55 protein-coding genes and 2 pseudogenes (1 of these 57 running past the window's edge) are annotated in these 57671 nt (G+C 29.9%); 42 read left to right on the top strand and 15 right to left on the bottom strand.

The genetic code is table 11. The features are described 5' to 3' along the window. The 9 genes and pseudogenes from tsaE to kdpD all read left to right on the top strand — a co-directional run. Positions 1-290, top strand: partial view of a tRNA (adenosine(37)-N6)-threonylcarbamoyltransferase complex ATPase subunit type 1 TsaE gene (tsaE, locus tag ACOTU8_RS02860; protein WP_422341713.1) — the 3' portion only. 118 nt of this gene lie to the left of the window's left edge; the window shows 290 of its 408 coding nt (coding positions 119-408); its start codon lies off the left edge, out of view; it ends in the stop codon at positions 288-290. Further along, positions 283-1011, top strand: a complete 729-nt coding sequence (gene lptB, locus ACOTU8_RS02855; protein WP_002855252.1) for an LPS export ABC transporter ATP-binding protein — start codon at positions 283-285, stop codon at positions 1009-1011. The genes tsaE and lptB overlap by 8 nt, the downstream gene beginning before the upstream one ends. Further along, positions 1011-2261 (top strand): RNA polymerase factor sigma-54, encoded by a 1251-nt coding sequence (gene rpoN / locus ACOTU8_RS02850; RefSeq protein WP_422341712.1) that lies wholly within the window; start codon positions 1011-1013, stop codon positions 2259-2261. The genes lptB and rpoN overlap by 1 nt, the downstream gene beginning before the upstream one ends. A 163-nt stretch (positions 2262-2424) precedes the next feature. Then, the gene (dcuB, locus tag ACOTU8_RS02845; RefSeq protein ID WP_422341711.1) at positions 2425-3849 is read left to right on the top strand and encodes an anaerobic C4-dicarboxylate transporter; all 1425 of its coding nucleotides are present in this window, start codon (positions 2425-2427) and stop codon (positions 3847-3849) included. 141 nt (positions 3850-3990) lie between these two features. Beyond that, a pseudogene (kdpF, locus tag ACOTU8_RS02840) lies at positions 3991-4178 on the top strand (K(+)-transporting ATPase subunit F). A gap of 9 nt (positions 4179-4187) precedes the next feature. Beyond that, positions 4188-5879 carry a potassium-transporting ATPase subunit KdpA gene (gene kdpA / locus ACOTU8_RS02835; RefSeq protein ID WP_422341710.1) on the top strand — a complete coding sequence of 564 codons (1692 nt, stop codon included), beginning with the start codon at positions 4188-4190 and terminating at the stop codon, positions 5877-5879. 9 nt (positions 5880-5888) lie between these two features. Then, complete coding sequence (gene kdpB / locus ACOTU8_RS02830) at positions 5889-7934, top strand: potassium-transporting ATPase subunit KdpB (protein WP_422341709.1); 2046 nt, start codon at positions 5889-5891, stop codon at positions 7932-7934. Position 7935: 1 nt separating this feature from the next. Continuing rightward, positions 7936-8544: a potassium-transporting ATPase subunit KdpC gene (gene kdpC / locus ACOTU8_RS02825; RefSeq protein WP_422341708.1), complete on the top strand. Its 609-nt coding sequence runs from the start codon at positions 7936-7938 to the stop codon at positions 8542-8544. Between the two features lie 2 nt (positions 8545-8546). After that, entirely contained in the window at positions 8547-10478 is a 1932-nt protein-coding gene (gene kdpD / locus ACOTU8_RS02820; RefSeq protein WP_422341707.1) for a DUF4118 domain-containing protein, read from the top strand. On the opposite strand, the gene uvrB is transcribed toward kdpD, so the two are convergent. Beyond that, entirely contained in the window at positions 10473-12446 is a 1974-nt protein-coding gene (gene uvrB / locus ACOTU8_RS02815) for an excinuclease ABC subunit UvrB (protein ID WP_422341706.1), read from the bottom strand. The genes kdpD and uvrB overlap by 6 nt on opposite strands. 153 nt (positions 12447-12599) lie before the next feature. On the opposite strand from uvrB, the gene ACOTU8_RS02810 reads away from it, so the two are divergent. The 5 genes from ACOTU8_RS02810 to ispG all read left to right on the top strand — a co-directional run bounded on the left by ACOTU8_RS02810 (position 12600) and on the right by ispG (position 16470). Then, positions 12600-12830, top strand: coding sequence for a hypothetical protein (locus tag ACOTU8_RS02810; RefSeq protein ID WP_002852327.1), 231 nt, complete (start codon positions 12600-12602; stop codon positions 12828-12830). Then, positions 12820-13062, top strand: a complete 243-nt coding sequence (locus tag ACOTU8_RS02805) for a hypothetical protein (RefSeq protein ID WP_002854947.1) — start codon at positions 12820-12822, stop codon at positions 13060-13062. The genes ACOTU8_RS02810 and ACOTU8_RS02805 overlap by 11 nt, the downstream gene beginning before the upstream one ends. Then, complete coding sequence (locus ACOTU8_RS02800; RefSeq protein ID WP_422341705.1) at positions 13059-13496, top strand: prepilin-type N-terminal cleavage/methylation domain-containing protein; 438 nt, start codon at positions 13059-13061, stop codon at positions 13494-13496. Before ACOTU8_RS02805 ends, ACOTU8_RS02800 begins: the two co-directional genes overlap by 4 nt. Continuing rightward, on the top strand, positions 13478-15331 hold the full coding sequence (gene priA, locus ACOTU8_RS02795) for a primosomal protein N' (protein WP_422341704.1): 1854 nt from the start codon (positions 13478-13480) through the stop codon (positions 15329-15331). Before ACOTU8_RS02800 ends, priA begins: the two co-directional genes overlap by 19 nt. Before the next feature lie 65 nt (positions 15332-15396). Continuing rightward, positions 15397-16470, top strand: a complete 1074-nt coding sequence (ispG, locus tag ACOTU8_RS02790) for a flavodoxin-dependent (E)-4-hydroxy-3-methylbut-2-enyl-diphosphate synthase (RefSeq protein ID WP_422341703.1) — start codon at positions 15397-15399, stop codon at positions 16468-16470. A gap of 30 nt (positions 16471-16500) precedes the next feature. Here the strand turns inward: ispG and flgH are convergent, their stop codons facing one another. Then, complete coding sequence (flgH, locus tag ACOTU8_RS02785; RefSeq protein WP_422341702.1) at positions 16501-17199, bottom strand: flagellar basal body L-ring protein FlgH; 699 nt, start codon at positions 17197-17199, stop codon at positions 16501-16503. A 92-nt stretch (positions 17200-17291) separates the two neighbouring features. On the opposite strand from flgH, the gene pta reads away from it, so the two are divergent. Next, a complete protein-coding gene (gene pta / locus ACOTU8_RS02780) occupies positions 17292-18797 on the top strand; it encodes a phosphate acetyltransferase (RefSeq protein WP_422341701.1) in 1506 nt (501 codons plus the stop codon). Between the two features lie 13 nt (positions 18798-18810). After that, positions 18811-20001: an acetate kinase gene (ackA, locus tag ACOTU8_RS02775; RefSeq protein ID WP_422341700.1), complete on the top strand. Its 1191-nt coding sequence runs from the start codon at positions 18811-18813 to the stop codon at positions 19999-20001. A 27-nt stretch (positions 20002-20028) separates the two neighbouring features. Here the strand turns inward: ackA and ACOTU8_RS02770 are convergent. After that, a pseudogene (locus ACOTU8_RS02770) lies at positions 20029-22593 on the bottom strand (Eco57I restriction-modification methylase domain-containing protein). 148 nt (positions 22594-22741) lie between these two features. Between ACOTU8_RS02770 and ACOTU8_RS02765 the strand changes: the two are divergent. Continuing rightward, complete coding sequence (locus ACOTU8_RS02765; RefSeq protein ID WP_422341699.1) at positions 22742-23233, top strand: hypothetical protein; 492 nt, start codon at positions 22742-22744, stop codon at positions 23231-23233. Here the strand turns inward: ACOTU8_RS02765 and ACOTU8_RS02760 are convergent. Together ACOTU8_RS02760 and rsmH are read right to left on the bottom strand one after the other, a co-directional pair. Further along, positions 23221-24159 carry a hypothetical protein gene (locus ACOTU8_RS02760; RefSeq protein WP_422341698.1) on the bottom strand — a complete coding sequence of 313 codons (939 nt, stop codon included), beginning with the start codon at positions 24157-24159 and terminating at the stop codon, positions 23221-23223. The two genes, ACOTU8_RS02765 and ACOTU8_RS02760, sit on opposite strands and share 13 nt — an antisense overlap. Positions 24160-24162: 3 nt before the next feature. Further along, the gene (gene rsmH, locus ACOTU8_RS02755; protein WP_422341697.1) at positions 24163-25089 is read right to left on the bottom strand and encodes a 16S rRNA (cytosine(1402)-N(4))-methyltransferase RsmH; all 927 of its coding nucleotides are present in this window, start codon (positions 25087-25089) and stop codon (positions 24163-24165) included. A 169-nt stretch (positions 25090-25258) separates the two neighbouring features. On the opposite strand from rsmH, the gene ACOTU8_RS02750 reads away from it, so the two are divergent. The 5 genes from ACOTU8_RS02750 (at position 25259) to flgG (ending at position 31052) form a co-directional block, all read left to right on the top strand. Continuing rightward, a complete protein-coding gene (locus ACOTU8_RS02750) occupies positions 25259-26749 on the top strand; it encodes a peptidylprolyl isomerase (protein WP_422341696.1) in 1491 nt (496 codons plus the stop codon). After that, positions 26746-28134, top strand: a complete 1389-nt coding sequence (ftsA, locus tag ACOTU8_RS02745; protein WP_422341695.1) for a cell division protein FtsA — start codon at positions 26746-26748, stop codon at positions 28132-28134. The genes ACOTU8_RS02750 and ftsA overlap by 4 nt, the downstream gene beginning before the upstream one ends. A 16-nt stretch (positions 28135-28150) precedes the next feature. Further along, a complete protein-coding gene (ftsZ, locus tag ACOTU8_RS02740) occupies positions 28151-29263 on the top strand; it encodes a cell division protein FtsZ (protein WP_422341694.1) in 1113 nt (370 codons plus the stop codon). Positions 29264-29419: 156 nt separating this feature from the next. Next, entirely contained in the window at positions 29420-30232 is an 813-nt protein-coding gene (locus tag ACOTU8_RS02735) for a flagellar hook-basal body protein (RefSeq protein ID WP_422341693.1), read from the top strand. Between the two features lie 28 nt (positions 30233-30260). Continuing rightward, positions 30261-31052: a flagellar basal-body rod protein FlgG gene (flgG, locus tag ACOTU8_RS02730; protein ID WP_002852142.1), complete on the top strand. Its 792-nt coding sequence runs from the start codon at positions 30261-30263 to the stop codon at positions 31050-31052. Positions 31053-31118: 66 nt separating this feature from the next. On the opposite strand, the gene glnA is transcribed toward flgG, so the two are convergent. Beyond that, on the bottom strand, positions 31119-32549 hold the full coding sequence (gene glnA, locus ACOTU8_RS02725) for a type I glutamate--ammonia ligase (protein ID WP_422341692.1): 1431 nt from the start codon (positions 32547-32549) through the stop codon (positions 31119-31121). 201 nt (positions 32550-32750) lie between these two features. On the opposite strand from glnA, the gene ACOTU8_RS02720 reads away from it, so the two are divergent. From ACOTU8_RS02720 to ACOTU8_RS02635, 18 genes are all read left to right on the top strand, one after another. Next, on the top strand, positions 32751-33446 hold the full coding sequence (locus ACOTU8_RS02720) for a chemotaxis protein (protein ID WP_422341691.1): 696 nt from the start codon (positions 32751-32753) through the stop codon (positions 33444-33446). Next, positions 33443-34696, top strand: coding sequence for a peptidase U32 family protein (locus ACOTU8_RS02715; protein ID WP_422341690.1), 1254 nt, complete (start codon positions 33443-33445; stop codon positions 34694-34696). Before ACOTU8_RS02720 ends, ACOTU8_RS02715 begins: the two co-directional genes overlap by 4 nt. After that, on the top strand, positions 34697-35191 hold the full coding sequence (gene purE, locus ACOTU8_RS02710) for a 5-(carboxyamino)imidazole ribonucleotide mutase (RefSeq protein ID WP_422341689.1): 495 nt from the start codon (positions 34697-34699) through the stop codon (positions 35189-35191). Positions 35192-35199: 8 nt separating this feature from the next. Beyond that, positions 35200-35736 carry a DUF3972 domain-containing protein gene (locus tag ACOTU8_RS02705; protein ID WP_422341688.1) on the top strand — a complete coding sequence of 179 codons (537 nt, stop codon included), beginning with the start codon at positions 35200-35202 and terminating at the stop codon, positions 35734-35736. Positions 35737-35747: 11 nt separating this feature from the next. After that, complete coding sequence (glyQ, locus tag ACOTU8_RS02700; protein WP_422341687.1) at positions 35748-36611, top strand: glycine--tRNA ligase subunit alpha; 864 nt, start codon at positions 35748-35750, stop codon at positions 36609-36611. Next, positions 36598-37323, top strand: coding sequence for a Nif3-like dinuclear metal center hexameric protein (locus ACOTU8_RS02695; RefSeq protein WP_422341686.1), 726 nt, complete (start codon positions 36598-36600; stop codon positions 37321-37323). The genes glyQ and ACOTU8_RS02695 overlap by 14 nt, the downstream gene beginning before the upstream one ends. A 9-nt stretch (positions 37324-37332) precedes the next feature. After that, positions 37333-38049, top strand: a complete 717-nt coding sequence (locus ACOTU8_RS02690; protein ID WP_422341685.1) for a zinc ribbon domain-containing protein — start codon at positions 37333-37335, stop codon at positions 38047-38049. Next, a complete protein-coding gene (gene waaA, locus ACOTU8_RS02685) occupies positions 38046-39203 on the top strand; it encodes a lipid IV(A) 3-deoxy-D-manno-octulosonic acid transferase (RefSeq protein ID WP_422341684.1) in 1158 nt (385 codons plus the stop codon). Before ACOTU8_RS02690 ends, waaA begins: the two co-directional genes overlap by 4 nt. Further along, positions 39184-39936: a pseudouridine synthase gene (locus ACOTU8_RS02680; protein ID WP_422341683.1), complete on the top strand. Its 753-nt coding sequence runs from the start codon at positions 39184-39186 to the stop codon at positions 39934-39936. The genes waaA and ACOTU8_RS02680 overlap by 20 nt, the downstream gene beginning before the upstream one ends. A gap of 67 nt (positions 39937-40003) precedes the next feature. After that, positions 40004-41341 carry a signal recognition particle protein gene (ffh, locus tag ACOTU8_RS02675; RefSeq protein ID WP_422341682.1) on the top strand — a complete coding sequence of 446 codons (1338 nt, stop codon included), beginning with the start codon at positions 40004-40006 and terminating at the stop codon, positions 41339-41341. Between the two features lie 64 nt (positions 41342-41405). Beyond that, positions 41406-41633: a 30S ribosomal protein S16 gene (gene rpsP, locus ACOTU8_RS02670; RefSeq protein ID WP_052817361.1), complete on the top strand. Its 228-nt coding sequence runs from the start codon at positions 41406-41408 to the stop codon at positions 41631-41633. 2 nt (positions 41634-41635) lie between these two features. Next, positions 41636-41878 (top strand): KH domain-containing protein, encoded by a 243-nt coding sequence (locus ACOTU8_RS02665; RefSeq protein WP_422341681.1) that lies wholly within the window; start codon positions 41636-41638, stop codon positions 41876-41878. Next, on the top strand, positions 41871-42410 hold the full coding sequence (rimM, locus tag ACOTU8_RS02660; protein ID WP_422341680.1) for a ribosome maturation factor RimM: 540 nt from the start codon (positions 41871-41873) through the stop codon (positions 42408-42410). The genes ACOTU8_RS02665 and rimM overlap by 8 nt, the downstream gene beginning before the upstream one ends. Continuing rightward, a complete protein-coding gene (gene trmD, locus ACOTU8_RS02655) occupies positions 42407-43111 on the top strand; it encodes a tRNA (guanosine(37)-N1)-methyltransferase TrmD (RefSeq protein ID WP_422341679.1) in 705 nt (234 codons plus the stop codon). Before rimM ends, trmD begins: the two co-directional genes overlap by 4 nt. A gap of 10 nt (positions 43112-43121) precedes the next feature. Beyond that, entirely contained in the window at positions 43122-43478 is a 357-nt protein-coding gene (rplS, locus tag ACOTU8_RS02650) for a 50S ribosomal protein L19 (RefSeq protein WP_422341678.1), read from the top strand. Positions 43479-43610: 132 nt separating this feature from the next. Beyond that, on the top strand, positions 43611-44024 hold the full coding sequence (gene uraH, locus ACOTU8_RS02645; protein WP_422341677.1) for a hydroxyisourate hydrolase: 414 nt from the start codon (positions 43611-43613) through the stop codon (positions 44022-44024). 24 nt (positions 44025-44048) lie between these two features. Continuing rightward, positions 44049-45389 carry a class II 3-deoxy-7-phosphoheptulonate synthase gene (locus ACOTU8_RS02640; protein ID WP_422341676.1) on the top strand — a complete coding sequence of 447 codons (1341 nt, stop codon included), beginning with the start codon at positions 44049-44051 and terminating at the stop codon, positions 45387-45389. After that, positions 45386-45715, top strand: a complete 330-nt coding sequence (locus ACOTU8_RS02635) for an ArsC/Spx/MgsR family protein (protein WP_422341675.1) — start codon at positions 45386-45388, stop codon at positions 45713-45715. The genes ACOTU8_RS02640 and ACOTU8_RS02635 overlap by 4 nt, the downstream gene beginning before the upstream one ends. Before the next feature lie 12 nt (positions 45716-45727). Here the strand turns inward: ACOTU8_RS02635 and ACOTU8_RS02630 are convergent, their stop codons facing one another. Next, on the bottom strand, positions 45728-45970 hold the full coding sequence (locus tag ACOTU8_RS02630; RefSeq protein WP_257406500.1) for a SelT/SelW/SelH family (seleno)protein: 243 nt from the start codon (positions 45968-45970) through the stop codon (positions 45728-45730). 193 nt (positions 45971-46163) lie between these two features. On the opposite strand from ACOTU8_RS02630, the gene dnaE reads away from it, so the two are divergent. Beyond that, positions 46164-49766: a DNA polymerase III subunit alpha gene (gene dnaE, locus ACOTU8_RS02625; protein WP_422341674.1), complete on the top strand. Its 3603-nt coding sequence runs from the start codon at positions 46164-46166 to the stop codon at positions 49764-49766. Between the two features lie 15 nt (positions 49767-49781). Here dnaE and ACOTU8_RS02620 read toward each other — a convergent pair whose 3' ends face one another. Genes ACOTU8_RS02620 through ACOTU8_RS02600 form a run of 5 tightly spaced genes read right to left on the bottom strand, consistent with a single transcriptional unit; the run spans position 49782 to position 53723 of the window. Next, entirely contained in the window at positions 49782-50414 is a 633-nt protein-coding gene (locus tag ACOTU8_RS02620; RefSeq protein WP_422341673.1) for a YggS family pyridoxal phosphate-dependent enzyme, read from the bottom strand. 34 nt (positions 50415-50448) lie between these two features. Beyond that, positions 50449-51198 (bottom strand): flagellin C, encoded by a 750-nt coding sequence (gene flaC, locus ACOTU8_RS02615; protein WP_422341672.1) that lies wholly within the window; start codon positions 51196-51198, stop codon positions 50449-50451. 42 nt (positions 51199-51240) lie between these two features. After that, a complete protein-coding gene (locus tag ACOTU8_RS02610; RefSeq protein ID WP_422341671.1) occupies positions 51241-51711 on the bottom strand; it encodes a DUF4149 domain-containing protein in 471 nt (156 codons plus the stop codon). A 12-nt stretch (positions 51712-51723) separates the two neighbouring features. Beyond that, complete coding sequence (locus tag ACOTU8_RS02605; RefSeq protein ID WP_422341670.1) at positions 51724-52539, bottom strand: HemK/PrmC family methyltransferase; 816 nt, start codon at positions 52537-52539, stop codon at positions 51724-51726. Continuing rightward, a complete protein-coding gene (locus ACOTU8_RS02600; RefSeq protein ID WP_422341669.1) occupies positions 52536-53723 on the bottom strand; it encodes a M48 family metallopeptidase in 1188 nt (395 codons plus the stop codon). Before ACOTU8_RS02600 ends, ACOTU8_RS02605 begins: the two co-directional genes overlap by 4 nt. 128 nt (positions 53724-53851) lie before the next feature. Here ACOTU8_RS02600 and ACOTU8_RS02595 point away from each other — a divergent pair, with 128 nt between their 5' ends. Further along, on the top strand, positions 53852-54031 hold the full coding sequence (locus tag ACOTU8_RS02595; protein WP_422341668.1) for a molybdenum cofactor biosynthesis protein: 180 nt from the start codon (positions 53852-53854) through the stop codon (positions 54029-54031). On the opposite strand, the gene mog is transcribed toward ACOTU8_RS02595, so the two are convergent. The 3 genes from mog to ACOTU8_RS02580 form a co-directional block, all read right to left on the bottom strand. Next, positions 54028-54570, bottom strand: a complete 543-nt coding sequence (mog, locus tag ACOTU8_RS02590) for a molybdopterin adenylyltransferase (RefSeq protein WP_002842823.1) — start codon at positions 54568-54570, stop codon at positions 54028-54030. The two genes, ACOTU8_RS02595 and mog, sit on opposite strands and share 4 nt — an antisense overlap. A gap of 21 nt (positions 54571-54591) precedes the next feature. Beyond that, the gene (corA, locus tag ACOTU8_RS02585; RefSeq protein WP_070276184.1) at positions 54592-55575 is read right to left on the bottom strand and encodes a magnesium/cobalt transporter CorA; all 984 of its coding nucleotides are present in this window, start codon (positions 55573-55575) and stop codon (positions 54592-54594) included. A 113-nt stretch (positions 55576-55688) separates the two neighbouring features. Then, complete coding sequence (locus ACOTU8_RS02580; RefSeq protein WP_422341667.1) at positions 55689-57443, bottom strand: hypothetical protein; 1755 nt, start codon at positions 57441-57443, stop codon at positions 55689-55691. Positions 57444-57671: the final 228 nt, after the last annotated feature.

The raw sequence follows: 57671 nt of genomic DNA, 5'->3' as shown, positions 1-57671 counted from the left end.
CTTGGGTTAAATTTCTTGGTCTTGATGCAAGGGTAGATTCTCCAACTTTTTCCACTATGCAAAAATATGGAAATCATGATATTTGCATTTATCATTATGATATTTATCAAGAAGGTTTAGAAGGACTTTTAGCAAATGGTTTATTTGAAAATTTTTTTGAAAAAGGTTTGCATTTGGTTGAATGGGGCGGTGAAAATTTGAAAAAAACTTTAATGAAATTTGGAATTTCTACTATCCAGATTAAAATTAGCATTAAAGATAACAAAAGAAAGTATGAAATTTATGAGTAAATTAGAAATTGTAAATTTGGAAAAAATTATTAAAAAAACTAAGATTATACATGGAATTTCTTTAGAGGTTAATAGCGGAGAAGTTGTAGGACTTTTAGGGCCAAATGGTGCAGGAAAAACGACAACTTTTTATATGATATGTGGACTTATTTCTCCAAGTAGTGGAAAAGTTCTTTTAGATGGTTTAGATGTGACAAAAGATCCTTTAAATAAAAGAGCTAGATCAGGGATAGGTTATTTACCTCAAGAAAGTAGTATTTTTAAGGATTTAAGTGTAGAAGATAATCTGCTTTTAGCGGCTCAGATTTTTTATAAAGATAAAAAAATTTTACATGATAAAGTTGAGCAAATGCTTGAACTTTTAAGTATAGAGCCTATTCGTTTAAGGAAAGGTTTAAGTTTAAGTGGAGGTGAAAGAAGGCGTTGTGAGATCGCTAGAAGCTTGATGTGTGAACCTAAGTTTTTGCTTCTTGATGAGCCTTTTGCAGGTGTTGATCCTATAGCAGTGGCTGAAATTCAAACTTTAATTAAAGAGCTTAAAAGATTAGGGATTGGGGTTTTAATTACTGATCATAATGTGCGTGAGACTTTGGCTATTTGCGATAGAGCTTATGTTATAAGATCAGGTTCTTTACTTGCTAGTGGGAATGCTGATGAAATTGCAACCAATAAAGACGTGAAAAAGTATTATTTAGGAGCGGAGTTTAAACTCCTTGATTGATGTTAAAGCAAAAAATCACCCAAGCACCCAAGACTAAAATTTCTCAAACTTTACGCTCTTGGTTGCCGATTTTACAAGCAAACATAGAGGATTTAAAAGAAAATTTAGATAAATTTGCTGAGGATAATCCTTTCTTAAATGTTCAAGATTTGATACAAATTCATGATAAGGGTAAGAATTATTTTGATTCATTTTATAAACATAATGTAAATTCGGCTTTTGTGGATAGTAAAGGACTTGCCAAAAAAAGTGTTTATGAGCTTTTAAATGAACAGATTCTTCCTCCTTTGTTTCCTACAAACAAATCTCAAGAACTTGCAAAAAAAATTATAGAATGCTTAAATGAGGAAGGATATTTTGAATACGATGAAGAATTTTTAAAAGAGTATTCCTTAGAAGAAATTGAGCGAGTAAGAGTAAGATTTAAATTTTTAGATCCTGTAGGAGTGGGAGCTAAAGATTATAAAGAAGCATTTTTATTTGCTCTTGAGAATATGGAATTAGATGAAGATATTGATGAATTTTGTAGAATGTTAATTATGGATTTTGAAAATATACAAAACTATACCAAAGAGCCTTTGTATAAAGAAGCATTAGCTGTACTTAAGCGCTTTAGCACTCCTCCTTTTTTGGAATATTTTGAAGATTCTCGTGTAATTGTTCCTGATATTTTTGTTTATAAAGAAAATGGTGAAATTAAAGTAAAAATCAATGATGATTATTATCCTGAAATTTCAATCCAAACTGATGGTTTAGAGCATGATTTTTTAAGTCATTATATCAAAGAAGCAAAAAATTTAGTCGATGCTCTAGCGATGAGAAAAGCTACTCTTTATAAAATAGGACTTATGATAGTAGAATATCAATATGATTTTTTCATGGGAAAAGAGATAAAACCTATGACTTTTAAAGATTTAGCACTTGATTTAGAACGCAATGCTTCAACTATATCAAGAGCTGTGGCAAATAAATATTTAAGTTGTGAAAGGGGACTTATTCCTCTGCGTGATTTTTTTGCTTTTGCTCTTGATGAAGAGGGAGAGACTTCAAATGTAGGTGTTAAAGAATTTGTGGCAAATTTAGTAAAGAATGAAGATCGCAATAAACCTTTAAGCGATAGTAAAATTTTAGAATTAATCAAAGAAGAATTTAAAGTCGATATAGGACGAAGAACTATTACAAAATATCGCAAACATCTTAATATAGCAAGTTCTACAGATAGAAAAAAATTATATGAACTTGAAGGATAAAATTCTATCAATCTGTCAAACCCATTACACTTTTGTTTTATATTTAAATTTAATTTAAATAATTTACAAATTATTGTTTTTATTTTTAGAAATATTATTCTTTAATTTAAAAATGTGATACAATAATAACTGTTTTTAAATACAAATTTTCAAAGGAGTTAAAATGCACTTTTTAACAAGCCTTAGTGAGGGAGGGCAATTTGCAATCCAAATCATTATCGTTTTAATTTGTCTTTTTTATGGTGCAAAAAAAGGCGGCATAGCACTCGGTTTACTTGGTGGTATAGGTATTTTAATGCTTGTATTTGCTTTTCATATTAAACCTGGAAAACCAGCTATAGATGTTATGCTTACGATTTTGGCGGTAGTGGTTGCGAGTGCAACTTTGCAAGCAAGTGGAGGTTTAGATGTCATGCTTCAAATAGCAGAAAGAATTTTAAGACGCAATCCTAAGTTTTTAACAATACTAGCACCTTTTGTAACCTGCTTTTTGACTATACTTTGCGGAACAGGACATGTGGTTTATACTATTATGCCTATTATTTATGATATAGCGATTAAAAATGGTATTCGTCCTGAGCGTCCAATGGCAGCAGCATCTATATCATCACAAATGGGTATTATTGCATCTCCTGTATCTGTGGCTGTTGTGAGTTTGACTGCTTTGCTTTTAAATGCTAATCATAAATTAGCAGGTTTTGATGGTTATATTAATCTTCTTCAAATTACCATACCTAGTACATTATTTGGTATATTGTGTATAGGAATTTTTTCTTGGTTTAGAGGAAAAGATTTGGAGAAAGATGAAATATTTCAAGAAAAACTTAAAGATCCTGAATTTAAAAAATATGTTTATGGGGATTCTAAAACACTTTTAGGTGTTAAACTTCCAAAAAGCAATTGGGTTGCAATGTGGATTTTCTTAGGAGCTATTGCTTTAGTAGCTTTATTAGGTGTATTTGATTTCTTACGTCCAAACTGGGGGCAAGTTGTAAAAAATGGCATTCCTCAAGTAGATGCTTTAGGTAATCCTAAAATGGATGTTTTATCCATGGTTTCAGTTATTCAGATGTTTATGCTTTTGGCAGGTTCTTTGATCATCATCTTTACTAAAACAGATGCAAAGAAAATCGGCTCTAATGAAATTTTTAAATCAGGTATGATAGCACTTGTTGCGGTTTTTGGAATTTCTTGGATGGCTGATACTATGTTTGCAGTTCACACTCCTATGATGAAAGCAGCGCTTGGAGATATAGTAAAAGAGCATCCTTGGACTTATGCTGTAATGCTTCTTTTAATTTCAAAATTTGTAAACTCTCAAGCAGCAGCTATTTCGGCTTTTGTTCCTTTGGCTTTAGGAATTGGTGTTGAACCTGGTATAATTGTTGCCTTTGCGGCCGCTTGTTATGGGTATTATATTTTACCAACTTATCCAAGTGATTTAGCTACTATACAATTTGATAGATCAGGTACTACTCACATTGGTAAATTTGTTATCAATCATAGTTTTATTTTACCAGGTCTTATAGGTGTAATCACTTCTTGTATAGCAGGATATTTTATCGCTATGGCAGCAGGTTATCTTTAACAATTTTTAGCAGGATTTTTCCTGCTAAATTCTTCATTTGTCTTTTTATTTAATATAGATAAAAATTATAAATAAATCATAAAATTAGTATTAATCAAAATATAAGCTTAACAAGGATAGAATAAATCCTATTTTGAATCAATGAGAAAGGACTATCCTGTGGAAGTTATCTTTGTTTTACTTCTGCTCTTAGCTTTTGGTAGTTTATGGTTTTTTATCCGTTTTTGTGAAATTCAAACTAGGACACGCGGATGATATTTTTACTAGTTTTAAGTTTAATACTTGCTCTTTATTTATTTTATGCTCTATTATATCCTGAAAAATTTTAAAGGAAAAATATGCTAGAAATTTTAATAACACTGATTATAGCTTTTATATTGGCTTTAATTTTTGGAAATTATCTTTATAAAATTGCAAGCTGTAAAAAAACTATTTTTGATTTTATTTTTAATCCTATTGATAACTTAATTTATAAAATTTGTGCAATTGATAGAAAGAATATGACTTGGCAAAAGTATTCTTTACATTTAATAGCTTTTAATGCTTTGGTAGCTATTTTTTCCTTTATGATTTTTTCTTTTCAAGATAAACTTTTTTTAAATCCCAATTCGATAAATTCTATGAAAGGGGATTTGAATTTAAATACTGTAATTAGTTTTATTACAAATACAAACCTTCAGCATTATAGTGGAGAGAGTGCTTTAAGTTTGCTTTCACAAAATACAGGCATTTTGCTTGCTATGTTTGTTTCAAGTGCAAGTGGATATTCTGTTTGTATGGCTTTTTGTCGTGCTTTATGTGGCATGCAAATGGGAAATTTTTATGAAGATTTTACGCGTATTATTACGCGTTTGATGTTGCCTTTAAGTTTTATTTTGGCTGTAATTTTTATCTCTGAAGGCGTGGTGCAAAACTATCACGCAAATTTTAGCGTGCTTACTTTAGAAAATAAATTTCAAAGCATTGCCACAGGTCCTGTTGCAGCTCTTGAGTCTATAAAACATTTAGGGACAAATGGGGGTGGTTTTTTTGGTGCTAATTCAAGCATGCCTTTTGAAAATCCTACTTCACTTACAAATTTTTTACAAATTTTATCCATGATGCTTATTCCTAGTGCCTGTGTTGTAGCTTTTGGATTGATGGTTTATCATAGAAAAGAAAGACAAGGTTTTGCTCTTATGGGAAAAGAAGGGGGAGTTATTTTTGGTGCAATGGGGATTATTTTTATCATTTCTTTGCTTCTAATTTATTTTAGTGAAAAAATGTCAAATCCAAATTTGGATTCTTTGGGTTTAAATGCAAATTTGGGAAATTTAGAAGGTAAAGAAATAAGATTTGGCACAGATGGTTCGAGTTTATTTAGTACTGTAACTACTGCTTTTACTACAGGAAGTGTGAATAATATGCACGATAGTTTAAATCCTTTAAGCATCAGCGCTACCTTGCTAAATATGATGTTAAATGTAGCTTTTGGCGGCGAAGGAGTAGGGCTTATGAATATGATTATTTATGTGCTTTTAACCGTGTTTATTTGCGCATTAATGATAGGCAGAACTCCAGAATTCTTGGGTAAAAAAATAGAAAGTTCGCAAATGAAGCTTATAGCTTTGGTAATTCTTATCCATCCTTTATTAATCCTTGTTTTAAGTGCATTAGCTGTTGTTTTTGCAAAAGATAGCATAAGCAATCCTAGCTTTCATGGCTTGGCTCAAATTTTGTATGAATTTAGTTCTTCGGCAGCAAATAATGGTTCAGGACTTGAAGGTTTAAAAGATGATAACTTGTTTTGGAATTTAAGTACAGCTTTTGCTATGTTTTGTGGGCGTTATTTGGTTTTAATAGCTCAGCTTGCTATAGCTGGATCGCTTTTGGCTAAAAATGCACAAGAAAATACTGTAAATTCTTTAAAAACGGATAATTTAACTTTTATGTTTGTGCTTGTTTGTATTATATGTATTTTTACTGCACTTACTTTTTTTCCAGTGCTTACTTTATCAAGCGTTGCAGAATATTTATCTTTATGGCATTAAGGAGAGTCAATGTCTAAAAAACAAAATAAACTCATTACAAAAGAAATTTTAAATAATGCCATAAAAGGAGCATTTTTAAAATTTGATCCACGCTTTATGGTAAAGAATCCTGTTATGTTTATAGTGGAAGTTGGATTGATTCTTACTTTGATTTTAAGTATTTTTCCTACTTTGTTTAATGGAAATTCTGATGAAAGAATTTATAATTTCTTAATCACTTTTATTTTATTTATAACCTTGCTTTTTGCAAATTTTGCAGAAAGTATTGCAGAAGGAAGAGGTAAAGCCCAAGCAGCTACTTTAAGACAAAGTAAAAAGGATTCTAAAGCTAGACGCATAAAAAGTGATGGCAGTGAAGAAATGCTTAATTCTAGTGAGTTAAAAATAGGTGATATAGTTTTAGTTAAAGCAGGTGAACTTATACCTAATGATGGAGAAATTATAGAAGGTACTGCAAGTGTTGATGAATCAGCTATTACAGGTGAAAGTGCTCCTGTTATGCGTGAAGCTGGCGGTGATTTTTCTTCTGTTACAGGTGGGACTACGGTTTTAACTGATTTTTTAAAGATTAAAATTTTAGTTGGAGCTGGGGAAAGTTTTTTAGATAAAATGATCAATCTTGTAGAAGGTGCTGCGCGTCAAAAAACTCCAAATGAAATTGCTCTTAATACTCTTTTAATTGTTCTTAGTTTGAGTTTTTTGGTAGTGGTTGTAAGTTTATATCCTTTTATGCAATTTTTAGGCGTGAGCTTGCCTATTTCGTGGTTAGTAGCATTGCTTGTATGTCTTATTCCTACAACTATAGGGGGGCTTTTATCGGCTATAGGGATAGCAGGTATGGACAGGGTAACGCGTTTTAATGTGATCGCACTTTCAGGTAAGGCTGTTGAAAGTTGTGGAGATGTTGATACCATGATTTTGGATAAAACAGGAACCATTACTTTTGGAAACCGTTTGGCAAATGAATTTTATGAAGCTCAAGGCATAAGCAAAGAAGAAATGATTAAAGCTTGTGTTTTATCCTCTTTAAAAGATGAAACTCCAGAGGGTAAAAGCATAGTTGCATTGGCTCAAAAAATGAGTTATGAATTAGAAGATAATGATATTAAAGAATTTATCGAATTTAGCGCTCAAAATAGAATGAGCGGTGTGGATTTGCAAGATAATACAAAAATTCGCAAAGGTGCTTTTGATGCTATAAGAGCTTATATAAGCGAAATGAATGGAAAAATTCCTAGCGATTTAGAAACTAAGGTAATGGAAATTTCAAATCTTGGCGGTACTCCTTTAGTGGTGTGTAAAAATGAAAAAATTTTAGGAGTGATTTATCTAAAAGATACGGTAAAACCAGGACTTAAAGAGCGCTTTGATGAGCTTAGAAAAATGGGCATAAAAACTTTAATGTGTACCGGAGATAATCCTTTAACAGCAGCTACTATAGCCAAAGAAGCAGGGCTTGATGGATTTATAGCAGAATGCAAGCCTGAAGATAAAATAGAAGCCATTAAAAAAGAACAAGCCCAAGGTAAGATAGTAGCCATGACAGGAGATGGAACCAATGATGCTCCAGCTCTTGCACAAGCTGATGTAGGTATAGCTATGAACTCAGGAACTCAAGCGGCTAAAGAAGCAGCCAATATGATAGATCTTGATTCTAATCCTACTAAAATTTTAGAAGTAGTCGAAATAGGAAAAGCTTTGCTTATCACTAGAGGCAGTCTTACAACTTTTAGTATGGCAAATGATATTGCTAAGTATTTTGCTATTTTACCTGCTATGTTTAGTGTGGTTTTACCTCAAATGCAAATTTTAAATATTATGCATTTGGCTACCCCGCAAAGTGCTATTTTATCAGCACTTATTTTTAATGCCATTATTATACCTTTGCTCATACCTATTGCTATGCGTGGAGTTAAATTTAAGCCTATGAAAAGTGAGTATTTGCTTTTAAGAAATTTGAGTATTTATGGTTTAGGTGGCATGATAGCACCTTTTATAGGGATAAAAATAATTGATATTCCTACAGCTTGGATACTTAGAATTTTAGGAGTGTGATATGCTTAGAACTTTGCTTAGTTTTTTTGTGGTAATGCTAATATTGTGTACTCTTATTTATCCTTTTGCTTTAAATACAGTTGCGAAATTTATTTTTCCTTATCAATCAAGTGGAAGTTTAGTGGATAAAGAAGGTCGTCCGACTTTGGATATAAGCAAAGCAGTAGGTTCAAAGCTTTTGGGTCAAGATTTTAATAAGCCTTATTTTCTACATTCAAGAGCATCTGTGTCAAATTACAATACAAGTGATATAAATCAAAGCAGTGTAAGTTCAGGTGGATTTAATTATGCTATGTCAAATCCCGCTTTAAAAGAGCGTGTGCAAAAAGATTTGCAAAAATTTTTAGATGAAAATCCGCAAATCACAAAAGAACAAATTCCTTTGGATTTATTAAGCGCTTCAGGATCAGGTCTTGATCCTCATATCAGTCTTCAAGCAGCCCTAGTGCAAATTCCTAGGATAAGTCAATCTTCAAAAATCACTAAAGAAGAATTAGAAAAAATCATTCAAGAAAATACTGAGTCTAAATTTTTAGGAATTTTTGGAGAAGAAAAAGTTAATGTTTTAGCCGTTAATATAGCTATTGCTAAAGTCATGAAAAAAGAATAAACATGCAAAGACAAAGTCCTGAACAAATTCTTAAAAAACTTGAGGTTAAAGCTAAGGAAGAAGAAAAAAACAAACTTGCAAAATTAAAAATCTTCTTAGGTTATGCTGCAGGTTCTGGAAAAACTTATGCTATGTTAAGTGAAGCCAGAACTTTAAGGGATAATGGAGTTGATGTTGTTTTAGGCTATATAGAGCCTCACGATAGACCTGAAACAATGGCTTTAACACAAGGTTTTGAAAGTATAGCTAATCTTGAAATTCCTTATAAAAATATAGTATTAAAAGAATTTGATTTAGACGCTACCCTTAAGAGAAAACCTGTTTTGGCTTTAGTAGATGAGCTTGCACACACTAATGCTAAAGGCTTGCGTAATGAAAAGCGTTTTCAAGATATAGAAGAACTTCTAAAAGCAGGGATTGATGTTTATACTACTTTAAATATACAACATTTAGAAAGTTTAAATGATTTAGTCGCTAATATCAGTAAGATAGAAGTTAAAGAGCGTATTCCTGATCGTATTTTTGATGAGGCTGATCAGGTTGAACTTGTTGATATTGAACCCAATAAGCTTTTAAAAAGAATGCAAGATGGTAAAATTTATAAGGAAAAACAAGCCAAACTGGCGCTTGAAAATTTCTTTCGCCAAGAAAGACTTATAGCTTTGCGTGAGATTGCCCTAAGAAGACTTGCCTCAAGGGTAAATTTAAGAGCAAGTGAACAAAGGCTTATTAATGATGATTTAGCTTATCATACTGGAGAGCATATTTTAGTTTGTATTAATGCTTCAAATGCAAAGGTTATTCGTGCAGCCGCAAGACTTGCTTTAGCTTTTCATGCTAAATTGAGTGCGCTTTATATAAAAAATCCTAATATTAAAGAAGAAAAAGCCTTAGAAGAAAATATAGAACTAGCTAAAAGCTTTAATGCTGAAATCATTAGTGTATATGATGATGATATAGCAAGACAAATTGCAGAGTATTCAAGCCTTAGCAATGTTTCGAAAATTGTTTTAGGTAAAAATAAAGATAAAAAAAAGTTTAAAGAAGAGATTTTTGAAGCTGTTGCTAAAAAAGCACCCAATATTGATTTATATCTTGTCAATGAAAATCAAATTTCTACTCCAAGAATACGAAGTAAAAAAGGTTTTGATTTTTTAGGTTTTTTAAAAATTACAGGAGTTTTGCTTTTAGCAACTTTTATAGCTTTTGTATTTCATAAATTTAATACTCAGCCAAGTAATATAGTTATGATTTTTATTTTAGCAGTTTTTGCTTCTTCTTTTATTTCTGATAATAAAATTTTCGCCTTTTATTCTTCTTTGGTAAGTGTTTTGATTTATAATTTTTTCTTTTTAGAACCTATTTTTAGTCTTAAAGTTCATGATAGTGGAAATATTATTACTTTTACAACCATGTTTATAGTTGGATTTTTAACAGCTGTTTTTACTAGAAGATTAAAATTGCAATCTAAAGAACTCACTAAAAGAGCTTATAGAACAGCTATTTTACTTGAAAATAGTGAAAAGTTAGCAAGAGTAAAAAGCAAACAAGAGCTTTGGGGGCAACTTGGAAATCAAGCTTTAAAATTATTAAATTTACCTATTATTATTTATCCTATAAATAAAAACAATATTTTATCGAAACCTTTGTTGTTTTTTAACGATGATAAGCAAATGTTAAAAAATTGTTTTAGTGCTGATGAGATTGCTATTGCTCAATGGGTTGCAACAAATAAAGAAAGAGCAGGTGTTTGTACAAATACCCTGCCTAATGCTAATGCTATGTATTTACCCATAGAAGATGGGGAAAAAACTAAAGGGGTTATAGGTATAGTTTTAAAAGAAAAACGTCCCTTGCAAGACTTTCAGTATGAAATTTTAAGTGCTTTACTTAATGAGGCAGGGGTTAGAACAAGGGATATATTTTTATTATAAATCCCTTAATTTATTAATCTCATCTCTAATTGCGGCAGCTTTTTCAAACTCAAGTGCTTTAGCTGCTTCAAGCATTTGTTTTCTTAACCCTTTGACAAGTTTTGCTCTTTCACTAGCAGGCATTTTTTCTAGTTTTTTACCTTTGCGATAAATTTCGCCTAAATCCTCTTCATTTTTTAAACTCTCTTCAATATGGCGTTTGACTGAAGTTGGCGTGATATTGTATTTTTTATTATAAGCCATTTGAAGTTTGCGGCGTTCATTGGTGGTATCCATAGCTTCTTGCATGGATTTCGTAATCTTTTTGCAAAAAAGCAAAACCTTACCATTGACATTTCTAGCTGCTCTTCCCATGGTTTGGATTAAACTTGTCGTACTTCTTAAAAAGCCTTCCTTATCTGCATCCATAATGGCAATGAGTGAAACTTCAGGTAGGTCTAGTCCTTCTCTAAGTAAGTTAATGCCAATTAGCATATCAAAAGCACCGCTTCTTAAACCTCTTATGATTTCATTGCGTTCTATAGCATCGATGTCTGAGTGCATGTATTTGACTTTTATACCAAGTTCTAAATAATACCTTGTAAGTTCTTCAGCGAGTTTTTTAGTCAATACAGTTACTAAAACTCGTTCGTTTCTTTGTATGACTTTTTTAGCTTCATCAAATAAAATTTCAACCTGGTTATCACTATCTTTTAATTCTATCAAAGGATCAAGTAGTCCTGTAGGACGCATGATTTGATGAAAGATATTTTCTTTGCTAAGTTCAAGTTCCAAAGGTGCAGGTGTGGCTGAAACAAAAAGAAATTGACAATTTTTATGGATAAATTCATCAAACATTAAAGGACGATTATCCAAGGCTGAAGGCAAACGAAAACCATAATCAACCAAGGTTTGTTTTCTGCTTCTATCTCCTGCAAACATACCTCTAAATTGTGGTAAAGATACATGGCTTTCATCGACTATAACAAGAAATTTTCTATCTTTAATCGCAAAATAATCAAAAAGCGTATAAGGAGTATCACCTTCTTTAAGTCCTGTTAAATGTCTTGCATAGTTTTCAACGCCTTTACACATTCCTGTGCTTGTAAGCATCTCAAGATCAAATTCAACCCGTTGTTTAAGGCGTTGATGCTCTACTAGTTTATTTTCATGTTCAAAATAAGCAAGGCGTTCGTTAAGTTCTATTTTTATGTCTTTGATGGCTTGTTTTAATCTTGTTTCGCCAACGCTAAACTGGCTTGTAGGATAGAGTATGAAACGTTTTAAATCTTTACCTTTTTTATTTTCTAAAACATTGTAATGATACATAGCATCAAGCTCATCCCCAAAAAATTCAAGTCTTATTACTTCATCTTCATAATAAGCTGGATAAATGTCTATAATATCTCCTTGAACTCTAAAATCCGCACGATCAAAAAAATTATCATTTCTTTTATAGCCCATATCTACAAGTTTTTTTAAAAGTTCTTTTTGTGAAATTTGCATACCTAGTTCAAAGATTAAAACCATACCTATGTATTCATTTGGATTTCCAAGTCCATAGTTTGCTGAAACACTAGCTATACAAACTACATCTTCATAACTTAAAAGAGAAGCAGTAGCGCTCAGTCTTAAACGTTCTAAGTCTTCATTAGTAGAGCTGTCTTTTTCTATGAAAACATCAGTGCGTGGGATATAGGCTTCAGGTTGATAATAATCATAATAAGATATAAAATATTCCACATGATTTTTAGAAAAAAAGCCTTTAAATTCGCTATAAAGTTGAGCACAAAGACTTTTGTTGTGACTCATGATAAGGGTTGGCATATTTAATTCTTTAATCACATTTGCCATGGTAAAGGTTTTTCCACTTCCTGTAACGCCTAGTAAGGTTTGATATTTGTTGCCTTTTTTTATACTTTTTACTATGCCTTTTATGGCTTCTTGTTGATCAGGGCTGGGTTTAAATTCGCTGGTAAGTTCTAACATTTTTCCACTTTATTTTTATTTTTGAAAAAATTTTAAAAGAAAATGCTTTAATTAAAAATTAATTGACAATAAAAACCTAAATTTAAATTTTTTTCTGCTACAATATCAAATAATATTTTCTATAAATTACAAATTTCTTAAGAAGGCAAAAATATGTTTGATGAAAAAATAATCAATACTATGACAGATAAAGTAAATGAATTAATTGAAAAATATAATGAAGTTTGTGAAGCTAATGAAGCTTTAAGAAATGAGCTTGTAAGCGTTAAAGCACAAAATGAAGCAAAAAGTAATCAAATCATGCGTTTAGAAGAAGAACTTAAATCTCGTAATATAGAAAGCGAAGATATTTATAAGAAAATAGAGGCTGTTCTTGGCAGATAATCTAAAACAAGTCATTGTTAATGTTAATGCGAAAGATTTCATTGTTAAGTGCAGTGAAGAATTTGCAAATTTTTTAGAAGATGATATCGCTTTGATTTCTGGCGGTACTAAAAAAATAGAACTTAAACGCTTTGTAGATGCGTTTGTTAAAAAAAGTTATGAAAATTATATTTTAGAAAGAGAACTTAAGAAACTAATAAAAGCAATCAATGAAGAACTCCCGACAAAATGAATAAAGCTTTTACTCTGCTTGAGCTTGTTTTTGTGATTTTGATTTTGGGAATTTTATCAAGCTTGTCTTTATCTTTTATCAATACTACAAAAGATGAGGTTAAAATTTTAAAATTAAAAATGGACTATGAAATGCTAAGCTCAGATCTTGCTTTAATGCGTAGTCAAATGAGACTTAAAAATTTAAATTTTCCAGAAATTTTAGATAATGCACAAAACAATCAAGCCAAAGAAAAACTCTTTTATTGTTTAAATGATTGTGATTATTCTTTGCTTGATACACCTATTTATTCTGATTTTAAATCTTGGATAAAAATAGGCAAAAATCACTATAGATTTGCATTAAATGCCAAAGAGATGGTTGAATTTATTTATGATTCTAAAGAAGGTTTGTTAAAGTGTATAGGAAGTTCTAGATGCAAAGATCTGATATAAGATATTATGAACTTGCAATTTGTGGTTTATATTTGGATAATTTAACTTTTCATAGTTTTGATAAAATCAAACCTTTAACACAAGTATTAGTGGATTTAAAAACTAAAAAAAACCTTAAAGCCATCGTGCTTAAAGAATGTCAAAAACCTGATTTTAAAACCGTAGAAATTAAAGAAATTACAAAGTATTTTCTAACTCCTTTGCAATTTGAATTGGCAAATTTTATTGTTTATTATTATGCTTCAAAACTTGGTTTTGTTTTGGATTTTTTTGAAACTAGTCCTAAGTATGAATGTCAAAAAATGTTTTTTAAAGATACTCCTAAGTTAAGTAATCAGCAACAAAATACCTTAAGTTTTCTTCAAAAAGAAAATAATTCCTTACTTTTCGCTGACACAGGTAGTGGCAAGACTGAAATTTATATTTCTTTGATAAAAGAGTGTTTAGAACAGGGTAAGCAAGCTTTACTTTTGATGCCAGAAATTGCACTCACTCCACAAATGCAAAAGCGTTTAGAAGTGTATTTTAAGGATAATTTTTTCCTGTGGCATTCTAAAATTTCAAAGAAAAAAAAGCAAGAATGTTTAGAGCGTTTTTGTAAAGGAGAGGTGCTTTTAGCAGCGGGTGCAAGATCGGCTTTGTTTTTGCCTTTTAGAAATTTAGGACTTATTGTGGTGGATGAAGAACATGATAATTCTTATAAGGCTTCTAATCAGCCTTTTATCAATGCAAGAGATTTGGCACTTTTTTTGGGGCAAAAAAATAAAATCAAAGTAGTTTTAGGTTCTGCAACTCCGTCTTTAACAAGTTTTTATAAGCAAAAAAGTTTTAGACTTAAAGGAACTTTTTTTGAGAGTAAAAAACATTTTTTATATGATGAAAATGAGCTTGGTATAACACCTATGCTTTTAAGCGAATTAGAAAAAAGTTTAAAACATCAAAAACAAGCTATAGTATTTTTACCCACAAGGGCTAATTTTAGACAAATCATTTGTAAAGACTGTGGAGAAACGATTAAATGCCCTTTTTGTTCTATTGCTATGAGTATGCATAAAAAGAAAAATATTTTAAAGTGTCATTATTGTAATTATACTTCTTTGATAGAGCAAAATTGTCCAAGTTGTAAAGGTGAAATGCTAGAGGCTAGAAAAATGGGGACTGCTGAACTTTTAGAGCTTTTGCAAAATGCTTTGCCTTTGGCAAAAATAGCAAAATTTGATAGCGATGAAATCACAAGCGTTAAAAAGCTTAATACTATTTTAAAAGACTTTAATGAAAATAAGATCGATATACTTATTGGCACCTCTATGCTTGCTAAGGGGCATGATTATCATAGTGTGGATTTGAGTGTGATTTTAGGACTTGATGAGTATTTGTTGCGTCCTAGTTTTAGAGCAAGTGAAGAAACTTTAGCTTTGGCTATGCAAGTTGCAGGTAGGGCGGGGCGTAAAGGTGAAGCAAGAGTGCTTTTGCAAACAAAAAATAGAGCTTTTTTTGAAAGGTATATAGAGGATTATGATGCTTTTTTAAAAGATGAGTTAGAAAATAGAAAAGATCTTTATCCCCCATTTAAACGCCTTTTAAGAATTCTTATAGAAGATAAAAATCAATATAATGCACAAAAACTCTGCGAAAAATTTGCCTATCAATTTAAAAATATCAAACAGGTAGAATTGGTAGGCTATGGAATTTGCGGAGTTGAAATGCTGCATGGAAAATATCGTTTTTATTTGTTGCTTAGAAGTGAAAATTATAAAGCTTTAGTGGCAATTGAAAATTATATTTTGCAATTTAAAAATGCAAGTGCGGATATTGATCCTATTGATTTTATGTGAAATTATAAAAAACAAAGCAATAAAAAGTTAAAATTTGATATTAAAATTTTTCAAAGAGTGAAGTTATGGAGTATAAAAGATTCAAAACTAGACAAATCAAAGTAGGAAATGTTTTAATAGGTGGTGATGCACCTATTTCAGTTCAATCTATGCTTTTTACCAAAACAAGAGATATAGAAGGTTCTTTAGAGCAAATTAACCGTCTTTATTTTGCAGGGGCAAATATAGTGCGTTTGGCGTGTTTAGATATGGCTGATGCAAGGGCTTTAAAAGAGATTAAAAATAAAAGTCCTTTGCCTTTGATTGTAGATATTCATTTTAATCATAATTTGGCTGTATATTGTGCTGAATTTATTGATGGAGTGCGTATAAATCCTGGCAATATAGGTTCTAAAGAAAACATTAAAGAAGTAGTAAAAGCATGTAAAGAACGTAATATTCCTATACGAATTGGCGTAAATCATGGTTCTATAGAAAAACAATTTAGTGATAAATTTGGCTATGGTATTGATGCTATGCTAGAAAGTGCGATGTATAATATCAAGCTTTTAGAGGATTTAGACTTTTTTGATATTAAAATTTCCATGAAAACTTCAGATTCCCAAAAAACTATACAAGCTTATGAGAGATTAAGACCGCTTTGTGATTATCCTTTTCACTTGGGTGTAACTGAAGCAGGGACTAAATTTCATAGCACTATAAAAAGTTCTATAGCTTTAGGAAATTTACTTCTTAAGGGTATAGGTGATACTATGCGTGTTTCTATGACGGGTGAGCTTGAAGAAGAAATTCGCGTAGCAAGGGCGATTTTACAGGATAGTGGGGTGCAAAAGAGTGGAGTAAATATCATTTCATGTCCAACTTGTGGAAGAATTCAAAGCGATTTATTAAGTGCAATTAAAATTGTAGAAGAAAAAACTAAACATATAAAAGAACCTTTAAATATTAGCGTGATGGGTTGTGTTGTAAATGCTTTAGGTGAAGCTAAAGGTGCTGATGTAGCCATAGCTTTTGGAAAAAATCAAGGGCTTGTTATAAGACATGGTCAAGTTGTAGCTAAACTTAAAGAAAATGAGCTTGTAGATAGATTTTTAGTTGAAGTTGAAGATGAGGTTAAAAGTAGGTCTACAAAAGAATAAAAATTAAAAAGCAAGTTTTAATCTTGCTTTTTAGAATGGCCATATAGCTTCTATAACTTTACTACCCCAAGGCTTTCTAGTGCTTCTATCCACTTCTCCTTCTGTTTTATATAAAATTTTAGCATCTGCTATGTATTTGCTATCTATAGTATTATCTTGGCCGATATCATAAGGACGAATAACACCGCTTAATTGTATGATTTGTTTTTCTCCGTTGATTAGAAGTTCTCTTGAACCTTCAATAAAATAATTACCATTGGATAAAATTTTAATCACACGCGTTGAAATTGTAGTATTGAAACTTTCATTTCTGCTTTGTGAACCTGTTCCTGTATAATTGTTTGAGCTATTGGTTTGAAATCCTATATTAGAGTAAGCATTGACTTTATTAAGAGCATTAGCTACCACTCCTGAACTTCCTGTTAAAGTTCCCCCACCTAAATTTGAAGTGTTAGTTCTGCTTGTTGCTTTATTTGCTTGAGTGCTTTGAGTGGTGCTTTCTTGTATTACAACTGTAACTAAGTCATTTACATTCATGGCTTTTTTGTCTGAAAATAAAGGATTATCTCCTTTTCCAAAAAGCGATCCTGGTGCGCTTTCTATATTGTTGCTTTGTTTTGGAGCAAGCTCTTCTACATAGGCTGGCGGTTTCATTGAAATTTGTGGATCAACCGTTGCTGAGCAACCAAAAAATACGAATGGCAGCATATAAAATAAAACTTTTTTCATTTTTATCCTTTAAAAATATATGAATTTTTATTTTTATTTGTTAAAATTAAGAAAAGCAAAGAGCGTTCCACATTTATAAATTTAAGGAGAAAATGATGGCAAATCTTTATTTAATGAGATCTAGAAGTGATGAATTAAATACTATTATTAGTACAAAATTGCTTAAAAACTATAGCAAAATTTATAAAAATATTGCAATTTATTGCCCTGTAATATATATACATCGTATTTCTGTTTTGCAGGGTTGGTTGGAAGAATTTAAAATCAATCAAACTGTAAAAAATGCTTATGGTTTCACTTTTAAAGAAGCTATGGAAGAATTTAGTAAAGATCCACATAATTTTTTTAATGTTATTTTAGAAGAATATGAAGAATTAAAACGTAAATATGATTTTGTACTTGTAAATAGTTTTTGTGAATTTGGGATACTTGATGGATTTGATCTTAGCATAAAATTGGCTAAAAATCTTAATACTCCTATAGCTGCTATTATTAATGATGAAGATAAACTTATAGCTCAAAAATACTTTAATAATGCTTTAGATGGTCGAAACTATGTTTTGATTAATGAAAATTTTAATTTTGAAGAAGTGAAAAACCTTAAAGAATATAATTTTATAACTCCGCATCGTTTTAAGTATGAGCTGATTAAACAAAGTGTAAAAAATAAAAAAACTATTGTTTTACCAGAAAGTAATGATGAGAGAATTTTAAAAGCTGCTGAAATTTTATTAAAAAGTAATATTGTTGATCTTATTTTATTAGGTGATGAAGAAAAGATTAAAAAAGACGCTGCTAGATTAAGTCTTAATTTAAATTCTATAAAAACTATCAACCCTTTAAATTCAGAATATAATCAAGAATTTGCTTCCATTCTTTATGATGCAAGAAAATCTAAAGGAATGAGTTTTGAAGAGGCTAAGAAGCTAGTTCAAGATAAAACTTATTTTGGGACCTTACTTATACATACTGGAAAAGCTGATGCTATGGTTAGTGGAGCATCAACTACTACAGCTGAAACGATTCGTCCTGCATTACAACTCATCAAAACCAAAGAAGGCATTAGTTCGGTTTCAGGAATTTTCTTTATGGGACTTGAAGATCAAGTTTTAGCTTTTGCTGATTGTGCTGTAAATCCAAATCCAACCGCTGAACAACTTGCTACTAGTGCTTATGTGAGTGCTATGACTGCTAAGTCCTTTGGGCTTGAACCAAGAATAGCTTTACTTTCTTATTCTAGTGGTGATAGTGGTAAAGGAGAAAGTGTAGATCTTGTAAAAGAAGCATTAAAGATTGCTAAAGAAAAATACCCTGAGTTAAATATAGATGGTCCTATGCAGTTTGATTGCGCTTACGATCCAAAAACTGCAGCAAAGAAAATGCCAAATTCTAAGATAGCAGGCCATGCAAATGTATATATTTTTCCTGATCTTAATGCGGCAAATATTTGTTACAAAGCAGTTCAAAGAACCGCTAATGCTTTAGCAATCGGTCCTATTTTGCAAGGTCTTAAAAAACCTGTTAATGATTTAAGTCGTGGATGTTTGGTAGATGACATTGTAGATACAGTAATTTTAAGTGCTATACAAGCACAATAGAAAGGAATAATAAATGAAAATTTTAGTTTTAAATTCAGGCTCTTCTTCGATTAAATTTAAATTTTTTGATGATAAAATCGTTAAAGCCAGTGGTTTAGTAGAAAAAATTGGAGAGCAAAATTCAAGAGTTATATTAAAAAATGCTTTAAATAATGAAAACTTTGAAAGAGAATTAACAATAAACAATCATGAAGAAGGACTTCGTATAGTCAATGAGCTTTTTAAAGAATCAGGAATTTTATCAGATTTAAATGCTCTTGATGGCTGTGGTCATCGTATAGTTCATGGGGGAAGAAATTTAAATGAGCATTGTTTAGTCGATGATTGTGTTCTTGAAGAGATTAATAAAGTAAGTATTTTTGCTCCTTTACACAACCCAGCAAATTTAGCTGGTATAAAAACAATGATGAAAGCCGCACCTGATGTTGTAAATGCGGCCATTTTTGATACAGCTTTTCATCGTACTATACCTGATTTTGCTTATATGTATGCTTTACCTTATGATTTTTATGATAAACATAACATAAGAAAATATGGTTTTCATGGGACTTCTCATGCTTATGTCAGTTCTAGAGCGGCAAGTTTTCTTCAAAAAGATAAAAGCGAATTAAATGCTATCTGTGCTCATCTTGGAAATGGTGCAAGTGTATGTGCTATAGAAAAAGGTAAGAGTGTGGATACTTCTATGGGATTTACTCCGCTTGAAGGGCTTATTATGGGGACGCGTTGTGGGGATATAGATCCTGCTATTTTACCTTTTATTGCTCATCTTAAAGGTTTAACCATAGAAGAAATAGATACACTGATGAATAAAAAAAGCGGAGTATATGGAATTTGCGGTTATAATGATTTTAGAGATATAGAAAGAGAGATAGAACAAGGTAATGATAAAGCACGTTTGGCTCTTGATATGTTTTGCTATCGTCTTGTAAAATACATAGGAGCTTATTTTGCTATATTACCAAAAACCGATGCTATTATTTTTACAGGTGGTATAGGAGAAAATGATAGTTTGGTTCGACAAAAAGTATGCGAGAGATTAGCTCATCTTGGTATCGAGTTAGATTTTGAACTTAACAAACAAAGGATTTCGGGCGAAAGAATGATAAATCATGCAAATTCTAAAGTTAAAGTGCTTGTTATTCCTACAGATGAAGAATTAGAAATCGCTAGAATCACAGAAGAACTTATCAGTAAAAATTAAATTTTAAAAACTATATAAATGTTTCATTTATATAGTTTTTAGCAAGGTTATATATTCACTTTGCTTTTCATTTAAAACTTTAAAAGTGCTTATCATGTAAGAAAATTCATCATCATTTAAATCATAAAGTTTTTTAACCAATAAATCATTTTTTGCTCTTAAGATATCATAAGCTTTTTTAGTTTTTGGAATTTCTTCATTTTTTATATTAAATTCTTGTTTTAGTTCATCAAAATGATGATTTTTATCATTGTAAAGTTGTAAAAGTAAAGCATTTTTAGCGAGGGTTTTATAAATTTCATTGTTTTGAATTTCTTCATCACTTGGTTGAGGCAGAGGAATTCTTTCTATGTAGGTTTTGCTTACATTGATTTGCACCATATTTCTTATGATAAAATCAACCGCTAAAGAATTAAACAAAGCCAAAACAAATAAAATCTTTTCATAAGGCACCATATCTATACAAATTTCATCATCTTTTAAAATATATTGTTTTGGAATATTAGAATAAACACTATTTCCGCACCCGCAATTTTTTGGTAATAAAGAAGCTATCAAAGTTCTCTCATCAGTATCTCTTGCAATGGCTCTATATCCAAGTCTAAAAAATTCTCTATCGTATTTTATCAATTCAGGCTTTAATCACTTTTATATTGTGGAAAGAAATCATCGTCACTAAATTTAGTTTTATCCCAAGGTGGATTACCTATGATGATATCAAAGCCTTTAAAGACTTGATTTTCTATGATTTCAGGAAATTCTAACTCATAGTTAAAGAAGTTAAATTCTTTTTGATATTTGCTAATGATGTTTTTTGCTTGTTTATTTTGGCTTAAATTTTGTATGTCATCTTGACTTAGGACTTTTAGAAATCGTAATTCTTCTTTGTTGGCAAAATGAAGCGTGTTGATATAGTTTAGATATAAATTGAGTTTATCAAGTTTTGGTGTGATTTCATTTTGATAGATTTGTTTAGATTGTTTGATTTGTTCTTCGTTGGTATCTTTTAGGTTGTCAAGTTTTTCAAATACTTCTTGCAAAATTTCAAATTCTTGTGTTATGGAATTTGTAAAAAGATTATTTGAGTTTTGTTTTATCAAATCTTTAAAATCACTTAATATTTTCATTGTTTAGTTTGTCTTTTAAAGCACTTTGGATTAAAAAATTAGTTATGGATTGAGGTGTGTAAAAGCTTGCACTTGCTTTTCTTGAGTTGCTAGTATTTTTAAGGTAAATTTGCCCTTTTTTGTAAAAGGTGTATTTTTCTACCTTTTTTGATTTTTCTAAAATTTGAAAATTATAATTATCAAAATAACATTCTATTTCTTTTGATTTTTTTTATAGCTTACATAATAAATATCTTCATTTGCTATTTCAAAAAAGTAAGAAAGCAAGCCTTCATAAATCGTTCCTAAATGTTCTACGCTTAAAGTTTTGTAATCTCTTTTAAAGCTTAGATTTTTATCTTTAAAATTTAACAATTGGTTTAAAATGAATTTTAAATCTTTATTGTTAAAGATTTTTGGCGTGCTTAAAAGAGCGGTTTTGCTCTCATCAAACAACCCGCCATTAAAAACAGGCATGTCAAAATTTCCTTTACCTTTGTTGTAAATATTGAAAATATTTTCAAGTTCTCCAAAACCACCGCTTGAGCTTTCATCCTCTTGTAAATTTTCAAGTAAGGTTTTTTTACTTTTAAAATACTTATGTTTTTCTAGTATAATTTCAAATTTATCCTCAAAATAAGCGATGAATAAAAGTCTAAAGATAAAATATAAAGAATTTTCATAGATTAGTTTCAAATCCGCATTTGTTTTATTGTAAATTCTAGAGCCTATGAATTCAAATAAAGATTCATTTCCATTAGTTCCGTAAATGATAGATTTTAAATCATCTTCTATTTTGATTTTTGAAAGTTTATTGTTTTGTAGAGTTATTTCTAAATGATCTTCTTTTTCTGTGAAATTAAAAGCACTAAATACGCTATAAAAATATGCAAAAGCTTCAAGATTTCGATCTTCAATGATTTTTTCTAAATTGATTTTATAAAAAACTTTGCTTGAATTTAGTATAGAGTTATCATAAAAACGCCAAAATCTACCATTGGTTAAAAAGCCATAATTTTTCTTAAGATTGCTTAGATATCTTAGAATTTGAAAGTGGGGGTTGTCTTTTACTTTTTTATTGTCTATTTCTATATCATAAGCTTTTGATTCTAAGATGATTGTGAATTCGTTATTTGATTTTTTTTGTTTCTTTGTCCAAATTTTCGTATTTTGCTTTTAATTTTTTGCTACTAAAAAGTAGAAAATCAGGTTTTTCCAATTTTCCTTGTATGATTTTTTCATCTTGTCTTACAAAGTGCCACCCTAAAATTTCTAATACTTTTGATATAAATTCATCTTCAAATTGATGCTCATTTTGTTTTTTAAATTTTTCTTTGTCGTAAATTTTTGCAATTTCATTTAAAATATCTTCAAAGGCTTTTTGATTTGCGTTAAAATTATAAATCTTAGGAAAGTCAATTTCTAAAGAATAGCTTGTAAAAAGATTATTGTTGAGATATTTTTTAAGTTCTTGATAGTAATTCATGGCTTTCTTTTTAAAGTATTTTTAAAATTTGACATTTTAAATTATATCTAAAAAACTTTAAAGACTTGTGCTTGTTTTGAGAGAATGATTTTTAGTTGGAATTAATTTTCTTTAGATAAAATTTTAATTAAAAAATAAAGCGTGGATTATGAAAAATTTTAAAGATTTTAGCCTTCGTTTTTTATTTAAAGTATCAGAACAACCCGTTCTTATAAAAGATTTATTAGAAGCAAACGCACTTTTTAATGATGGTATGCTTGTAGATCCTTCTAAGCTAAATTTTAATTTCAAAATTCTAAATTCTTATATTTATTTTGGCGTTTTTTGTGCTGTGATTTTATTGCCATTGCTTTTAATCACTCATTACTTTTTAACAAAACTTGACTTTCATATAAGTATATTAAGTGCTGTTATGGTTACTGCTTGTGTATTTATAGGATATGATATTTTTAAGGTTTATACTCGCAAAATAATCTCAAAAAAAATAATACAAAAAGCTTGGGCTTTACATTTTCCTTACTTTTCTTATGAAAAATATTCTATAATGGCGGGTAAATTTTATAAAGAAGCCTTAAAGGAAGAAGTTTCAAAAACAAATTTAGAGCAGTATGTTTTAGATAAGATTATTCATTCTAGATAATCTAAAATTTGATTTTGAAATCGCATATTTTCTAATTTTCTTTTTAAGTCTTTATTTTCTTCATTTAAAACACTTTCTTCTGTTCTTAACGTGGCAATCTCTCTACTAAGATAATAAATTTGGTTTCTAATGTAAATTTGTGGAGCAAATAAAAATAATGCAAAACTAACAAGCAAAGCTGCAAAAAGAAGATGATTGAAATTTAAATTTCTATCTTCTTTGGTAGCATTAGAAAAGCCTTCTAATAAAACATTTTTTGCTTTTTGAGAATCTTCATCATTTTGTTGTTTTTCTTGAATTTGAATGGATGGTTTTGGAAGTTCTTGTTTGTTTTCTTGAGGTGTTATTTTTTTTTGTAAATTCTCTAAACTTTGTTTGATATTGGGTTGATTTTTAGCGCCTAGTTTTTTTTCTATGATTTGGGATTTTTGTATTTTAGGTTCAGTTTTGTGAATTTTTTCTATAGGGTTTGTAAGATCTTTTTTTTCTTTTTTAGTTTGAATAGAAATTTGATTATTTTTTGTTTGAATTTGTGATTTGATTTGAATATCTTTTATCTCGTTTGTTTCTTTGCCTCCAAATAAAAAAATTTTTTTCCTTTTTTCCTTTTTTCCTTTTTTCCTTTCTTTCATTTTAGAGAAAATTTTTTTAGCAAGAGACTGTTTTTCTTCTAATTTAACATTGATCAAATCTTCTTTTAAATATATATTTGATTTTTTAGTATGTTTTGATTCATACTCTTTGTCAAATTCTTCTAAGAATTTATTAGGAGTCTTTTTTTTAAAACGACGCCTTAAAATATCATCACTAGAAATTTCTTCTTTTAAATCATCATCAAGTGGTTTGCCTTGATTTATAGCACGAGAAAATTTTAGCATTTTTTGGCGTATGTTTTGTCGTTCTTTTATAAAATCATCTTCTAACATTTATCATCCAACATTATTAAAGTAAAAAGCACGCATTTTAGCACAACTTGAACGAGAATTTTTTAAAAGTTCTTCTTTACTTGCACTTATGGCTTTTTTGGTTACTATTTGTCCTAGACTGTGGTTATTTCCACATTCACAACGCATTATTTTTTCATTGCAAATGCAATTTTTTGCCCATTTTTTGAAAAAATTTTTTACTATTCTATCTTCTAAAGAGTGAAAGCTAATGATTGCTAAAATACAATTTTTCGGTTTTAAATTTTCTAAATGTTCAAGAAAGTCTTTGAGCATTTTAAGTTCTTGATTTACTTCTATTCTAATAGCTTGAAATACTAAAGTAGCTTTAGAAATTTTTCTATGATTTTGCTTGCCTTTTCCTATAATTTGATAAAGTTCTTTAGCGCTTTTAATTGGATGTTTAATTCTTTCAAAGCAAATTTTCTCAGCAATAAAATATGCATCATGTAATTCTCCATATTCTTTAAAAATGGAAGTTAATTGTTCTTTCGTATAGGTATTAACAACCTCATAAGCTGATATTTTAGAATTTTGATCCATTCTCATATCTAAAAAGTCAGAATTTATACTAAAACCTCTTTCGTTGCTATCAAGTTGAAATGAAGAAACTCCAATGTCTGCTAAAATACCTCTTAAATCTTCTTTATATAAAATTTTTTCTAGAATTTCACCAAAATTGCTTTGTATAAAAGTAATTCTATCGTGGAAATGCTTAAGGCGTTTTTTAGAAAATTCTAAAGCTTGTTGATCTTGATCGCAGGCAATAAATTTAAGATCAGGATGGTTTTTAAGTAAAATTTCACTATGCCCACCAAAGCCTAGGGTGCAATCTAAAAAATAACCTTTTTTAAGATTTTTAAAAATCTCTTGAACTTCATTAAGCAAAACTGGAGTGTGAGGAATTTCCAAGATGTCAGTCCTAAATAAAATTTTATAAATCACAATTATAACTAAAATTTTATTGTAAAAATTATAAAATTTTTAAAGAATAAATATTTTTTGGCAAAAAAATATAATTAAACTCTACTTAAACACTTCTACGATATAATTTCTAGTTTAAATTTAATCAAGGAATGATATGCTTACTTGGATGCAACATCACAAAAAATATCTTGTTGTTACTATATGGGTTAGTACTATAGCTTTTGTCGGCGCTGGTTTTTTAGGTTGGGGTGCTTATGATTTTAATCTCAATCGTAGTTCAAGTGTTGCAACTGTAGGAAATGAAAAGATAGGTTTTAGCGAATTTGATACTAGATATAGACAAATTTTAAGTTATTATAATCAAATTAGCAATGGTGCTTTAACTCCAGAAAATGCTGAGCAACTAGGCATTAAAAATATAGCTTTAAGCTCTCTTGTTGAAGATAAGCTTTTGTTAAATTTTGCTAAAGATTTGGGTATTGGCGCAAACGAGAATGAAATTTTACAAAAACTTGCAAATACTAGAGAATTTCAAAATCCTACAGGGGATTTTAACAAAACAATTTATTATGAACTTTTAAATGCCAATAATTTAACTCCAAAAGATTATGAAACACAACTTGCAAATGAAGTAATTACCGATAAACTTAATCAAATTTTTAATATTTCCAGTAAAGATGAAGAATTAAAAATGTTAGCTTCTAGTTATTTCATGCAAGATGCTTTAAGTATTGCAAAAATTGATTATGATAACAAAAATATCAAGATTAACGAAGAGGATTTAAAAAAGCTTTGGAATGAGCATAAGCAAGAATATAAAACTAAAAAAATATATGAAATTTCAACTTATTTTTTACCAGCGGATAATAAAAAAATTGATGATAAAGAATTAGAAAAGTTTTATAATCAAGATGAAAATAAACTAAAATATAAAGATTTTGCAGGTAAAGTGATGGATTTTCAGTCTGCTAAAAATGAAGTTGCTAAAGATTATGCTTTAATGCAACTAAAGAATGTGGCTAATGCTAAATTTTTAGATTTAAAAAATGGAAAAGATGGTTTTCAAAAAGATCAAAATATTAGCGAATCTGATGTTTATTATCCAATTGAACTTTTAAATAAAGCTAAAAATGGAGATATTTTGCGACCTATGCTTTATGATAATGGATATATTATAGTTAAACTAAATAAAGTATATCCTATAAGAAATAAAACTTTTGAAGAAGCTAAAGATGAAGTTTTACCTATGTATTTAAGCGAACAAGCTAGAAAAAACCTAGAAGAAAAAGCTAAAAATAGTCTAGTAAATTTTAAAGGTGATGATATAGGTTTTGTAAGCCGTGATAGTTCTCGTGAGAGTGTAAAAGTTAGTGATAAAATATTAAATGATTCTGAATTTGCTTATTTTTTAATGAATGTATTTAATACTGATCAAAATAGCTCTTATGTGATTATTAATGATAATAAAGCAATATTATATAAAATAAACAAACAAAAATTAGAGACAAATTCTAATAAATTTGAACAATATAAAATCATGCTTGAGCAAAATTTACAAAATTTAAAAGCAAATGAGCTTAAGCAAGAACTTGTTGATGAACTTAAAAAGATATATCCGATAAAAATTTATTATAAAGGGAATTGATTTTGAATATATTAGGAATTGATTTAGGCTCAACCCAAACTTGTGCCATTATTGCTCAAAAAGATGAAGATGGATTGAAAATTATTGGTTTTTCCAAGTCGAAAACCAACGGGGTTAAAAAAGGTACCATTACCAATATAGAGCTTGCTTCTAAATCTATTGAAGAAGCTGTTAGAAGTGCTGAAATGATGAGTGGAGTTCATTATGATAAGGTTGTAGTATCTATTTCAGGTGCTTATACTAAAAGTGTTGATAGTATAGGTGTTGTTAATATTCCAAATCATGAAATAGGCATTAAAGAAATTCATCGTGCTGTAAGTACAGCTAAGCATACTGCCAATCTACCAAGTGGTTATGAAATTATCCATGTTCTACCTTATAATTTTAAAGTTAATGATCTTGAGCATGTTGATGATCCTTTGGGAATGAGTGGCAATCGTTTAGAAGTTTCAACTCATATAGTGATTTCACAAGAATCTCATATTAAAAATCTTAAGAAAGCGGTTGAATTAGCTGATTTGAGAGTAGATAATATAGTTCTTTCAGGGTATGCTTCAGCTATAGCTTGTTTAGATGATAGTGAAAAAGAATTAGGCGCTGTTTTGATTGACATGGGTGGTGCGATTTGTGATATGGTTGTGCATACTGGAAATTCAATTAGATATAATGATTGTTTACAAATTGGTTCAATTAATATTACTCAAGATTTATCTATGGCATTACATACCCCTTTAAAAGAAGCAGAAAAAATCAAGCTTAATTATGCAGCTCTTTCGCAACAGCCTAATACCCTTATACAAATTCCTTCAATGGGTGATGAAAGAAAGGTTAATGAAGTTTCTTTGGATATCATTTCAAATGTAATTTATGCAAGAGCGGAAGAAACTTTGATGATTTTGGCAAAAATCTTAAGTGATAATCGTTATGCCAATGCTATAGGCGGTGGAGTTGTTTTAACAGGTGGAATGACTAAGTTAGCAGGTATTGATGAGCTAGCTCCTGCCACATTTGATAATCGCTCAGTTAGACTGGCTACTGCAAGAAAAGATTTAATTACTGGTTTTAGTGAAATTTTTAACGATCCTGAAAATACTTGTACTATAGGACTTTGTTTATATGGAGCGGGGTATTTTACGCCTTATGAACTTGATTCTAATGAAAAATTAAGATATAAAGGAGAAATTGAAAATTTTAATCGTCAAATTAAACAAGATATTGTTTTGCAAAAAGATACAGAAAGTGAAATAAAATCTGATTTTTTTGATGAAAATTTGCAAGAAAATGATACAATTGCAATACAAGAACAATTAGATTTTAAAGAGCCAAAAGAAAAAAAACCTAGCGTTTTTTCAAATATCTGGCATAAAATTATGAATCAATTTTAACAAGGAGAAATTTTTTATGAGTGAATTTTTAGTAGAAGAAATGCAACATAATAAAGGTGCAAAAATTAAGGTTATAGGCTGCGGTGGCGGTGGCGGTAATATGATCAACCATATGGTTAAAATGGGATTAAATGATCTTGATTTAATTGCAGCAAACACTGATGCACAAGCTATTTCAATTTCATTAGCAAAAACTAAAATTCAACTTGGCGAGAAAAAAACTAAAGGTTTAGGTGCTGGTATGCTTCCTGAAGTAGGTGCAGAAAGTGCTAGGGAAAGTTTTGAAGAAATAAAAGCAAGTCTTAGCCAAAGTGATATTGTATTTATTGCTTCAGGTTTTGGTGGAGGTACTGGAACGGGTGCCACTCCAGTTATTGCACAGGCAGCTAAAGAGATTGGAGCTTTAACTGTTTCTGTTGTAACCATGCCTTTTGCATTCGAAGGAAAACAAAGAAAAAAACTTGCTGAAAGCGGTCTCCTTGAGCTTAAAAAAGAAAGTGATTCTATTCTTGTAATTCAAAATGAAAAATTATTAAGTATTATTGATAAAAAAGCAGGCATTAAAGATGCTTTTAGATTGGTTGATGATATTTTAGCTCGTGCTGTAAAAGGTATGGTATCTATTTTACTTGATAATGGTGATATCAATGTTGATTTTGCAGATGTAAGAACCATCATGAGTCATCGCGGACTTGCACTTATGGGTGTTGGTAGTGCTAGTGGTGAAAATGCTATAGAAGAGGCTCTTACAAACGCTATAGAATCTCCTTTGCTTGATGGAATGGATATTAAAGGTGCTAAAGGTGTTATTTTACATTTTAAAACAAGTTCTAATTGCTCTTTGTTTGAAATTTCAGCAGCAGCAAATAGTATACAAGAAATTGTTGATGAAAATGCTAAGATTATTTTTGGTTCTACAACGGATGATAGTATGGAAGATAGAGTTGAGGTAACTATTATTGCAACAGGATTTGAAGATAAAGATACAGTAGCTAAAAAATCTACCGAAGAAGCTCAAGCTTCTAAGAAAAATCCTTATCTAAGTCTTAAAAAGGTAAGTGGTGGTTATGATGAAGAAATAATGGCGCAAATTGAAACACCAACTTTCTTACGTCGTCAAATGGATTAAAATTAATTTTTAAAGCAAGATTGAGTTCAAATCTTGCTTTTTATAGTTTAAAATTATCTCCTAATAATCTTTCAAATATTTATTTTTCTTTATTTTTAAAAGTTGGAACACTCTTTGCTTTTATAGCTATAAAATCTTAATTTTATAGGTGAAAATATGCAAAATGGATATTATCAAGCAACTGGCGGAATGGTAACTCAGTTTAATAAACTTGATGTGATTACTAATAATCTTGCCAATATTAATACAAGTGGATACAAAAGAGATGATGTGGTTATTGCAGATTTTAAAAGGATTTTTAAAGAGACTCAGGATGAGTTGCCTATAGAAAATCACACAAGAGATGCATCTCGTTTTGTAAATACTACAATAGATGGAATCCCGCAAGTTTCTCAAGAATATACGGATTTCAGCCTAGGTTCTTTAAAGGCCACAAACAATCCTTTAGATTTAGCAATGACTAGAGAAGATGCTTTTTATTTGGTTCAGACCAAAGATGGAGAAGTAAGATTGAGTAAAGATGGAAATTTTCAACTTGATGATGAGGGTTATTTGGTAAATAAGCAAGGATACAAGGTATTAAGTAGTGATTATTTTAATAATCCTCAGAATGCTGGCATACGCATTCCTAATGGTGCTGTTCAAATTAGCATTGATAAAAACGGAAGCATTGAAGTTGATGGAGCTCAAAATGCAAGATTATTTGTAGCACAAGTGGATGATATAAGAGCTTTGCAAAAAGATGGAGATAATGTCTATAAAATAGATAATCTAACCCGTATTAGAGATTTGGAAAACTCCAATGCTATTCGCCAAGGTTTTTCTCAAGGATCAAATGTTAATCCAGTTACTGAAATGGTAGGATTGATTGAAGCAAACAGAATGGTAGAAATGTATCAAAAAGTTATGACAGCTCATATGGATGACTTAAATCAAGAAGCTATTAATAAGCTTGCAGCTGTTAAATAATTTAAAATAAAATAAAAAAGGATTAAAAATGATGAGATCGCTTCATACTGCTGCTACGGGAATGGTAGCGCAGCAAACACAAATTGATGTTACTTCAAATAATATCGCCAATGTTAATACAGCAGGTTTTAAGAAAAGTCGTGCAGAATTTGCTGATCTTATGTATCAAGTTATGAAGTATGCAGGAACTTCAACTTCGGCTACTACTCTTTCTCCTTCGGGTATAGAAGTAGGTGTGGGTGTGCGTCCAACAGCGGTAACTAAAGTTTTTACTGAAGGAAATTTAAAATCAACAAGTACTGATGGTCTTGATATGGCTATTGCCGGTAATGGGTTTTTTCAAATACAACTTCCTGATGGCACTATAGGATATACTAGAAATGGGCAATTTACAAAAGATAATGAAGGTAATATTGTAAATTCAGATGGTTATAGACTTTTGCCTGAAATGACAATACCTGAAGGTGCAACAGCAATTAATGTTGCTACAGATGGAACCGTTTCTGTGATGTTGCCAGGAGAACAGCAAGAAACTCAAATTGGTCAGGTAGAGCTAGTTCAGTTTATAAATCCAGCGGGTCTTCATTCTATGGGCGATAATCTTTATCTTGAGACAGGAGCAAGTGGTGCACCTGTTGCGGGTATAGCAGGACAAGATGGACTTGGAACAATAAGACATGGATTTATAGAACTTAGTAATGTTCAGCTTGTTGAAGAAATGACAGATCTTATTACAGGACAAAGGGCTTATGAAGCGGGTTCTAAGGCAATTACAACAAGTGATGATATGCTAGGAATTGTAAATCAGCTTAAGCGATAGTTGATGTAAAATAAATAATTTTTAATTCTTTTTTAGTTTAATGGCGTGTTAAACGCCATTAAATTTTTAGCAAGAGTAGCAAGTTTTAAATTCATAAGCAGTTGGACGAGCTTCTACTGGCCAAACTTGTGTTTCAAATTTTAAGTGTTGATAATCATCAATAAAAATATCGCTCATTACAGGTTTTAAATAAGAATTATGTCGGATTAAAGCTTCTAAACTTCCTCTTAGAGTGTGCGGTAATTGCTCTATCCCTTTTTCACGTATTTCATCCAAAGTAAGATCAAATAAATTTTCATCCATAGGGCCTATAGGAATGGTTTTATTTTTGATTCCATCAAGACCTGCCATTAAAAGACTAACAAAAGCTAGATAAGGATTAGCAGTACTATCAGGGAAGCGAATTTCTATACGAGCTGAATTTTTACCTATGCCATAAGGAACGCGACAACTTGCTGATCTGTTTTGACAAGAATAAGTTAAAATACAAGGAGCTTCAAAGCCAGGAACTATTCTTTTATAAGAGTTAGAACTAGGATTTGTAAAAGCTGCGACACTTCTAGCATTTTTTAAAATTCCACCTATATAATTTATAGCAGTTTGGCTAAGTCCACTATATCCATCTTTGTCGTAAAATAAATTTACCCCATCTTTCCATAAGCTCATATGAACATGCATACCATTGCCATTATCTCCGTATAAAGGTTTTGGCATAAAAGTGGCAGTTTTGCCATTTAAATGAGCTACCATTTTTACAACATATTTATAAATTTGAACATTGTCGGCTGCTTCTACAAGCGTGCCAAAATTTACTCCTATTTCAGCTTGTCCTTGTGCAACTTCATGATGATGAACAAAAGTTTTAAGACCTACTTTTTCAAGAGTTTGAACCATTTCAGAACGAATATCTACTAAAGAATCAATTGGCTGAACTGGAAAATATCCACCTTTGTTTCTTGGTCTGTGTCCAGTATTGTAGCTATCAGTAAATTCTCTATCATCATTCCACTCTCCTTCTTCGGTATCAACTTCATACTTAGAACAATGAGTAGTATCAACTATTTTTACACTATCAAAAATAAAGAATTCATTTTCTGGTCCAAAGTAAGCAGTATCAGCTATGCCACTATTTTTAAGGTGTTCCATTGCTTTTTTTGCTATGCTTCTTGGACATTTTTCATACATTTGTCCTTTGTAAATATCATACACATCACAAAATACTATGATAGTAGGATCAGCTGTAAAAGGATCTAAAAAAGCACTTTGTGCATCAGGTTTTAAAATCATATCTGATTTTTCTATAGGTTGCCATCCATGGATTGAGCTTCCATCAAATGGAATACCAGTTTGAAATGTTTCTTCATTGATTGCATGAAGATTATAGGTAATATGATGCCAAGTTCCTATCATATCTGTAAAACGAAAATCAACAAAAAGCACTTCATTTTGTTTGCAAAATTTGAAAAAATCATCTATATTATTAACAAATTTTCCCATATTTTTACTCCTTCTGTAATTAAATTTATAAAATTATATCATAAAATTTTTAATTAAGATTTAATTAATATATTTTTTTTAATAAATTTAAAAATTTAATTTAAAAAGATTAAAAAATAAAAATTTATATTTTTGTTTTAGATAAAATTGATTATAATTTTGAGTAATTATTGAAAATCCAGATTTAAAAAAAGGAAAAAAATGACTCAAGAAGAGCTTGATGCTTTGATGAATGGTGATATTGATCTTGATTCAGAGACAGAAGCAGAGGTAAAAACTAAAGAATCGAATACCGAAGAAGATGCTTTAATGTTAGAAGATGTCAAAATAGCTGATTACAAACCTAATCCTAGTGTAGTATGGCCACCACCCCCACCAAATCAGGAGCATAAAGTTGTACATCAGTTAGATGATGTTACAAAAGATAGCGAGCTTAAAGCAACGGAAATGATGGATAAGCTTGAAAGTATTAATAATTTTTTTGCGGATTCTGAAAGTTTACTCAAAGAAATAAATAAAGTAATAGAAAAAAATATTGATATTTTTTCTAAACTTAATGAAAAATTTCCTAATGTGGAAAGTTTCAGTGAAGCTTTAGAATTAAACAATCAAGCTAAAAAAAGTTCTAAGGAGATTGTCGGAAATCTTCAAAGTGGACAAGACGAAGTGATGATGGCAATGGATGCAATGCAGTATCAAGATATACATCGTCAAAAAATTGAACGCGTTATTAATGTAATGCGTGCTTTAAGCCGTTATATGAGTTCTTTATTTGAGGGTAAAATTGATGATAAAAAACGTGTAAGTTCTGCAGTGCATATTGAAGGTGATAGCACTGCTGATGTTGTAAGTAATGATGATATAGAAGCTTTAATTGCAAGTTTAGGGCAAAAATGATCATTCCTGAAATAGTAGCCCCTGCAGGAAATTTCACAAAATTAAAAATTGCTTTAGCCTATGGTGCAGATGCTGTTTATGCAGGTGTGAATAATTTTTCTTTAAGATCACGCACCGCAAGAGAGTTTAATTATGAAAGTTTTGAAGAAGCTATTAAATATACCCATAAGCGTGGTAAGAAAATTTATGTCACTTTAAATGGTTTTCATTTAAGTTCTCAAATTGAAGGTTTAAAAAGACATATTTTAAAATTGCGTGAGATGAAACCCGATGCTTTTATCGTAGCTTCTGTTGGAGCTATGCGTCTTGTTAAAGAACTTGCACCTGAAATTTCTCAACATGTTTCTACTCAGGCGAATATTTTAAATTATTTGGATGCTCAAGTTTATAAGGATATAGGTGCTAAAAGGATTGTAATTGCGAGAGAATTAGGACTTAAAGATGCTAAAGCCTTAAAGGAAAATTGCGATATTGAACTTGAAGCCTTTGTACATGGTTCTATGTGTTTTGCTTATTCTGGGCGTTGTTTAATAAGCTCTGTGCAAAGTGGAAGAATGAGTAATCGTGGATCTTGTGCAAATGATTGTAGATTTAATTATGAGCTTTATGCTAAAAATCTAGAAAATGGCACTTTATTTCGCTTAGAAGAAGATGAAAATGGTACTCATGTTTTTAATTCCAAAGATTTGAATCTTTGTTCTTATATAGAAAAAATTATGCAAGAAAATTGTATTAGCGCTTTTAAAATAGAAGGACGTACCAAAAGTGAATATTATGTTGCACTTACAACAAGAACTTATAAAATGGCTATACAAGATGTTTTAGAGGGTGAGTTTGAGTCAAGCAAGTATGAAAAAGAGATTGCTACGCTTAAAAATCGTGGTTTTACGGATGGTTATCTTGTTTCGCGTCCTTTAGAAAAAACTGACACGCAAAATCATAATACAAGCATAGAAGAAGGTTCTCATCAAGTACATGCTATAAGCGAAGATGGAAGCTTTTTTAAATGCAAAGGGAAAATCGTTTTAAACACATCTTATGAAATTTTAGCCCCTTTAGGCGATGTGATTCAAACTTGCGATAATGAATTAGGTAAAATTTATCAAAAAGAGAATAAATATTTTATAGAGTTTAAAAAGCTTATTGCTAAAAACAATAAAGAATTTAGCGAAATTCATAGCGGTAATGAACATGAAATTCAATTGCCAGGTAAAATTAGTGCATTAAGTTTTTTAAGAAAGGAAATATAGATGAATTTTGTTTCTATTTTAATGGGAAGCAAGAGTGATTATGAGACTATGAAAGAAGCTGCTAAAACTTTAGAAAGTTTTGAAGTGAAGTATGAGCTTGTAATTTCATCAGCGCATCGTAGCCCAAAAAGAACAAAAGAATATATTACTAGTGCTGAAGAAAAAGGTGCAAAGGTTTTTATAGCAGCAGCTGGAATGGCAGCACATTTGGCTGGAGCTGTTGCAGCTTATACAACAAAACCTGTTTTAGGAGTGCCTATGACAGGAAGTAATCTTGCAAGTATGGATTCTTTATTTTCTACTGTGCAGATGCCTAGTGGAATTCCTGTGGGAACTCTAGCTATTGGTAAGGCCGGAGCGATCAATGCTGCTTATTTAGCTATGCAAATTTTAGCTATTTATGATGTTGATTTAGCGCAAAAACTTAAAGAAGATCGTCTTGAGAAAGAAAAAAAACTTGTATCTGACTCACGAGAAGTAGAAGTTTTATTATAAGGGATAAAATGCAAACCTATCTTGAACTTGAAGAATTTTGTAAACTTGTGCATTTAAATGAAGATGTGGTTAAAGGTATGATGGCTAATGGGGCTTTAAATTTTAAAGAAGAAGAGGATAAAATTTATATTGAAGCTCATCAGGGTACTTTTAGTGTAGTACCTAGTGCTGCAAAATCTCAACCTGCAATGGTAAATTCAATGACTTTAGCAGGGGAAAGTTTTGTTGAAAAAACAATAGGAACTATTTTAAATTTACATGAAAAAGTTTTAGATGCTAAAGATGAAACGCTTGAAGCATTAAAAAATGAGAATAAATTTTTAAAAGATGCTCTTTATTCTATGCAAGAACTTTATGATGAAGATAGAAAAACTATAGAAACTTTAAACAATGAGCTAAAACATGCGCGTGAAGAGATAGAATTTCTCAAGCGTAAATATAAATTAATGTGGAGTAAAACCGCAGAAATTTTTGGAGCTAAGACAGAGCCTGATTTGGAGATGAATAAAAAATTAGAAAAACCTATTGAAAATATGGAACAATAAAGAGAGATGCAATGACTTTTTCACAAATGATACTTAATTTACAAAATTATTGGCAAGAGCAAGGTTGTGCGATTATGCAACCTTATGATATGCCAGCAGGTGCAGGAACCTTTCATCCAGCAACTTTTTTAAGAAGTTTAGGAAAAAAATCTTGGGCAGCTGCTTATGTGGCTCCAAGTAGAAGGCCTACTGATGGACGTTATGGTGAAAATCCTAATCGCTTAGGTGCTTATTATCAATTTCAAGTTTTGATTAAACCTAGTCCTGATAATATCCAAGAATTATATCTTAAAAGTCTTGAAAATTTGGGTTTTGATTTAAAAAGTCATGATATTCGTTTTGTTGAAGACAATTGGGAAAGTCCAAGTTTGGGTGCTTGGGGTTTAGGCTGGGAAGTATGGCTTGATGGCATGGAAGTCACTCAATTTACTTATTTTCAGCAAGTTGGCGGTATAGCGGTAGATTTAGTAAGTGCTGAAATTACTTATGGCCTTGAAAGAATAGCTATGTATCTTCAAAATGTTAATAATGTTTATGATATAGTTTGGAGTGAATTTAATGGAGAAAAAATTAAATACGCAGATGTACATAAGCAAAGTGAATATGAATTTAGTAAATACAATTTTGAAGTAAGTGATATTAAAATTTTAAATGATCAGTTTGAAAATTCTTACAAAGAATGTAAAAATATTTTAGAACAAGGACTAGCTTTACCTGCTTATGATTATTGTATGCTTGCTGCACATACTTTTAACCTTTTAGATGCAAGAGGAGCAATTTCTGTAGCACAAAGACAAGATTATATGTTAAAAATTCGTGAGCTTTCTAAAAATTGTGCTGAAATTTATAAGAAAAATTTAAATGAAACTGAGTGAAGTTTATAATTTTTTAAATCAATTAAGTCCCTTTAATATCCAAGAATCATGGGATAATAGTGGAATTTTGCTTGGAGATAAGGATAGTGAAATTTCAACTGTTTATTTAAGTTTAGATATTGATGAAAATATCATTAAAGAAGCGAGTGAAAATTCTTTAATTATCACGCACCATCCTTTGATATTTAAAGGTTTAAAAGATTTATATGACAAGACTTATCCTAGGGCTTTTATCAAAGAAATGATTTGTAAAAATATTTCTTTAATCAGTATGCATACAAATTACGATTTAAGTCATTTAAATACTTATTTTACGGAAGAAATTTTAGGTTTTAAAATTTCTTTTAAAGACGAATTTTTAATTTATGTAGAAAATTCTACGTCTTTTGAAGCTTTATGTGACTGGGTGAAAAAAAAGTTAAATTTACAAATTTTACGTATAAGTGATTGTGGTAAAAAAGACATTAAGCGTATTGCTATATGTACTGGAAGTGGCGGGGATTTAATTTCTAAAGTAGATGCGGATTGTTTTTTAAGTGGAGATTTTAAATATCATCAAGCTTTAGAGGCGCTTAGTAATCAAATCAGTCTTATTGATTTAGGTCATTTTGAAAGTGAGAGGTATTTTTCTCAATGTTTAGCAAAAGACTTGAAAAATTTGCCGCTACAAGTTATAATAACAGTTTCAAAAAATCCATTTCAATATTTTTAAGGAAAATAAATGAATAAATATCTCGAACAATTAGTGCTTTTATCAAAAATAGATCAAGAAATTGATAGTTATGAACCAAAAATAGACAGTATTAATAAGACTTTAAAAGATGCTGAGTTAAAAATAGGAAAAATCAACACAGATTTAGAAAAAATCGATGAAGAAATCAAAGATATAGAAAATCAAAAAGTGCAAAATAATGCTCATATTTCTGAGTTTTCAGCAAAAATTAAAGAGCTTTCTAAAAAAAGTGGTGCAGTAAAAACAGAAAAAGAAGCTAATGCTTTAAAAATTGAAGAAGATATTGCAAAAGAGCAATTAGACGCTGCAAATGATGAGATTGTAAGACTGGATAAAATTTTAGAGAATAAAGAAACTTATAAAAAAGAACTCGAAGAAGAAAAAATCAAACAAGAGCAAAATATTAATGAGATTAGAGTAAGCATTAAATCTGAAATGGAAGTTCTTGAAAAAGATAGAATGAGTGTTTATGATAAAAAAAACAAACTTGTGGGCGAGATGAATCAAAAGGTTTTAAGTTTTTACGAAAAAATTCGCAAATGGGCGAAAAATACTGCTGTAGTTCCTGTTAAAAAACAAGCATGCTATGGATGTTTTATGAAAATTTACGATAAGACTTATCTGTCTGTTGTAAAAGGTGAAGAGATTGTAACTTGTCCTCATTGTGGAAGAATTCTTTATAAAGAGCAAGAAGAGCAAAATTGATTTTTTTTTATTATTTTTTAACTTGGATGGCATTTTTATTTTGTGCCGTCTTTATTCTTTTGCTTTCTTTTTTAAAATCCAAATACAAAACTAGTTTAAAATCTCGATTTTTTCTTTATAAAAATTTACATCAAGAAAAAGCTGATGTACATTTTCATGCTTGTTCTTACGGGGAAGTAAGAAGTATTAAAACTTTGGTTTTAAAATTTGATTCAAGAATAACTACTATTACTCAAACAGGTTTTGAATGCGCAAAAGAATTTTGTAAAAAGGTAAATTATCTTGCTTTTGAAAATTTTTTGCCTTTTTGGTTTAAGCCTTGTAAGGTTTTGGTAATTTTTGAAGCAGAATATTGGCTTATGCTTGTTTTTATGGCACGCATTTATAAGACTAAGATTATTTTACTTAATGCAAGAATATCTGATAAATCTTATCATGCTTATCAAAGATTTTCTTTTTTTTATAAAAAAATTTTTTCTTATATTGATGAAGTTTTTGCTCAAAGTGAATTAGATAAAGCAAGACTTGAAAGTTTGGGAGCTAAAAATGTTAAAATTTTTAAAAATATTAAGGCAAATTTAGAGATTAAAAATAATAAAATTTATGCCAAACCCAAAGAAAAACTTATTATTTTTGCTAGTACGCATAAAGATGAAGAAGAGCTTTTGCTTGATCATTTTAAATTAGAAGAAAATGAAAAACTCATTATCGCCCCACGACACCCTGAGCGTTTTAAAGAAGTTGAAAATTTGTTTTTAAATAAAGGTTTAGAATTTGAAAAATTTAGTTCTTTAAAAGATGAAAATAAAAAATTTTCTAAAAAAATTTTGCTTTTAGATGCTTTAGGGGAGCTTGTAAATTTTTATGCAATTTCTGATGTTGTTGTGCTTGGAGGTTCTTTCATAGAAGGCATAGGAGGACACAATCCTATAGAAGTGGCATATTTTGACAATGTATTAATCAGTGGGAAATTTATTCACAATCAAAAGGCTTTATTTGAAGAAGTAGAAAATGTACATTTTTGTGAAAATTTAAAAGATTTAAATGATAAAATTCATTATTTAAATTTAAAAGCTAAAATTTCCAAAAAAGAAAATTTAGATCTTATCATACAAGCTATACAAAAGGGAATTGATGCAAGAAAAAGCTTATAAACTCTTAGCTTTGCAAGAAAAAATTTCAAATCGTGAAGCTAAAGATTTGATTGATAAGGGTTGTGTTTTTTCACATGGAAAAAAAGTTGTGGTTGCTAGAGCTTTGATGAGTGATAAGGCAAGATTTAATGTGATAAAAACCAAAAATCCTCAAATTATTTTTGAAGATGATAAGATTATTGCTATTAATAAACCTTACGCTTATGTGAGTGAAGATTTAGAGAAAAAATTTAACGCCAAGCTTTTAAATCGTTTAGACAAAGAAACAAGCGGTGTGATTTTGCTTTGTAAAGATGAAAATTTTAGAAAGCTTTGTATAGAAGAATTTAAAAAACATAGGGTTTATAAAAGTTATATTGCGGTTTTAGATGGGGTTTTGGCTGAAGAGGCTGAAGTAAATGAGCCTATTTTTACCATAAAAGCAAAAGGCGGGGCATTAAGTAAAGTTTCAAAAGATGGTTTAAGTGCCTTAAGTATTATTACTCCTATTATGATGCAGTCAAAAAAAACCTTAGCAAAAATAGTCATTCAAACAGGTAGAACTCATCAAATCAGAGTACATACTAAATTTATAAAACATGGTGTTATAGGCGATGAAAAATATGCTAAAATTTCAAGCGATAGAATGTATTTACACAGTTATGAAATTAAAATTTTTGATTATTATTTTAAAGCTATTTTAGATAGTAGTTTTGCAAAATTTGGCTTTGAGATAAAAAATTTAGATTTTTAAAGCCATTTAAGAAAAAATTTTGTATAATGCAAGGTTTAATTTAAAAATTTTATAGAAAGGTGATAAAGTGTTTGAGTTAGTCAGCGAATCTTTTAAATCAGCGATTAATAAATTACGTTTTGTTGATGATGAAAAAGCACTTAAGAACGCTTTAGAAACCTTAAAAAAAGCTCTTTTAAAAGCAGATGTTCATCATAAGGTAACTAAAGAGCTTTTGACTTTAATAGAAGAAGATGTAAAGCAAAACGGAATAGGTCAAAAACAATTTTTAAATGCCATTAAAATAAATTTAGAAAATATTTTAAGTGTCAATGGTAAGAATCAAGGTTTTGTTTTTGCTTCTAAACCCCCAACAGTAGTTCTAATGGCAGGTTTGCAAGGGGGTGGTAAGACTACAAGCACTATCAAACTTGCAAATTATTTAAAATTACGCAATAAAAAAGTTTTAGTTGCAGCTTGTGATTTGCAGCGTTTAGCAGCAGTGGAGCAACTAAGACAACTTTGTGAAGCTAATGAAATTGAACTTTTCTTTATAGAAAATGAAAAAGATCCTATTAGAGTTGCTAAAGAGGCTTTAAAAAAGGCTGAAAGTTCTATGGTGGATGTTTTGCTTGTGGATACTGCTGGACGTTTGGCTATAGATGAGGCTTTGATGAATGAATTAAAAGCAGTTAAGGATATCTTAAATCCTGATGAGATTTTCTATGTTGCTGATGCAATGAGTGGTCAAGATGGGGTTAAGACTGCGGCTAGTTTTAATGAAGCTTTAAATATCAGCGGGGTAATTTTATCAAAATTTGATGCAGATACTAAAGGCGGAGTAGCCTTAGGTATAGCAAAACAAATCGGTATTCCTTTAAGATTTATTGGTGTAGGTGAAAAAGTAGCAGATTTAGAAGTTTTTATACCAGATCGTATTGTAAGTCGTATCATGGGCGAGGGTGATTTGGCTACTTTAGCTGAAAAAACTGCTGCAGTGATTGATGAAAAAGAAGCTAAAAAACTCAATCAAAAAATCAAAAAAGGTGAATTTAATTTTAATGATTTTCTTAACCAAATGGAAAGTATTAAAAAATTAGGGAGTATGAAGTCTTTAATCGGTATGATACCAGGGCTTGGCGGAATGGCAAATGCGGTAAAAGATATAGATTTGGATAATTCTAAAGAAATCATACGCATTAAAGCAATGATTTCTTCAATGACTCCAAAAGAAAGAGAAAATCCTGATTTGTTAAATAATGCTAGAAAGCGTCGTATAGCAGAGGGAGCAGGTCTTTCTCAGGTAGAAGTCAATCGTTTTTTAAAACAATTTAGTAACGCAGCAAAACTTGCAAAAAGATTTTCAGGTAAAAAAGGAATGGAAAGTTTAACGCAAATGATGAGTCAAGCTAGAAGACAATTTTAAATTTTATTTATAAATACTTTTTATAGTATCTATAAATAAAATTTTTAATTTTTAAGGAGTATAAATGACAGTTATTAGACTTACAAGAATGGGTAGAACTAAAAGACCATTTTATCGTATTGTAGTTACAGATAGTAGAAAACGTCGTGATGGTGGTTGGATAGAAAGTATTGGGTATTATAATCCTATGGTAGAACCTGAGGTAATTAAAGTTGATACAGAGCGTTTAGCTTATTGGAAAAGTGTTGGTGCAAAACTTAGCGATAAAGTTGCTTCTATCACTAGCAAATAATCATGGTAGAGAATTTTCTTAGAGAATACGCAAAATTAATTGCAGATTATCCTGAACAGATTGACACTCAAAAAAATGAATTAAGTGAAAATTTTTTTGAGATTGTTCTTTTTGCACATAAGGTTGATACAGGTAAGCTTATAGGTAAAAATGGAAAAATGATCAATGCTATAAAAACCGTAATCTCTGCTTATAAGAGCAAGGATGCAAGTTCTTATAGAGTAACGGTAAAAGCGCTTGAGTGAAAAAGATTTTGTTCAAGTTGCAAAACTTGGTAAAACTGTGGGTCTTAAGGGTTATGTAAAATTGCATAACCTGAGCGATTTTTCTTCTCAATTTAAAAAAGATACTACTTTTTTTATAAAAAACACCAAAGAAATGTTAAAGATTAAGCATTATAATGCAAGCAATTCTACTATTTTATTTGAGAATTATGAAGATATAGAAAAGGCCAAAGAATTAACTAATCTCATTCTTTTTCAGAGTATCGAGAAAAGCAGACAAACTTGTAAATTAAAAAAAGATGAGTTTTTTTATTTTGATGTTTTAGAGTGTGAAGTTTTTGAAGAAGATAAAAAATTAGGTAAAGTGGTTGATATCTTGGAAACTGGAGCTTCTTATTTATTTGAAATTCAAAGTGATGAAAAATGGGTGGAAAAAAAATATCCTAAAATATTTTTTATTCCATATTTAGATAAATTTGTTAAAAATATAGATATAGAAAAACGACAGATTTTTTGCACGCAAGATGCTTTTTTAATTTTAGAAAATTCATGAAATTTAGTTTCGTTTCTTTGTTTCCTAATCTTATGGAATTTTACTTTCAAGATTCTATACTTGCAAGAGCAAAAGAAAAAAAACTTTTCAAACTTAATTTTTATAATCCAAGAGATTTTTCTAAAAATTCCTATCATAAAGTCGATGATTATAAAATAGGTGGTGGAGCTGGACTTTTGATGCAAGCTGAACCTATGTATGAGGTGTTAAGAAGTATTCAAGAAAAAAAAGAAAATCCCTATTTTATTTTTTTAAATCCAAGTGGTAAAACCTTTAATCAAAAAGATGCCAAACGCTTAAGTAAAAAAGAACATATAGTTTTTGTATGTGGGCGCTATGAAGGTATAGATGAGAGAGTGCTTGAAATTTTTGCGAATGAAGTTTTTAGCATAGGGGATTTTATTTTAACAGGAGGAGAATTACCTGCACTTGTAATGTGTGATGCAATTTTAAGAAATGTTAACGGGGTTTTAGGAAATTTGGAAAGTTTGAAAGAAGAAAGCTTTGAGAATAATTTACTCGAAGCACCTGCTTTTTCAAAACCTTTTATTTTTGAGAAAAAAAATAAAAAATTTTATACTCCTTCAGAGTTTTTAAAGGGTAATCACGCTAGAATTGCAAGTTTAAAAACTACTTTGGCGTCTTGCAAAACGAAATTTTTTCGTCCAGATTTATTTTTAGAGCATGAACGCAAAAAATAAGGGATTTTTTATGAAAAATAAATATATAGAACAATTTGAAGCAAAACAAATTGAAGGTAAAAATGTTCCAGATTTTCGCGCTGGTGATACTTTAAAGCTTGCAATTCGTATCAAAGAAGGGGATAAAACAAGAATCCAAAATTTTGAGGGTATTTGTATTGCTAGAAGAGGTAATGGCGTAGGCGAAACTTTTATCGTACGTAAAATGGGCGCTAATAATGTTGGCGTTGAGAGAATTTTCCCTATTTATAGTGAAAGTTTAGAAAGTATTACTGTTTTGCGTCGTGGTCGTGTACGCCGTGCAAGATTATTCTACTTAAGAGATAGACGCGGTAAAGCAGCGCGTATTAAAGAGCTTAAAAAATAATTTATAATTATTTTTTATTATAAGTCTAACAATTAAATAATTATAATTAATTTATAATTTTTATTATTTGATTTTAATTATTAATAATACTCTTGTATAATATTCCTTGTAAATATTATACAAGGAGAGAAAATGTTTTCTATTAAAAAAACTTTATTAATACTAGCAAGCGTACCAATGTTTTTGAGTGCTACTGAATATCAATTAAGCACTCATGTCTTGGATATTACTTCTGGACAACCTGCTCCTAAAGTAAAAGTTGATCTTTATAAGTTGGAAGCAAATCAACAGTGGAAAAAAGTAAGTGAAGAATTTACCGAAGAAAATGGTAGAATAGGAGATTTATTGCCATATGAAAAAGCTGAAAATAGGGCTTTTGGAATTTATAAGCTTAAATTTTTCACGAAAGACTATTACACATCACGCAAAATAAATACTTTTTATCCTTTTGTAGAGGTAAGTTTTGAGCTTTCTAAAGATCAAAAACATTATCATGTTCCAATAACCCTTTCTCCTTTTGGTTATTCAACTTATAGGGGAAGCTGATAAATAAAACGAAAGAAAAAAACCATGTGGACTAAGAATTCTTGGAAAAACTATCCTATAAAACAGCAACCTATCTATCCAGATCAAGAGGAAACGAATAGAGTTTTAGCAAGACTTGAGAAACTTCCTCCTTTGGTTTTTGCTGGAGAAGTGAGAAATCTTCAAAAGTCTTTAGCAAGAGTTTGTAAAAAAGAAGCTTTTTTACTTCAAGGTGGAGATTGTGCTGAAAGTTTTGAAAATTTTGGCGCTGTAAATATCCGTGATATGTTTAAAATTTTACTTCAAATGGCTATAGTACTTACATTTGCTGGTGGATGTCCTGTTGTAAAAATTGGTCGTATTGCAGGGCAGTTTGCCAAGCCAAGAAGTAGTGATTTTGAAGAGTTAAATGGTATAAGTCTTCCTAGTTATCGTGGTGATATTATTAATGGTTTTGAATTTAGCGAACAAGCACGCATTCCTGATCCACATAGAATGCTTGAAGCTTATTATCAAAGTGCAACAACGCTAAATTTGTTGCGTGGATTTGCTAAGGGTGGTTTAGCAGATTTGCATGAAGTGCATCGTTGGAATTTGGGGTTTTTAAAAAAGAGTGAACTTCATAAGCAATATACTGATATCAGTGAAAAAATTTCACAAGCTTTAGCTTTTATGGAAGCTTGTGGGATTAATATAAGTAATACTCCAAGCCTAAGAGAAGTTAGTGTTTATACTTCACATGAAGCTTTGCTTTTGCCTTATGAGGAGGCTTTAACTCGTGTAGATAGTTTAAGTGGGGAAATTTATGATTGTTCAGCTCACATGCTTTGGATAGGTGAAAGAACAAGGGCACTTGATGAAGCTCATGTGCATTTTTTAAGCGGAGTAAAAAATCCTTTAGGGGTTAAAATAGGACCTAGTGCAAGTGCAGATGATATTATAGTTTTAGCAAATGTTTTAAATCCAAATAATGAAGAAGGAAGATTAAATATTATTATCCGCATGGGCGCAGATAAAATTATCAATAATTTGCCAAAAATTTTCTCTAAACTTAAAAGTGAAGGTTTAAATTTAGTATATAGTATAGATCCTATGCATGGAAATACAGTAAAAGCAGGTAGTTTTAAAACACGTGAGTTTGATAAAATCATGCAAGAAGTGAGATCTTTTTTTGAAATTGCAGCGAGTGAAGGAGTTTATGCAGGTGGAGTACATCTTGAGATGACAGGTCAAAATGTAACAGAATGTACAGGTGGTGCAAGCAATGTTACTGCTCAAAGTTTAGAAGAGCGTTATGAAACACAATGCGATCCAAGGCTTAATGCGGATCAGGCTTTAGAACTCGCTTTTTTAATTGCAGATTTAGTAAAAAAGGCTAGAAAATGAAACTTTACGGTATAAAAAATTGTAATTCTGTAAAAAAAGCTATGGATGCTTTAATACAAAAAGGTATTGTGTTTGATTTTATGGATATTAAAAAGATTAATCAAGATATTTTATATACATGGTTAAAACAAAAATCTTTTGAAGATCTTATCAATACCGCTGGATTAACTTCTAAAAAACTTGGTTTAAACAAAGAAAAAGTTAAAAGTTTAAATGAAAAAGAACTTGAAAAAATTGTATTAGAAAATCCAAGTTGTATTAAGCGTCCCATTATTGAGTGTGAGCAAAACATATATATTGGTAAGGAATATGAGAAAATATTATGATAGAGTGTTTGATTACACTCTATTTTTTATCAATTGATTAATTTCATTTTGATATGGAAATCTTTCACTTTCACAATTAATAAGTTGTGTTTTAGAGAAGATAACTTTTCCGTCTACTTCGACGATAAAATCACCTCTGCCACCAATTTCAAATTCTACTTCAACATCTTTGAAATCGCTTTGTAGTTCTTCTGCAACCCTTGCAGCTTGTGGGCGATAATTTCAAAGATTACAATAAGCAATTTTTACTTTCATCATTTTATCCTTTGAAAAGTTCATTTTATTTAAGATTAAAATCTTAAATTTTTATTATAGTTTATTTTGGCTGAATTTTTGCCTTTTGTGAAATTTAAGTTGAAATTTAGGGCTAATTTCTTTCAAATTCAGCGAGAAAAATTTATAATTTTTATCAAAATTAAAACAAGCTTTAAAAAATTAAAGGAAGAAAATGAGCCAATTTACGCACTTACATTTACATACAGAGTATTCTTTGCTTGATGGAGCCAATAAGCTTAAAGAATTGGCTTTAACTTTAAAAGAGCAGGGTGCTACAAGTGTGGCTATGACAGATCATGGAAATATGTTTGGGGCAATTGATTTTTATCAGACAATGAAAGCACAAGGTTTAAAACCTATCATTGGCATGGAAGCGTATTTGCATAATCATGATAAGCTAGATGATAAAAGCTCACGCCAGCGTTTTCACCTTTGTTTGTATGCAAAAAATGAGATTGGATATCAAAATTTAATGTATTTAAGTTCTCAAAGTTATATTAAAGGCTTGTATTATTATCCGCGTATCAATAAAAAGCTTTTAGAAAAACACAGCGAAGGTCTTATTTGCTCTTCTGCTTGTTTACAAGGTGAAGTAAATTGGCACTTAAATACTTATAGTGAAAGAAATGTGCGTTTTGGTGCAAAAGGTTATGAAGCAGCAAAAGAAGTGGCATTATGGTATAAAAAAATTTTTAAAGATGATTTTTATCTTGAAATCATGCGTCATGGTATAGGCGATCAAAGAATGATAGATGATGATATTATCAGACTTTCTAAAGAATTAAATATAAAAATCATTGCTACAAATGATACGCATTATACTTTTAAAGATAGAGCGGCTGCCCATGAGGTTTTTATGTGTATAGCTATGGGAAAAAAACTTAATGATCCTGATAGAATGCGTCATAGTGTTCATGAATTTTATGTTAAAAGTCCTGAGCAAATGAGTGAGCTTTTTGCAGATATTCCAGAAGCTATAGAAAATACACAAGAAGTCGCACAAAAATGTAATTTAGAGCTTAATCTTGGCAACCCCACTCCGCCGAATTTTAAATTTACAAGAGAATATGCTAAAGATCATAATATTACCTTGCCTGAAGAAACAAAAGAATTTAGCTTTGATAATGATGACATAGTTTTTGAAGAGCTTTGTAAAAAGGGACTTGAAGAGAGATTAAAATTCATCGATGAAAGCAAGCATGAAGAATACAAACAAAGACTTGAAGTAGAAATTAATATCATTAAAAATATGAAATTTTCAGGTTATATGCTCATAGTTCATGATTTTATTAAAGTAGCTAAAGATAAGGGAATTCCGGTAGGTCCTGGAAGGGGATCGGCTGCGGGAAGTTTGGTTTCTTATTGTTTAAGAATTACAGACTTAGATCCTATTCCTTATAGTCTACTTTTTGAACGTTTTTTAAATCCTGAGCGCGTAAGTATGCCTGATATTGATGTGGATTTTTGTCAAGATAGACGTGCTGAAGTAATTGATTATGTAATTGATAAATATGGAGCAGATAAAGTAGCACAAGTGATTACTTTTGGCAAGCTTTTGGCTAAAGGTGTAATTCGTGATGTAGCTAGAGTTTGTGACATGAGTATTCAAGATGCTGATGAGCTTGCTAAACTTGTACCTGAAGAGCTTAAAATCACTCTTGATACTGCTTATGAAAAAGAACCTAAAATCAAAGAATTTATTGATCGTCATCCTAAAGGTCATGAGGTTTGGGAGTATGCAAGAGCTTTAGAAGGATTAAATCGCAATGCTGGTATGCACGCAGCAGGTGTTGTAATTTCTAATGAAAGTTTATGGAAGAAAACTCCACTTTTTAGGCAAAGTAAAAATGATGAAAGACATTTAGTAACGCAGTATTCTAAGGATCACTTAGAAGATGTGGATTTGATAAAATTTGACTTTTTAGGTCTTAAAACTTTAACAGTAATTAATAATGCAATCAAGCTTATTAAAAAGCGTTACAACAAAGACATTATTTGGGAAACTATAGATGTAAATGATAGCAAAGTTTATAAAACCATACAAAGTGGAAATACTTTAGGGATTTTTCAAATCGAATCAGGCGGTATGCAAAGCTTAAATGCACGCTTAAAACCAGAGCGTTTTGAAGATATCATTGCGGTTCTTGCGCTTTATCGTCCAGGCCCTATGGAATCAGGAATGCTTGATGATTTTATCGACAGAAAGCACGGTTTAAAAAGCATAGAATATCCTTTTGATAGTTTAGAGAAAGTTTTAGAACCAACTTATGGGGTTATTGTTTATCAAGAGCAGGTTATGCAAATTGTTCAAATTATAGGTGGTTTTTCTTTAGGAGGCGCTGATGTAGTACGTCGTGCTATGGGTAAAAAAGATCCTGAGAAGATGAAAAAGCTTAAGATTGATTTTGCAGATGGAGCAGAAAAACAAGGATATGATAGAGCAAAAGCTGAGGATTTATGGGAGCTTATCGTAAAATTTGCAGGATACGGTTTTAATAAATCTCACTCTGCAGCTTATGCGTTGATCACTTTCCAAACGGCTTATTTAAAAACTTATTATCCTAGTGAATTTATGGCAGCGCTTTTAACAAGCGAAGAAAACAATGTGGATAAAATTGCCGTTTATATTGATGAGATGAAAAAAATGAATATTAAACTTTTACCTCCATCGATTAACAAAGCCATCCGTGAATTTAGTGCTTTAGAGCAAGATGGTAAGGATGCTATTATATACGGACTTGGTGCTATAAAAAGTGTGGGTATTCCTGCAGTTGAAAATTTACTTGAAGCAAGGCAAGATGGAGAATTTAAGGATATTAATGATTTCTTAGGTAAGATAGATCCTACCAAGATAAATCGTAGGACATTGGAAAGTCTTATTAAGGCAGGGGCTTTTGATGAGTTTGGTTTTACTAGAAAAGCTTTGTTTGATAATATGGAAAATCTTAGCGAAGCATCGCGTAAAATGGCTGAAGTAAGAAAAAATGCTGCAAGCTCTCTTTTTGGCGAAGAGGAGTTAACTTCAGGTGTTCAAGTAAATTTTACTCCTAAAGACGAAGAATTTGAAGTGATGGAAAAATTGGAATATGAAAAAGAAATTTTAGGAATTTATGTTTCAGGACATCCTTTAGATCGATTTTATGAGCAAATTAATGCCATAGATTATGTTAAAAGTTTAGATTTTGAAGGTTTAAAAAATAATGGAGAAATTTTAAGTATAGGCAAGATTGAAGATTTTAAATCTATGATGAGTAAAAATAATAAGCGTTATGGTAGAATTGAAATTTTGGATTATTATTCTTCGTTTGATGCTACTGTATTTGAAAGCAATGTAGAAGAAATAGAAAATATCATCAAAGATGAAAACTTGAAAAATAATGCTTATGGATTTGTTTTAGGATTTAAAGCTGAAGGAGGGGAGAAGCCTAGCTTTTTTTTAAAAGCAATTAAAGACTTGCAAAGTCTTGAAGATGGTGAGATTAAAGCTATAAAAAAATTTGGAGTAAAAAAAGATTTTAAAAATAAAGAAGAAAATCATTTTACCGCAGAACCTAAGGAATTTGAAAAAAATATCATAGAGCTAGATTTGACAAGATTAAATAGAGAATTAATCTATGAAATTCATGAAATTGCTAGAAATGCACATAATCCTAATGAAAAAAATAATAAAAAACTTGTTTTAAAAGTTATTAGCGCGGGATCTTGCTTGCTTTATCATACAGATTTTATTATCTCTGATAGTATAGTAGAAGAAATTTCTAATAAATATGCTTAAGTAAGATTTTATTTCTTAGTTAAGATTTTTAAATAAAATGCTTCCGAGTCTTACCAAATTGGATCCGCATTTTATAGCAATTTCAAAATCATTGCTCATCCCCATAGAGCAAATTTTAGCCCCATGTTTTTGAAGAATTTCATAAATTTTAAATGTAGTTTCAAAGCTTTTTATAATATTTTCTTTATCTTGGCTGTGTGAGCCTATGCTCATTACACCGCAAAGATTTAGATTGGGGCATTCTTCTTGTATTTGTAAATATTCTTCTACAGCTTGATTTGGATCTAGACCGCTTTTGCTATTTTCATTTGCACTATTGATTTCTAATAAAGTATTTAATTTATAATCAAGTCTTTTGTTCATAGCTTTAGCTATTTTAATACCATTGCAAGAGTGCCATAATATAGGTTTTTGTTTGATTAAGAGATTGATTTTGTTGCTTTGTAGATTTCCTATAAAATGCCATTTTATATCTAGTTTTTTTTCATCAAGTTTTTCTTTTTTTTGTGCTAGAGCTTGGACTTGATTTTCTCCAAATTCTACTATACCTTGATCAAAAAGCTTTTCAATTATACTTGCATCGACATACTTGCTTGCGGCTACAAGGCGAATATTTTTGGTTTTTTCTAAAATTTGCTCTAAAGTCATTTGATAAAGAAATAAGCCCTATTTAGAGCTTATATTATTGTAGTAAATTAGCAATTTTGCTTTGAAGCTGCATGTTGGATTGTGCAGCAACAAAAGCGGCAGCATTTTCTTTTAGATAATTGGCATTAAAATCATTAACATTTTTTGCCATGTCATTATTTAGTAAATTATTTTCAGCTGCTTTTGAGTTGATGCTATTTTGAACACTTGCATTAATATTTGATGTGATGGCATTGATACCTGAGCCTATTTCACTTCTTAAACTTCCAAGTTGATCCATAAAATTTGTAATACTATCTTGATTATCTATGCTTAATCCACCTGTTGCTAATGGATTTAAATTTGTAGTTTCAGTCCCACTACCTACTACAAAATTCATAGTTTGAAAGACATTTTTTCCATTATAAGTTGCATTATTAAAAGAATCATTGATGGAATCTTGTATGCGTGTTGCTTCTGTTCTTAGCATTCCTTTTTGAGAATCATTAAGTGCAGCGTTGTTCATTTTTACTGAAAGTTCATTAAGTCTATTTGCATTTTGAGAAATATTAGAAAGGCTAGCATCTGCAATTTGTAAAACCCCTATAGCATCATAAGCATTCGCGACACCTTGATCTATAGTGCTTGATTGAGATCTTAAAGAATCAGCAATAGCTAAATTAGCACTATCAACCCCACTTATTGCACGAACAGCTGCAATATTTTCTAAAGCTTTATCACTAGCTTTTTGTGCATTGTTTAAATAATAATTTTGTTGCATCATAGTTGCATCAGAGATCATCATGGCCTACTCCTTGACTCTTGCTTAGAATTATTTAATATTTTATCACTTTTTTGCTATTTTAAAGCTTAAGAAATACAAAAAAACTTGCATTATCAAGATGATTTTAATCACCACTTCACTTGTATTATGAATACTGATAAATTCTTGGGTTTTTGTAGCGTTTTCGCCTAAGTTTTGGAGTTCAATTATGGTATTAGTAAAATAAAAAACAAATATTAAGCTTAAAATCAAAATAAGCAAACTCAGCATAAATTTTGAAAATTTTATTTGAAATTTCATTTCATCTTTTATAAGGGAATAAATTTCATATAAAAAATTAACCACTGAAACAAAAATCAGTAAATATCCCATTTTAACAAAAATTTGCGTCATCATCAAACCACTTTGAAAATGACTTAAAATCCCTTCTCCTATGAGTTTTTGAGGAAAAAAGATTGTCGGTGCAACAACTATACCCAATATAAGCTCCATTCCCACAATAGAAGCGAGTAAAAATAAATTAATAGCTTTCAAGAGTTTCTCCTTTTATTTTTTATCATAACGCATATTTGTAAATTTAGCTATAAAAGCACGATTATAACCTTGTTCATCTTTGAAAAAATCAACAATGAAATTATTTTGATATAAAATTTTTTCCAAAATTTCTTTTTGATCATAGCCAAATTCGCAAGCTAAAAATTTAACTTTTTTATCAAGGGAAAAATGTATGATTTCTTCTAGAATTTCATATCCTTTTTCTCCGCCAAATAAAGCCTCTTTGGGTTCTTTTTGCACCCAAATATCTATAGGATATGAATTTTTAATATAAGGTGGATTTGAAAAAATAAAATCACAATTTTCTTTAATTTGCTTAAAATTACAAAGTTTAAAGTCAATCAAGTGATCGACTTTGTGTAATTTGGCATTCTCTAAAGCTAATTCTAAGGCTCTGGGATTGATATCACAGGCTGTGATTTTTAACCCAAGTTCTTTGGCTAAAACAATGCTTAAAATTCCGCTTCCAAATCCTATTTCTAAAACCCCATTAAAAGTATTTTTTTTGCATAAATTTAAAATTTGAAAAAGTAAAATTTCACTATCGTAGCGAGGGATTAGAACGCCTTTTTTTATCTTAAATTCTAATCCCCAAAAATCCACTTTTTCAAATATATATTCAAAAGGTTCTCCAGATTTAAAACGCGTTATAAGCTCAAAATAAGGTTCATGATCTATTTCTATATCTTGGTTTAAAAATAACCAAGCTTTATCTTTTTTCAGATACTCACAAAGTATAAATACTGCTTCATTTTCATAACCTTTTAAGCTAGATTTAGCTTCCATAAGAGCATTTTTTATAGTCAAGAAAGAGCCTTGATTCTATCACTAATACTTGGATGGCTAAGATAAAAAAATGTATATATTTTACTTGTTTTGATAAAAGCTTTATTTTCTCTTGCTAGAGCTATCAATGCATTTTTCATATCTTCTTTGCTTGTGACTTTAGCTCCGTGTTGATCGGCCGCAAATTCATTTTTTCTACTTAAGGCATTAAGTATGGGAGAGATTAAAAAGCTAAAAATATTTGCCAAGATGAATAAAAGAGCAAACACACCACCATTTACTCCTTCTAGATGACTTTCTAAATAAACAAATTCAGGTAAATTTGCAAAAACAAAAAAAAGTAAAAACATAGTTATAGCACCGTTAAATAAAGCTTTGATAATATCCCTATGAACAAAATGTCCAAGCTCGTGTCCTAAAACAGCTAAAAGTTCTCTTTCATTTAAGGCTTTTGATAATGTATCAAAAAGCACCACCCTTTTGCTTTTAAAAAGTCCACCAAAATAAGCATTTAAACGCTTATCTCTTTTACTTGCATCAATAACATAAACCCCATTTGCACTAAACCCACATTGTTTCATTAAAGCACTGATTTTTTTCAGCAAATTTTCATCGTCTAGTTTTTCCATTTTGTTAAAAATAGGTGCTATCAAGGTAGGGTAGATGAGATTTATGATTACCACTATACAAAAAGCAAAAGCAAAGGCCGCAATCCACCAAAAAGTTCCAAAAAAATCATAACAAAAAAGCAAAGCATAAAGGATTAAAAATCCAAATATTAAAGTTAAAATAAGACTTTTTATAGCGTCTTTGATAAAAAGTTTTACAGTCATATTTGAAAAACCATGGGCTTTATCTTTGATAAAACTTTCATAAATACTTAAAGGTAGATTTAAAATACTTGTGATTATTAAAAAAGATAATAAAAATAAAGTATTTTCAAAACGAGTGTTGTTTGAGATAAGCAATTCTTTAAGATATAAAAATCCAAAACCTATCCATGCAATATTGATGATTAAATTATAAAAATTGGAAAATAGTTTAAATTTTTCATTTTCGATGGCGATATCTGCTGCATTTTTATAGTCTTTTTCGCTTAAAATTTGAGCTTGTTTGTCTTTTTCTCTTTCTAAGAAACGAATTTGAGCATAGGAAATCCAAGATAAAAGTGCTGTGTAAAGACATAAAATTGCAATTAAAGTCATTGATTTTTCCTTGAATGGTTTTTTGCGAATTCTAGCTTAAAATAATGAAATAAAGTTAATAGTTTGAAATCTAAAATAATATTCTTTTTAACTAAGTTGGTGTATATTTGCAAAAAAAGGATTAAAGAATGTTTTTTAAGAAAAAGATTTTACAAAAAGAAAAGCCTAAAATTCCAATCAATGATGTGATTTTAGATGACAGACTTTATAAGTTTAAAAATAAAGTACAAAAGATAAGCAAAGATGAAGCTTCGGCAAGTCTGCTTGCTAGACAATTAAGCAGACTTGTTAGAGCTAATAAATTTTAATTTTGACATTTTTTCTTAGGGCGAAAAACCTTAATAACTTCATCATTTGCTTCTATATAAGCGCCTTCTATTAAATCGATACAATAAGGTATAGCCGGAAAAACAGGTTCTAGACATTCTTTTATAGCCTTAGGATTTCCTGGTAGATTAATGATAAAAGATTTATTGCGAATTCCTGCGCTTTGTCTTGAAAGTATGGCTGTTGGAACATATTTTAAGCTTTCTAAACGCATAAGCTCTCCAAAACCTGGCATCATTTTATCGCACACAGCTTCTGTGGCTTCTGGGGTTACATCACGAAGTGCTGGACCTGTACCCCCGCTTGTAACAATCAAATCGCATTTTTTTTCATCTGCTAGATAAAGTAATTTTTTAATGATCAAATCATAATCATCAGGGATTAATTCTTTATGGTAAATAATATCATTTTTTATATATGAATTTAACACTCTTTCAATTTCAGCAGTAGCCTTATCTTCATATATACCACTACTTGCTCTATCGCTTAGGGTTAAAATTCCTATGTTTATTGTATCCATTGTTTCTCCTTAATAAATTTTTCATAACCATCCTTTTTTCTTGAAAACAACCAAAGGTAAAATGATAGAAATTACCATCACGCCAAGCACTATGGGATAAGCATAGTGAAGTTCAAGTTCGGGCATGAATTTAAAATTCATACCATAAATTGTCCCTATTAAAGTAGGTGGCATCATGGCAACAGTTGCAACGGTAAAAATTTTAATGATTTTGTTTTGTTCTATGTTGATTTGACTAGCTAAAATGGTTTGGATATTATCTAAAATATTAAGCTGTGAAACACTAAATTCAACTAAAGAATTTAAGTCTTTTAAAACTATAGTGAGATTTTGTTTTATATCTTTATCGATCTTATCACTTTTTAGCAAAGAGGTCATAGCACGACGTTTGTCAAATAAAGAATCCCTTACTCGCATATTAAGCTCTTGCAAACTTGAAATATCCTTTAACATTTCATCATAGCTATATTCATCTTTTTTTTCTAAAACACTTGTTCTTAAGCGTCTTGCTTCTTTATCTATCCATTCAAGTAAATCCGCATCTTTTTCAACGCGTACTTCAAACATTTTATCAATAATATCAAAACCATCTTCAAAATTCTTTGGACTAGCCAAAATCCTTGCTTGAATTTCTTCAAAAGTGCTAAATTCGTTATATCTTATAGTAAATAAGATATTTTTAGCAGTAGCAAAAGTAACAATTTCTGTGCGAAGCTTGATTAAATTCCTATCTTCTTCATCACTTTTAAGATCTCTTACTAAAAAATGAGCATTGATGGTTATTGTCGCATTATCTTCCCAATATTTTGCACTAAGTTCTATTTCCTCTCTTTCTTCTTTTGTGGGAAATTCAAGATTAAATTCACTTGATATAAAAGCAATTTCTGCTGCACTTGGATGAAGTAAATCAATCCATAAAATATTTTGTGGTAGTTCTTGACTATCGAGATTAAAATTGATTCTTTGAACTAAAGCATTTTGAGTTTTGATATAAACATAGAGCATAGTTATTCCTTATTTTTAACTTTGAAATTATACCTTGATTAGTTTAAAAATCAATTTTTTAATTTTTATAAATCAAAAACCAAATTTTCCACCTAAAGCTCTTAAACTAAGCTTTAGTTTAAAATATCTTTAATCAGTTTTTGCAAATTCTTTTTTGTTTCTTCTTGTTCTTTTATGATAAAACATTTTGCTTTTGGCCAAAAATAACTTTTAGGATTTTCAAATTTTCCCCAACTCCAATCAAATCTAGGATGCAAAAGAACTACAGTAGGAATATCCATAGCCAAAGTTAAATGAGCAATTGCGCTATCAATGCTAATCATACAATCAATATCAGATAAATTATTAAAAGTATCATTCCAGTTTTTTATCACCTTGCTTCTATCTTCTATAATCTTAGGTAAGCTTTTACTTTCTTGCATTTGAAAAGAAATGATTTCATAATCTAAGTCTTTTAATATATTAAATAAAAATTCAAATTTTACATTTCTTAATAAATCAGAATTTTCAGCATTAGGAGTAAAATAAAAAATACCCAATTTTTTCTTTTTATTTTGTGGCTTTTTTTGTGCTAATATTGGTGTTTTTAATTGTTTAATTTCGCTTAATTTAATATCAATAAAAAAAGGTAAAGAACAAATAGGAATAGCATAGTCAAAATTTTTAGGTAGATTTTTTAAAACCTTTAGATTATTAAAAGTATCATCATTTTGATTTAAAATTTTTATTTGATTTTTAAACATTTCATACATGGCACTTTGAGGAGCAAATAAAACCTTTGAAGCGATTTTACAAAGTTTTTCTAAGCATCTTGTATACATTATAGTATCGCCAAAGCCTTGCTCGCAAAATACTAAAACTTCTTTATTTTTAAAAGCATCAATACCCAATTTATTAAAAGCTTTTATGCTTTCATTATAATGATAAGTAGAAAAAGTTTCATTATGAGCATAAAATAATCTACTTTCATAATACTTCTTACCCTCTTCAAAATTATCATCCACTCCCATACGCATCAAAAGATAAGCCAAATCAAATTGATAAGTTGCATGAGAATCCAAGCTAAGACATTTTTTATAAGCATGATAAGCTTCTTGATAGTTTGAGTTAAATTCTAATACCTTAGCATAATTTTGCCAAAACTGTGCATGGTGTTGATTGGCTTCTTGCAGTGATTGAAAAAGTTCTAAAGAATCAGATATTCTAAAAAGCTTAAAAAGTAAGTATGCTTTTTGGGGTAAAATCTGATGAGTTAAAAAATCTTCTATTTTAGAAATGGTAAGATTTTCTTTGGTTTTACTATGAAGTCTATCTTCGAGTTTTACTAAATTAAGATTGGTTTGTTCAGCAATAATTCCTTTTTGCAGTTTATCAATCAAATCTTGCATAAAATGACACAAGTGTTCATGTGCATTTAATGCCTTAGTAAAATCATGTTTAAAATAAATTTCTGCATAATTTTTCCATAGATTAAGATTATACATATCTTTAGAAAGCAATTCTTTGAAAATTTTTTCAGATTCTTCTAGTTTGTTGCTCAGTTTATAAACAAAAGCCAATTCTAACTTAAGTTCATCTTCTAAATCATCTTTGCGAGTTAAAAGTGTTTGTAATAAATTCAAGGCTTCATCAAGTCTTAAATTTTCAATATAGCTTTTAGCAAGTATAAGACCATTAAAACTTGTAGGATTTAAAGAAAAAAGCTCTTGAGCATAATATAAAGCTTTTTGAAAAAGAGAAAGTTTATAAGAAGAAAGTGTAGCAAATTCTAAAGCAAATTTTGGACTTTCTTTTAAAAATTGCTCACTCAGGTTTAAACATTTTTCATAATTAGCATTAAAATAATAATAATGAATTTTATCAAACATATTTTTCCTTGATAGTTACATTAAAATCTAAATATTATCCTATAAGTTGTATAAAAAGATAATTATATTTTTATAAAATTAAATAATAAAACAAAAATAAAAAAATAAATACAATAAAAACATCCATCCCAATAATTTTAAAATTATCAGGATGAAATTTTTAACAAGTAGGAGAGTAAACTAAATTAAACTAAGTATTATCTTTTTTGATATTACCAAAGATAATTA

The sequence above is a fragment of the Campylobacter jejuni genome (assembly GCF_049221745.1).
Lineage (GTDB): Bacteria > Campylobacterota > Campylobacteria > Campylobacterales > Campylobacteraceae > Campylobacter_D > Campylobacter_D jejuni_E.
Note: the sequence above shows the minus strand (reverse complement) of the source record. Positions and strands in the feature narration are given on the sequence as shown.

Bases quoted from the DNA above. Each gene is read 5' to 3' on its own strand.
- ACOTU8_RS02580 (WP_422341667.1), bottom strand. From the start codon at position 57,443: ATGTTTGATAAAATTCATTATTATTATTTTAATGCTAATTATGAAAAA.
- ACOTU8_RS02750 (WP_422341696.1), top strand. From the start codon at position 25,259: ATGCTTACTTGGATGCAACATCACAAAAAATATCTTGTTGTTACTATA.
- dnaE (WP_422341674.1), top strand. From the start codon at position 46,164: ATGAGCCAATTTACGCACTTACATTTACATACAGAGTATTCTTTGCTT.
- ftsZ (WP_422341694.1), top strand. From the start codon at position 28,151: ATGAGTGAATTTTTAGTAGAAGAAATGCAACATAATAAAGGTGCAAAA.
- kdpD (WP_422341707.1), top strand. From the start codon at position 8,547: ATGCAAAGACAAAGTCCTGAACAAATTCTTAAAAAACTTGAGGTTAAA.
- priA (WP_422341704.1), top strand. From the start codon at position 13,478: ATGCAAAGATCTGATATAAGATATTATGAACTTGCAATTTGTGGTTTA.
- ACOTU8_RS02595 (WP_422341668.1), top strand. From the start codon at position 53,852: ATGTTTTTTAAGAAAAAGATTTTACAAAAAGAAAAGCCTAAAATTCCA.
- flaC (WP_422341672.1), bottom strand. From the start codon at position 51,198: ATGATGATCTCTGATGCAACTATGATGCAACAAAATTATTATTTAAAC.
- rpoN (WP_422341712.1), top strand. From the start codon at position 1,011: ATGTTAAAGCAAAAAATCACCCAAGCACCCAAGACTAAAATTTCTCAA.
- pta (WP_422341701.1), top strand. From the start codon at position 17,292: ATGATGGCAAATCTTTATTTAATGAGATCTAGAAGTGATGAATTAAAT.
- ACOTU8_RS02665 (WP_422341681.1), top strand. From the start codon at position 41,636: ATGGTAGAGAATTTTCTTAGAGAATACGCAAAATTAATTGCAGATTAT.
- ACOTU8_RS02810 (WP_002852327.1), top strand. From the start codon at position 12,600: ATGTTTGATGAAAAAATAATCAATACTATGACAGATAAAGTAAATGAA.
- ispG (WP_422341703.1), top strand. From the start codon at position 15,397: ATGGAGTATAAAAGATTCAAAACTAGACAAATCAAAGTAGGAAATGTT.
- dcuB (WP_422341711.1), top strand. From the start codon at position 2,425: ATGCACTTTTTAACAAGCCTTAGTGAGGGAGGGCAATTTGCAATCCAA.
- ACOTU8_RS02635 (WP_422341675.1), top strand. From the start codon at position 45,386: ATGAAACTTTACGGTATAAAAAATTGTAATTCTGTAAAAAAAGCTATG.
- ACOTU8_RS02620 (WP_422341673.1), bottom strand. From the start codon at position 50,414: ATGACTTTAGAGCAAATTTTAGAAAAAACCAAAAATATTCGCCTTGTA.
- ackA (WP_422341700.1), top strand. From the start codon at position 18,811: ATGAAAATTTTAGTTTTAAATTCAGGCTCTTCTTCGATTAAATTTAAA.
- ACOTU8_RS02720 (WP_422341691.1), top strand. From the start codon at position 32,751: ATGACTCAAGAAGAGCTTGATGCTTTGATGAATGGTGATATTGATCTT.
- ACOTU8_RS02735 (WP_422341693.1), top strand. From the start codon at position 29,420: ATGCAAAATGGATATTATCAAGCAACTGGCGGAATGGTAACTCAGTTT.
- ACOTU8_RS02800 (WP_422341705.1), top strand. From the start codon at position 13,059: ATGAATAAAGCTTTTACTCTGCTTGAGCTTGTTTTTGTGATTTTGATT.
- trmD (WP_422341679.1), top strand. From the start codon at position 42,407: ATGAAATTTAGTTTCGTTTCTTTGTTTCCTAATCTTATGGAATTTTAC.
- rpsP (WP_052817361.1), top strand. From the start codon at position 41,406: ATGACAGTTATTAGACTTACAAGAATGGGTAGAACTAAAAGACCATTT.
- ACOTU8_RS02695 (WP_422341686.1), top strand. From the start codon at position 36,598: ATGAAACTGAGTGAAGTTTATAATTTTTTAAATCAATTAAGTCCCTTT.
- ACOTU8_RS02640 (WP_422341676.1), top strand. From the start codon at position 44,049: ATGTGGACTAAGAATTCTTGGAAAAACTATCCTATAAAACAGCAACCT.
- kdpA (WP_422341710.1), top strand. From the start codon at position 4,188: ATGCTAGAAATTTTAATAACACTGATTATAGCTTTTATATTGGCTTTA.
- lptB (WP_002855252.1), top strand. From the start codon at position 283: ATGAGTAAATTAGAAATTGTAAATTTGGAAAAAATTATTAAAAAAACT.
- flgH (WP_422341702.1), bottom strand. From the start codon at position 17,199: ATGAAAAAAGTTTTATTTTATATGCTGCCATTCGTATTTTTTGGTTGC.
- ACOTU8_RS02680 (WP_422341683.1), top strand. From the start codon at position 39,184: ATGCAAGAAAAAGCTTATAAACTCTTAGCTTTGCAAGAAAAAATTTCA.
- kdpB (WP_422341709.1), top strand. From the start codon at position 5,889: ATGTCTAAAAAACAAAATAAACTCATTACAAAAGAAATTTTAAATAAT.
- glnA (WP_422341692.1), bottom strand. From the start codon at position 32,549: ATGGGAAAATTTGTTAATAATATAGATGATTTTTTCAAATTTTGCAAA.
- ACOTU8_RS02690 (WP_422341685.1), top strand. From the start codon at position 37,333: ATGAATAAATATCTCGAACAATTAGTGCTTTTATCAAAAATAGATCAA.
- ACOTU8_RS02600 (WP_422341669.1), bottom strand. From the start codon at position 53,723: ATGACTTTAATTGCAATTTTATGTCTTTACACAGCACTTTTATCTTGG.
- ACOTU8_RS02715 (WP_422341690.1), top strand. From the start codon at position 33,443: ATGATCATTCCTGAAATAGTAGCCCCTGCAGGAAATTTCACAAAATTA.
- kdpC (WP_422341708.1), top strand. From the start codon at position 7,936: ATGCTTAGAACTTTGCTTAGTTTTTTTGTGGTAATGCTAATATTGTGT.
- uvrB (WP_422341706.1), bottom strand. From the start codon at position 12,446: ATGTTAGAACTTACCAGCGAATTTAAACCCAGCCCTGATCAACAAGAA.
- rplS (WP_422341678.1), top strand. From the start codon at position 43,122: ATGAAAAATAAATATATAGAACAATTTGAAGCAAAACAAATTGAAGGT.
- mog (WP_002842823.1), bottom strand. From the start codon at position 54,570: ATGGATACAATAAACATAGGAATTTTAACCCTAAGCGATAGAGCAAGT.
- ACOTU8_RS02705 (WP_422341688.1), top strand. From the start codon at position 35,200: ATGCAAACCTATCTTGAACTTGAAGAATTTTGTAAACTTGTGCATTTA.
- ACOTU8_RS02765 (WP_422341699.1), top strand. From the start codon at position 22,742: ATGAAAAATTTTAAAGATTTTAGCCTTCGTTTTTTATTTAAAGTATCA.
- corA (WP_070276184.1), bottom strand. From the start codon at position 55,575: ATGCTCTATGTTTATATCAAAACTCAAAATGCTTTAGTTCAAAGAATC.
- ACOTU8_RS02760 (WP_422341698.1), bottom strand. From the start codon at position 24,159: ATGTTAGAAGATGATTTTATAAAAGAACGACAAAACATACGCCAAAAA.
- purE (WP_422341689.1), top strand. From the start codon at position 34,697: ATGAATTTTGTTTCTATTTTAATGGGAAGCAAGAGTGATTATGAGACT.
- glyQ (WP_422341687.1), top strand. From the start codon at position 35,748: ATGACTTTTTCACAAATGATACTTAATTTACAAAATTATTGGCAAGAG.
- uraH (WP_422341677.1), top strand. From the start codon at position 43,611: ATGTTTTCTATTAAAAAAACTTTATTAATACTAGCAAGCGTACCAATG.
- flgG (WP_002852142.1), top strand. From the start codon at position 30,261: ATGATGAGATCGCTTCATACTGCTGCTACGGGAATGGTAGCGCAGCAA.